The organism is Mucilaginibacter flavus (assembly GCF_030409315.1).
Lineage (GTDB): Bacteria > Bacteroidota > Bacteroidia > Sphingobacteriales > Sphingobacteriaceae > Mucilaginibacter > Mucilaginibacter flavus.
In genome coordinates, this window is the sequence record NZ_JAUFPS010000034.1 from 1 (window position 1) to 57671 (window position 57671).

Below are 57671 nucleotides of genomic sequence, written 5' to 3' on the forward strand. Positions count from 1 at the left end.
TGGCTTTAAAGCCGCCTTAATAAAACAAAATTAAAAATTATTTGATAATTAACACAGAATCTCTCTCCGACTGCGTCGCATAGCGGGGCGAGAATATTTTTGTTTCTTTAACCCTCTTTGCGGCCTGCCGGAGAGAGGGTGGTCCAGCGAAGCGTAGACCGGGTGAGTCGTCGCCGAAATACAGAGCCGATTGCTGGGCTTGCATTACTCCCGCCATATCAAAATGATAAGCTTTACCTTTCAAAATGATAGGGGCCTTTATACCATCTGCTAATAAACGAAAATGATTTTATTGGTTTATTACACCTAAAGGCACTTTTATAACTTCCCGTTACTTGTTGGCATGTATATGGTAACGTCGCCGGTATATCTTTAAAAATTAAATATCATGGCAGCATTTTATATTGTGCATGAGGTAATTGCTTTTATAGCAGTTATTGTTGTTCCGCTAAGTGGTCCTAAACGTGTTAAAAAACAAGCTCCTGTGGCAGTTAGTACCTTGGCGGTTACCGAAGAAGGTTACCTGGAACAAATGGCAGATAGCCCGGCGCATCACCTACCGGTGCACTAATTATTAAAACCACTTAATTTGATAAGAAAAGCCTTTCATTTTGATAGGCTTTTTTTGTGCGTCAAACATTGGCGCGATAAATAAAATACTCATTTATACAGTCTAAACCTCTATTTAGCCACCAGGCCATACATCGGGCATTCTTTTGGCATCTGGGTTTGTACAGTTATCAAACGACTGACAGGGATAACTGAAATAACTCATAAAAGAAATGGAAGATGAACGAATTATTGTAAGACCCGCAATCCCATCCGATGTGGTATTTGCAGGTATGATCATTGATGAAATGGAAAGCTCGGCCATAGCCCGCGGTTCGGGTATCTCCAAGCGCTCGGCAGCCTCACTTATCGAAAAAATAGACACGGGCAAGGCCATCATCGCCCTTACAGAAAATGGCGAGTGGGTTGGCTTTAGCTACATTGAATGTTGGGACAACGGCCGGTTCGTATCTAACAGCGGCCTTATCGTATCGCCTAAACACCGTAATAACGGTATTGCCTCTCAAATTAAAACACAAATTTTTGAACTGTCGCGCATCAAATACCCGGCTGCCAAAGTATTCAGCATTACATCAGGCCTGGCTATCATGAAAATGAACAGCAAATTAGGTTTTGAGCCGGTAACCTATGCCGAAATAGCCCAACAGCCCCAGTTTTGGGATGGCTGCAAAAGCTGTATTAATTATGATGTATTGCAAAGCAAAAACAGGTGCAACTGCCTTTGCACCGCTATGCTGTTTGATCCACAATTAAATTAATGGCCAGGTATGACAATGATTAAAGACATAAAAAAAGGGTTTACCCCTGCCCTGGAAGGCATGCCGGTAAACCCGCATCTTTTTAGCGAGTCTGTTGCGCTGCTGCAACATCTTATCAAAACATCGTCGTTTAGCGGTAATGAAAATGTGGCTGCCGATGTTGTGCAGCAATACTTAACAGGCTATGGTATTAAGGTAAAGCGTAAAGGAAACAATATTTGGTGTACTAATAAATACTACGATGAGGCCAAACCGACAATATTGCTTAACTCACATTTGGATACTGTTATGCCAAACGAGGGCTATACTAAAGACCCGTTCTGCCCGGAAATAGCCGACGGGAAATTGTATGGTTTAGGCAGTAATGACGCCGGCGGCTGCCTGGTATCGCTTGTTGCGGCGTTTTTACATTTTTACAGTTACCAGGGGCTTGGTTTTAACCTTTGCCTGGCCCTTACCGCCGAAGAGGAAAACTCCGGCGAAAACGGTATCAAATCTATTTTGCCTTTACTTGGTAAATTGGAGCTGGCCATTGTTGGCGAACCTACCCTGCTGCAAATGGCCGTTGCCGAACGGGGCAACCTGGTGATTGACTGTATGAGCAACGGCCGATCGGGCCATGCCGCGCGCGAGGAGGGCGATAACGCCATTCATAAATGCCTGCGAGATTTGCAATGGTTTAAAACCTACCAGTTTCCGCAGGTACTCAAAGGCCTGCCTACGGTAAAAATGAGCATTACTACTATTAAGGCGGGTATGCAGCATAATATTGTGCCGGCCCGCTGCGAGTTTACGGTTGATATAAGGCACGATGATAGTTTTACCGCGCGCGAAATATTGGAGGTAATAAAAAAGAATACCACCTGCCAGGTATCACCCCGCCTGGGTTCATTGGGCGCTTCGTCGGTACCGATGGATCACCCCATAGTAAAAGCCGGGATAATGGTTGGCTGTAAAACATACAGCTCACCCACCACGTCAGACCAGGCCTGGCTTAGTGTTCCATCGGTTAAAATCGGTCCGGGCGACTCTGCCCGGTCGCACTCTTCAGATGAATTTATTTACCTCGAAGAGATCAAAAAAGGGATCAGCCTGTACATCCGCCTATTGGATACTTTACCGCTGATGCTGATCAACAATCCCAACAAATACAAAAATGAAATCAGGCATATTAATAATTGATGACGAGATTAAACTGAGCGAGCTGATGGCCCGCATACTGGTGCTGGAAGGTTACAACGTATACCAGGCAGCCAATGCCAAAGCCGGTTTAAAACTGATAGAGCGCGAAGATATACGCGTAGTGCTGAGTGATGTAAAATTGCCCGATGCCAACGGGGTTTACCTGGTTGAAAAAATAAAACAGGTAAAGCCATATATAGAAGTGATTAATCTAACAGCCTTCGGCACCATTGCCGATGGGGTGCTGGCCATCAAAAACGGGGCTTTTGATTACCTCACCAAAGGCGATGATAACGACAAGATTATCCCCCTGGTGAGTAAGGCCATTGATAAGGCCAACCTGCAATACCAGGTAAGCGAATTACAGCACCAGGCCGAATTGCAGCACGGCTTCCCGATAGTGCTGGGACAGTCGCCGGCTATTTTAGAGGCCGTTGAACTGGCTAAAAAGGTAGCCCAAACAGACGCCACCGTTTTGCTGTTGGGCGAAACCGGTACCGGCAAGGAAGTATTTGCCGAAGCCATTCATTGCGAAAGCCTGCGAAAAGACAAGCCTTTTGTTGCCGTAAACTGCAGCGCTTTTAGTAAAGAACTATTGGAGAGCGAGTTATTTGGCTACAAAGCCGGTGCTTTTACCGGCGCGGTTAAAGATAAAAAAGGCCTGTTTGAAGAAGCTAACGGCGGCACCATTTTTTTAGATGAATTAGGCGAAATGAGCCACGATTTGCAGGCCAAGGTGCTACGGGTACTGGAAAATGGCACCTTCATTAAAATTGGCGAAACCAAAACCACCAAAGTAAACGTGCGGCTGATAGCCGCCACCAACCGCGATTTGCAAAAGGAATCGGAAGAAGGGCATTTTCGGCTCGATTTGTTTTACCGGCTTTCGGGCTTTTCTATTGTGCTGCCGCCCCTGCGCGAGCGGGTTGGTGATATTGAGGTATTGGCGCGGCATTTTATCAAGGTGTATTCGGCCAAGGTTAAAAAGAAACAGCCGGGCGTTGATCCGCTGTTTTTTAAGCTGCTTAACCAACATAAGTGGAACGGGAATATCCGCGAACTAAAAAATGTGATAGAGCGGGTTATTATCCTCATGGACGAACCTATGCTTACACCGCGGCTGTTGCCCAACGAATTTCATAACGGCGGCTATTATGACCTTGTAGCGCTTGATTTGAACAGTGTGGAAAAACACCACATCCGCAGGATACTGCGCCATGTAAAAGGTAACAAAACCGAAGCTGCCCGGGTGTTGGGCATTGGCCTTGCCACCCTTTACCGCAAAATTGAAGAGTACCAGATATTGGTAAACTAACCAGGTTGAGAAAACAAGCTTCTCATTATGAGATGCTTTTATCGCCATAAAAAAACATCAAATAAAAGTTTGATTGATAATCACCTCATAATCAAACAAAACAAGCCGGATACCCAAAATTCGGAACAGCAATTGGCAAGCATGCCATGTTAACGGCAAACAAGGGCAAAGCATTAAACAATCATCGCTTTGCCCTTTATGCCAGCAAGTAATATCCATATTCAAAATGAAAAAACTTCTCTTATCAATTGTTTTAGGCATCTCCATCTCTACTGCCTATTCCCAGAACCAGGCAACCGCGCTTAAAAAAGACAGCGCAGTAACGGTTAAGGATACCGTGAAAACCAAACCCGAACCTTTTGCCTTTGGCGATTTTACCTGGCTTAACGGTAACGACCGTCGCCACAAAGCCCTGTTAGATACCAAGTACTTTACCGGCCGTTTCCTGTTGGATTTTAATTATACCGCATCAAACAACAACCCGATTGACCATACCGTGGTGGGCTCAACCGCCCTTGCCCGCGATCATGAATTTGAAATTTCGACGGTTGCCTTTGGTGGCGATTTTCATTACGATAACGTGCGTGCCAGCGTACTTACCCAGTTTGGTACCCGTGCAACCGTTGTGCCCCGTAATGATTTAAGTGTAACCCGTGGTCAGTATGATCTTTCAACCGCTTACCGTTATTTGAGCGAAGCCAACGCGGGTTATCACTTTAACGTGCTGAACGGTATTAACGTTGATGCCGGTATTTTCATGTCGTACATCGGCTTGTTCTCTTACTATAATGCCGAAAACTGGGCTTATCAGCCATCATTTACCAGCGACAATACGCCATGGTTTTTTAACGGCGTACGTGTGCAGATATTTGTATCGGACAAGTTAAAGATAGAGCCTTGGTTAATAAACGGCTGGCAATCATACGGCATGTTTAACAGCAGGCCCGGCATAGGCGGTCAGATTTTATGGCGGCCAACCGAGTGGTTACAAGTGCTCACCAATAACTATTACGGTGCCGATACCCAGGATAAACCGGGCCGCAAACGCTTCCATACCGATAACAGCGTTGAGGTACGTTACTTTAAAAGCACCAACAAAAGCTCCTTTGTAAACAGCGCCGCCTTCTCCATAACCGGGGACCTTGGCGATGAAAAAGGCGACGGCGTAAATGGCTTTACATCAGACCCTGTTAAAGGCCCTGCACAATATTTTGCCAGTGCCATGCTTTACCACCGCATGGTAATGGCTAAAGGCCACCTGGGCTGGACGTTTGGCGGTGGTTTAATGAATAACCCTGGCCGTTACCTGGTACTTTACCCAACCGGTGATGCCAATCCAATCCCGGCTGTAAACACAGGTGCTACAGGTACCCATCCGTTCTCGGCCAATCCGGGCGATAAATTTAAGGCTTATGATTACTCAACCACCGTTGACCTGATGCCTAATGATTACCTCACTTTTAGATTAGAGGTAGTACACCGCCATGCCAACGTGCCATACTTTGCAGGCCATGGCGGCGTAACATCGCCCGATGGTTATAACACCACGCCGGTTGGCTCTTTCACCCCCGATCTGGTAAATTCTGAAACAAGGTTTATAGCCGCGCTACTGGTGCGCTTTTAACCACAAAATACTAAAACAAACCTACCATAACTTAGGATTGATTGTTTAGCTAAGTTTAGTAAGGTTGGGAGCCGGGTTTCGCCACCCGGCTTTTTAAAAATGCTATAGCGCCTTTGCTATACCACAACAATAAAACAAATAGTCATGAAAAATTCAATCAAAGTGCTCATCGCAGCGATGGTAATTTGTGTACAAGGTACCAGGTTACAGGCACAAACAACAAACAAAACAACCGGCATTTATATAACAGAACAGGATTTTAAAACCGGCAAATTAAGCTATACTTTAGGTGCCGGCGATAAGCTGCTGCTTAACGATTTTTTGAACGGCAAAAACGTAACGATAATAAGCCATGGCCAAAAAACTAGGCTTGCCAAAAGCCAGATGTATGGCTATAGCCAAAACGGGCAAAGCTACCGGTTTTACCAGGGTGAAGTTTACCGGGTACTGGATACAACAGGTTTCACGCTTTATAGTCATAACCAATTAGCCCAACAAGGCAAAGGCTTAAAGCAGGTTGAAAGCTACTTTTACAGTATTGATGCCGCTACCCCGGTATTTAATTTAACAATAGATAATATTGATAAAAGCTTTGCCGCCCAAACCGACTTTAAGTATAGCGTAAACAGCTTTTTTCAGCAAGGTGGCAACCTCATGACTTATGACAAGGTAAACAGGCAATACCAGATCAAGTATCTGTATATGGAGTACAAGCATGCCGCTGCTCCGCAACATGCGGCCCTTTAATTAAAATTAATAATATAACTAAAGCGTAACAGGCCCGGCGGATGCACCGGGCCTGTTACGCTTTATGGGGTTAGTGTGTTTTTTTATTACTTACCTTTTATGTTAAGCGGGCGTAAATTCAGTATTATTTCAGAATCGGTAGATATGTTTGTTACAATGCAGATTTTCTGAAAATACTGAATTGTTGCGGAAACTGTAGACACTAAACAAGTAAAATGGCTGTTAATAACGTTAATTTAGATCATCAGGATACCATTCAACTCATTTATTTTGCCGCTGTTTTGATTTCGCTGTGGGTGTGCGAAGCGGTGGTTAGTCCGGTAATATTGAAATCTAAATTAAATCATACCCGGGTTAACCTGTCTTTTATCATTACCGCGCTGCCTATACAGCTTTTTATGATCGGTAATGTTTTGCTCCTGTGCAACTGGACTAATAATCACCACTGGGGACTTGTTAACTGGATTCCTTTTCACAATAATCCCTGGGTTTATTATATCAGCCTGTTTATGTTGATGGACCTGTGCGAGTATACTTACCATGTGATTATGCACAAGTTTGATTTTCTGTGGAAGTTTCACCTGGTGCACCATAGCGATTTGCAGGTAGATGTATCTACCACCACCCGCGAGCATCCGGGCGAAACTTTTATCCGGACTTCCTTTTTAATGCTTTGGGTATTTTTATTGGGGCCAACAGCCCTGGTTTTGGTATTACGCCAAACAGTTCAAACCTTTGCCAATATTACCGCGCATACCGAGTTCAGGTTGCCGCACAAAGTCAATAAGATTGTAGGGTTGGTTTTCATTACGCCCAACCTGCACCAGGTACATCATCATTACCAATTACCTTATACCGATTGCAATTACGGCGACGTGCTTTGCATTTGGGACCGGCTCTTTGGTACCTATGCCGAACTTGATCCTGAACATACCGTTTACGGCGTTGATACGCATATGGAACCGCACATAAACGCTCGCTTTTTAAATATCCTTAAAATTCCTTTTCAAAAACTGAACAGGAAATGATTAAAAAATGGATCGTTCTGCTGATAACCATCTGGAGTGTTAAAAATAGCTATGCACAAACAGAAAGCTTTATGTCAAAAATTTACTTCCCCGGTGCAGTGGGGGTGAGTATTCCGTTTGGCGGCCTGGACGAAAGTGTAAAAAGAGGGCTAATGTTAAACACCGCCTTAGAAGTACGCCCCACAGCCGGCGACGCGCTATTCTATCGCTTTAATTATGATGCCATCACTAACCACTACCAGCAAGTTTACAGCAACTCCCCTACCAATGTAAATAATGGTAAGCTATCATCTTCTATTTTTTCATTAGGGGTGGGGTATCGTAAAAAAGCGGGGCTGGTAAAACTGTTTGCGTTGTTGCAACCAGGCATCGCTATCAACAGTTATGATAAGGTAACAGATAAAGACGGTGCCATCACCATTAACCAGGTCACGCGCAGGCATTTTTCCATGAAATTAAGTGGAGGCATAGAATATTACCTGGCCGAGCATTTTGCCCTTACGTTTGAACCATCCTATTTTTACCTGTCGCCCAGAAATAGTTACAAGCTGCTTAACCCCCAAAGCGTTAATTTTAGCTTTGGCTTTACTACCACGTTGTTTTAAAACAGGGGCAGATTGGTTTGATCAAGTGTTTAAAAACCAAAGAAAATAGATTGTTGTTGCCTTTAATAAGATTTTCGGTAACTAAAGGGCGGCATGACGTGAACAAGGCGCAGACGACACACCCCGACGATCAGTTAGCTAACTAACGTCTCCCCTCTCTCCGACTGCGTCGCATAGAGGGGCAAAAAAAATTATCTTCCCTACCCTTTTTGCGGCTTTAGCCCAATGTCATTAAGTTAACGAAAAACAGAATTAGAAATAATATCGAATAATGAATTTCGAATCTCCAACACCGAAGGGTTTTACCTCATTATTCGATATTGGACATTTAGTGTTCGATATTAAAATCAACATTAAATCCTTAACTTAATGGCATTGCCTCCTTCCCCCAGGAAAGAATCGCACCACCGCACCACTTTTTCCCTATAACACTTCACCCCCTCTCCACCGCAAATAATTTTCGTTTACGGTAACATAAAATGCCTTGATGCGTCATAGGTATTTTAAACCCTGAAACATTTTTGCACGGCGGATGTATATTTCAACTCATCCGTCTACGTTTGCGTATTATTAATTTCTATATATGACTGATCTGAAACCAATTTCAACACTGCTGTTATCATGTATGCTTGCTGCAGTTGTTACCTCTTCGCAGGCCCAAACGCCGCAACCCGAAGATCCCGCCCTTAAAATTTACCGTGGCGTACCCACCAAAGTGAACGACCTGGTACATACCAAACTGGATGTGCGTTTCGACTACAAAAAACGCTATATGTACGGCAAGGAATGGGTTACTTTAAAACCTCATTTTTACCCAACAGATAGCCTTAGGTTAGATGCCAAAGGCATGGATTTAAAAACTATCGCCGTAGTAAAAAACGGTAAAAACATCCCGCTAAAATTTACTTACCAGGATAGCCTTACCGTTGCAATTAAACTTGATAAGGTTTACCACAACAACGAAAGCTATACCATTTATATTGATTACACCTCCAAACCAAACGAACTTAAGGTAAAAGGCAGCGCGGCCATCAATGATGCCAAAGGCTTATATTTTATTAACCCCGATGGTACTGAAAAGGACAAGCCAACCCAGATCTGGACGCAGGGCGAAACCGAAAGCTCATCGGCATGGTTTCCTACTATTGACAAGCCAAGCCAGAAAACTACCGAAGAGATCAGCATGACTGTTTTATCAAAATACGTTACGTTATCAAACGGTAAACTGGTATCGCAAAAAAACAATGCCGATGGCACCCGTACCGATACCTGGAAACAGGATTTGCCCCACTCGCCATATTTATTTATGATGGCCGTTGGTGATTTTAAAATTTATAAAGATAAATGGCGCGATAAAGAGGTAAACTATTACCTGGAGCCAAAATACGCGCCATACGCCAAAGAAATTTTCGGGATGACACCGGAAGCTATCGAGTTTTATTCAAAAACCTTAGGTGTTGATTTCCCATGGTATAAATACTCGCAAATTGTAGTGCGCGATTACGTGAGCGGCGCTATGGAAAACACATCGGCCACCTTACATGGAGCTTATGTGCAAACCACACCACGCGAACTGTTGGATGCTTATTATAACGACGGACGCAGCACTATTGTACATGAGCTTTTTCACCAATGGTTTGGCGATTATGTTACTGCCGAAAGCTGGAGCAACCTAACCGTAAATGAATCATTCGCCAACTTTAGCGAAACCCTTTGGGCCGAGCATAAATACGGTAAAGATGTGGCCGATGAGCATAACTATATTGATATGCAAAACTATCTGCAATCGCCAGATGCCCGCACCAAAAACCTGGTTCGTTTCCATTATGCCGATAAGGAAGATGTGTTTGATGTGGTTACCTACCAAAAAGGCGGCCGGATTTTAAACATGTTGCGCAATTATTTAGGCGAAGCTGCTTTCTTTAAAGGATTAAACATCTACCTAAAAACAAACGCGTTTAAAAATGGTGAAGCACAGCAACTGCGTTTAGCCTTTGAAGAAGCCAGCGGCCTTGATTTAAACTGGTACTTTAACCAATGGTATTATGGTGCCGGTCACCCTATATTGGATATCAGCTACAAATGGGATGATGCTACTAAAACCCAAACCGTTTACCTGCAACAAAGCCAGGATGGCCAGATCTTTAAATTACCAATGGCCATTGATATTTATGCCGGCGGCAAAAAAACGCGCCATAAAGTTTGGATGAATGATCAAAACGATACCCTTACCTTTAAACTGGATGCCAAACCCGATTTGGTGAATGTTGACGGCGACAAAGTTTTATTGACTAAAAAAACAGACCACAAAACTCTGCAGGAGTACGCTTTTCAATATTTTAACGCTCCGCTTTATTTAGATAGGTTAGAAGCTATTAACGCTGCCGCCGACAAACAAACCGATAAAGACGGACAAAAAATATTAATTGCCGCCCTAAAAGATAAGTACTACGGCCTCCGCAGTAAAGCTATCAGAACTTTAAAATTGGATAACGATGCCATCCGCAACGCGGCGCAACCTATCCTGGCGCAAATGGCACAAACGGATGCTAACACCTTAACACGTGCAGCCGCCATTAAGGCATTAGGAGGTTTAAAAGCATCTGGCAACCTTAATATATTTAAACAAGCGTTAAGCAGCCAATCATATGCTGTGCAGGGAGCCGCTTTAAACGCTATTGCTTTGCTTGACGGACCGCAGGCCATGACATTGGCCAAAGGCTTCGAAAAAGACAATGAAGGTGGCCTTACCGCAGCCATTTTAGCTGTATATGCAACCAACGGCGGCGATGAGCAATGGCCATTTGTTAACAAGCAATATCATGAAAGCGGTCCGCAGGCCAGGTTTGACAGCATGCGTAAATACGCTTCATTGGCTGGTAGGGTTACCAATCCGGCATATGCGCAGCAAGGTATCAACGAGGTGAAAGCTTTTGGTATTACCTACAAAAGCCAGGGTGCAGGCGATGTAGTTATCAAAATGATCACCGACATTAAAGAGCAACGCCAGAAATTGAATGACGATGCATCTGTAAAAGTTGCTGATGAAGCTATCAAAGAGATTAACGACGCGAAGTAGATGTGCAGGTGTGCAAATTTTAGATGTGCAGATGATGAATAAATGAGATGTCATGCTGAACTCGTTTCAGCACCCCACTGGACAGATGTACTGCCTGAAGTATACTTAACATGTGAGGTGCCGAAACAAGTTCGGCATGACTTTGAGGTGTAGGATAACCCAATCTCCCCCCAAACAAAAAAGGTGTCTTATCGACACCTTTTTTGTTTTACTTAAACTCCTGCTTTTACATCCTGCATGTTGTAGTGTTTTAACACATCATCAGGTACACCGGTCCATTTGTTTGGTGAGTTGCCTACGTAGCCAATATCATCTATACCTATTTTGGTGGTATAAAAACCCGATGCGGTTAAATCGCGCATGCGGTTAAAAAAGGCTACACCCTGCGCCATTTCTGGTTTAGCTTTCGCCGGGTAGGCTATCATATCAACCAGTTCAATTTGCTGGGCTTTGCTGCAATCGGTAAATACTTTACCAAAGCGGTTAAGGCATTGCACATCTAACCAGCGCAAACCGCCACGCATGGGGGTTTTATGATCGGGGATATCTTTTACAATAAACTCAATAAATTCCGGCACCTTGGCATCAGATGCGCTGCCCGATTTTGCGTCTTTAGGGATAATGATATCGCCCAAAACAGTAATGGTGGCCATTTCTGCCGCGGTAAAAAACTTCTCGGCATGCAGTTTTTGATCGCGTTCAATTTCAAAAGCCTGCCTGCCAGCTTCGGCCTCGGCTGCTGCCGGGGTTTCTTCTGCCGGTTTAGTATCGGTTTTACAGGCTTCCAGTAATAATCCTGCCGATAGTGTGGTAAAGCCTAAAGCTTTAATGGAGTCACGTCTGTTCATGATATTTTATTGGGTTAGCTGTTAAACGTTAAGTGCTTTTCTCTGCTGTAAAATGTATTCGGCGGTACGCATGCTCATGGCCAGGATAGTCCAGGTTGCGTTTTTATCGCCCTGCTGTACAAACGGCGCGGCATCAACCACAAACAGGTTTTTACAATCATGTGCCTGGCACCATTTATTTAATGCCGATTTTTTAGGATCATCGCCCATACGAATGGTACCCACCTCATGGATAATTTTGCCCGGTGCCTCTAAACCGTAATTGGTTTCGGGGCCTTGCGGTGGGCCATAAATAGCGCCCATGTTGTGCATAATTTCCTGGAAGGTTTCCTGCATGTGTTTGGCTTGTTTAATCTCGTCATCGGCCCATTTATAATGGAAACGCAATACCGGGATACCGTATTTATCAACCACGTTTGGATCTATCTCGCAATAGTTATCATAACGGGCAATAGCGGTACCTCGGCCGGCCATACCAAACTGGGTGCCGTAAAAACGACGGTAATCTTCTTTCAAAGACGCGCCATAGCCACCGGCTTCATGTGGTTTACCATCTTTACCCGGTACCATACCATTCATGTTATGAATGCCGCCGCTAAAGCCGTATGATGGCATGTGCAAGCCGCCACCGTATTCAATATGGTAGCCGCGAGGGAAATCCAGTTTTTTATTATCTAACCACCATGGCGAGTAAATGTGCACACTGCCGGCACCATCTTCGTTATAGCGTTTACGATCCATCAGCTGTGGCAAAAAGCCGCCCGCGCTTGAACCTGTTGAATCATGTAAATAGTGACCAACTACGCCGCTGCTATTGGCTAAGCCGCCCGGGTGTGCCGCCGATTTTGAGTTCAATAAAATCCTGGCCGATTCGCCGGCACTGGCACCAAGGATTACCGTTTTGGCATTTACCTGGTACTCCTGTAAATCCTCGCGGTTTACGTAAGATACTCCTGTTGCCAGGCCTTCCTTATTGGTAATCACTTCGCGCACCATAGCGTTGGTGATCACTTTTAAATTACCTGTTTTTATCGCCGGGATCACCAAACATGATGATGCCGAGAAATCGCCATAAATTTTACAGCTGCGCCCGCACTGGCCGCAAAAGAAACAGGCACCACGGTCTTTATTATTTGGTAAAGCTTCTGTCAAAACCGCACCACGACCAGGGATAATAGTTACCCCTGCTTTTTTGGCTCCGTCAACAATGTAAAGCTCATTAAGTCTGGGCTTTGGCGGCGGTAAAAAGATGCCATCCGGCTCGTTCTCCAGGCCTTCTTTGGTGCCATAAACACCTATCATTTTGTCAACCTTATCGTAAAAAGGTTTTACCTCTTCGTAAGTAATTGGCCAGTCGTCAGTTAGGCCATCTTTAGCCTTAAAATCATGCGGCCCCATACGTAAAGAAATACGGCCCCAGTGATTGGTACGACCGCCTAACATACGTGAGCGGAACCAGAAAAATTCAGTTTTATCTTTGGTGGTGTAAGGCTCGCCTTCAATTTGCCAGCCACCAAAGGCAGCGTCAAAATCGCCAAACGGGCGGGTAGTACCAGCGCCACGGCGCGGCGACTCCCATGGCCACTTTAACTGGGCCGAATCTTTTTGCGGATCGAAATAGGCACCCGCCTCCAGCATCAGCACTTTAACACCGGCGTGGGCTAAAACATAACCCGCCATACCACCACCGGCACCAGAACCAACAATAACTACATCGTACGTTTCTGATGATTTTTTAATTTGTAAATCGCTCATATTATCTCAAAAATATCCTTGGTTTAAAACAGGAAAAATGCACACCAAAGGCATGCATTATAAAATGGCATTAACGCTATAAATATATTGAACGCTATGCGTAAAACACGTTTATGTTAAAAATTATTACAGTTGTTTAATTTTGATTTTGCGGAACGCTACTACGTGCCCATGATCCTGCAAAGCGATGTGCCCTTTAGGGTAAGCGGCAAAATCGGCCCAGGTTTTAAACTTGCTGTTGGCTATCATGGTTTTCCATTCGTCGCTGCCCATTTGGGTATCAACTATCTGGGTACCGTTTAACCAAAAAGTAAGGTGACCGTCTTTTTTACGCAGTTTTACTTTGTTCCATTCGCCGGCAGGTTTGCAAACATCGGCCGATGGCGCTTTCATATCATATAATGAACCTGCCAGGTGGTTGGCTTTTTTATTGTCTTCGGCATCTTTATTATCCAATACCTGCATCTCTATGCCGGTTTGGTAGGTAGCGCCAAATTTAGGGTCTTCATGAACACCGAAAATAATGCCGCTGTTGCCGGTTTTCTCAATGTTCCACTCCAGGGTAAGTTCGTAGTTTTCGTATTCTCCGTCGGTAACCAGGTCGCCTTGTTGTTCGGCTTTCGGGTCCAGGGTTAAAGCGCCGTCAACCACTTTCCATGCGCCTGCTCCTGTTTTCAGGTAGGTGTGCCAGCCGGTGGTAGTTTTGCCGTCGAACAAGGTTTTTGTTTGCGCCGACGAGCTAAAATAAAGCGCAGGGACAGCCAAAAGGCTAAGTAAGATCTTTTTCATCGATAGTTGTTTAGTAAATTTATGCAGATACTTTTTTAGGTGGCTAAAGATATCGGCTTTTTATTAATGCTAAAACGATTATCGTAAAAATAAATTACAAACAGCTGTGAATGGCTTTGTAAAAATGTGGATAGATTGGTTGATCAGTTTGCAGCAGGCCGCTTGCAGTGGGCAGTTTTTTTCTGAACCTGAATTTATCGAATAAAAGAATTATCCAAACTTTATGAAACCTTATTGTTGGTTTTCCGAATAACGATGGGTTTTAAACCCATCGTTATTCGGAAAACTGCAAACTGCAAACTGCAAACTGCAAACTGCAAACTGCAAACTGCAAACTGCAAACTGCAAACTGCAAACTGCAAACTGCAAACNGCAAACTGCAAACTGCAAACTGCAAACTGCAAACTGCAAACTGCAAACTGCAAACTGCAAACTGCAAACTGCAAACTGCAAACCGCAAACCGCAAACCGCAAACTGCAAACCGCAAACCGCAAACTGCAAACCGCAAACTGCAAACTGCCTACTAATGCTTATGATACCCAAAGGACAACCCAGCAGCTAAACCAATCGTAACGTAGCCGTAGCTATCCTGGAAAGATTGGTTGTAATCATCCTGGCCGCGATAGCCGCCGCCAATTACCAGGGCCGAGCCTTGCATGAACGGGAACGAGTAGTAATATTTAAGACTAACGTTTAAGCGTTTTTTGATATCAATGGCCGAGTAGTTATCATATTTATCGGCTATGTAGGTAAAATCAAACTGGATACGCTGCCAGTTGGCATAGGTTTTATGGCCCGCTTCCAGCGGGTCATTATACGCCTTGATAAAATTGTAAACGCGACCACCATTTATCCTGATAAAGCCGTAGTGATCTTTCAAACCTTCGGATAAGCCCAGGTTAAACAAACCGGCATGCACTTCCAAACCAAGGTTATCGTAACGGTCGGTAATTACATCTTTTTTATCAACCCTTTTACCCGTAAAATAGGTAAGAGTGTAAAAGTTGGTGGTAAATTTACCGTCAAGAGTGTTGAACGTGCCGTCGGGATTTTCTGATGGACCGCGGGCACCGTTAGAGTGGTGCGAGTAGCCGAATGAGAAGAATTTAGGATTAAAGGTATCCTCATTAACCCTGAAAAATACCGACGCCCCCGGCATATAGCTTGGCGACTTTACCGGCGCCCCCTCAGATGACAGCAAGCGGATTTTTACCCTTGGCGTAAACACAAACATAAACCGTGAGTTTGGCGAACTGAACAGGATAAAGTTTGGAGCCAGATCTGCCGTTAGTTGTGTTTTTACTTTATTGAAGTATTCGTTGCCACCAAAAGACAGGCGTAGGTTTTCTTCATAAATACTGCCAAAATTATGGTTGATGATGCGCTTTTTAAGCAATGCCGAATCGGGGTTTTCAACCTGCTGGTTTACTTTGATGGTATCAGCAGTAGCGGCGTTCGCGGTAAAATTATATGTAACTAATACAAAAGTCAGCAATGCCAATGCACGTAAAGTCAATCTGTTAAAAGACGCTTTTAGAGGTAAAAATGTAATCAATTTAGTAAGTATAAATTTGTGTATAGCCGTGAGTGTTTAGATAATAAGCAGGGTGACCGAACACTTTAAAAATTGTGTGCAATATTAGTTATTATTCATTTTTATAGGTAGATAACAGTGTCAGGTAAGCGTCAATGTTATGGTTTTACTGAAATACGGGGTAAAAGCGCTTAAGGTTTTACAGTAACATTACAGTTGATGGCTTTTTGTTGGCAATTACCTACACATAGCCAGTCTATAAAATCCTGAATTGTTGATATTTATAGTTTAAAAAACATTTGCTTTTGATTGCTATTCGTTATATTTGATTGAAAGCCAATCCTAAAATTAAACCTCAGTATCATGATCAAAGTTTCAAACATCCTTGCCCGTAAGGGAGGTGGTGCCATCAGTATTGATGCCGGTACTTCCGTTTTAGAAGCGTTAGAGTTAATGGCCGATAAAAATATCGGCTCGGTAGTGGTAACCGACGGCGGCGAATACGTTGGTTTGCTTACCGAACGCGATTACGCCCGTAAGGTTATCCTGAAAGGAAAATCATCGCACGAAACCCTGGTACGTGAGATCATGAGCACCGGCCTGCCCCGCATCCTGCCCGAAAACTCCATTGAAACCTGCATGCACATCATGAGCGAAAGCAATATCCGCTACCTGCCGGTTTTTCGTGCCGATAAGCTGATCGGGATAATCTCTATTAATGATTTGGTAACGGAGACAATTTTATCTCAGCAGGAAACCATTGAGCAGTTGCGGGGGTATATACATTCTTGATTTCGGAATTGGGAATTGAGATTTGGGATTTATAGCCATAAATCATATCATTCCGAATCTTAAAACCCCTGGTTTAGAAAGTGGGAATGGCATAGAACCACCTTCTCCGCCCTGTCATGCTGAGGTACGAAGCATCTATTCGCGAACTATTCAGAGCGAATAGGAATGGCGTAGAATAGATCCTTCACTGCGTTCAGGATGACAGAATTTAAAAATATGTCATAGATAGCAACGAAGCATCTATTCGTGAATTTGCGGGACGAATAGGAATGGTGTAAAATAGATCCTTTACTGCGTTCAGGATGACAGACTTTTTACGATATAATAATGAGCAGCAAAAAAACATTCGCGAACCTTTCCACCTGCTTTAAAAGCCCCACTATCACCATAAATAGCTATATCCCGTTTAAATTTCATACCTTGCATAATTTACTTATAAGATATAGTGACTTTTCAGGATTTTAATTTCAACGAACAACTATTTGAGGGTGTGCAGAGTATGGGTTTCACCACCCCTACGCCTATACAGGAAATGGCCATCCCTGCAATTTTAGCCGGGCACGACCTTATTGCCTGCGCCCAAACGGGTACGGGTAAAACCGGGGCCTATTTGCTGCCCGTGCTAAACCATATATCCGGTACGGCCAAACACCAAACCAGTGTGCTTATTTTAGCACCAACCCGCGAGCTTGCCCAACAGATAGATCAACAGGTAGAAGGCCTGGCCTATTTTACCGGTGTAAGCTCTATTGCCGTATTTGGCGGTGGCGATGGCATGGCTTATGAGCAGCAACGCCGTGGCATTCAAAATAATGTGAACATCATTATCGCTACGCCCGGCAGGTTAATTGCCCACCTTACATCGGGTGTATTAAAGCTTAATCACCTTACCCATCTGATACTGGACGAAGCCGACCGCATGCTGGATATGGGTTTCAGTGATGATATTATGAAGATCATCAGCTACCTGCCTAAAACAAGGCAAACGCTGCTGTTTTCGGCTACTATGCCAGGTCGTATCCGGTCGTTGGCTAAGGCTATTTTGAAAGATCCGCAACAGATCAATATCGCTATTTCGCAACCTGCCGTTGGGATTGATCAGCAAATCTATCGCGTACATGATCAGCAAAAAACACCTTTATTACAGCTCATACTGCGCGATTCATCGTATTCAAGTACCATTATTTTCGCCTCCCGTAAGGAGATCGTAAAATCGCTATACAAAGAGTTAAAGGCTGTAAAGATTAACGCCATGGCCTTCCACTCCGATTTGGAGCAGAAGGAACGCGAGGAAATCCTGCTTAAATTCAAAAATAAACAGTTGCCGGTTATCATCGGTACCGATGCCCTTTCGCGCGGTATTGATGTGGAAGGCATCGACCTGGTGGTTAACTATGATGTGCCCGGCGATCCGGAAGATTATATCCACAGGATCGGTCGTACGGCGCGTGCCGCCACTACCGGCACTGCCATCACCTTTGTAAACCACCGTGATGAGCGCAAGCTTAAAAACATTGAGCAACTGATGGAGCGCGCTATCAGGGTGGTGGGCATACCAGATGAACTGGCCGCTATTCAGCCGGCGCCACAATCGGCCCAATCTGATGATAAGCGCAAGCCTAACCGGCCTAATAAACGCTGGGGTAAAAAGAAACCAAAAAACAATAACGGCAATACAAGCAGCCCATCGTAGAGACGCAATATTTTGCGTCTCCCATGTGCAAATCAATGCTGCAAAGCCGCTCTGTAAAGCCGGAGAAGCAAAATATTGCGTCTCTACCAGAAAATTGGTTTAGCTTTTCAACTAAACCAATTTAGCTGTTATATTAGCGCCATTATAAAACTCCTATTATGAAAAAAGGCATCTGCAAAATCCTTTTAGCAACGGCTTTGGTTGCTGCAATAGTCGCGCCTGCAAAACAGGCGCTGGCACAAAATAAAAAAACATCGGGCAACCCGGTAGTTGAAGGCTGGTACGCCGACCCGGAAGCTAAAATTTTCAATAAACAATATTGGCTATACCCCACCTACTCGGCCAAATACAATGAGCAGGTGTTTATGGATGCTTTTTCATCGCCCGACCTGGTACATTGGACCAAACATCCGCGCATTGTTGATACCAGTGGTGTTAAATGGGTACGCCGCGCACTTTGGGCACCGGCAGTTACCGAAAAGGATGGCAAGTACTACATTTTCTTCGGCGCCAACGATATTCAAAACAATAACGAAAAAGGCGGCATTGGTGTAGCCGTTGCCGATAATCCGGCCGGGCCATTTAAAGATTACCTGGGCAAACCTTTGGTAGACCAGATCATCAACAAAGCGCAACCTATTGACCAGTTTGTTTTTAAAGATGATGACGGCCAATACTATATGATATACGGTGGCTGGGGCCAGTGTAACATTGTAAAACTTAAAAACGATTTTACAGGCCTTATCCCCTTTGACGATGGCGTTACCTACAGAAAAATAACCCCCGAGGGTTATGTAGAAGGTCCGGTTATGTTTAAACGTAAAGGAAGATATTATTTTATGTGGAGCGAGGGCGGCTGGTCAGGTCCGGACTACCGCGTGGCTTATGCCGTGGGCGATACCCCATTTGGTCCGTTTAAACGGATAGCTACCATTTTAAAACAGGACGCCAGTATTGCCACCGGCGCAGGCCACCATTCGGTAATCAATGTGCCTGGCACCGATGAATGGTATATTGTGTACCACCGCCGCCCGTTAACGGAAACCGACGGCAACCACCGTGTAATGTGCATTGATAAAATGTATTTTGATAAGGATGGCTTAATTCAGCCGGTGAAGATCACCAATGAAGGTGTTACCGCAAGGAAGATCAAATAAAACAGGTTGTTTTAAACAATAAAAGTTTAGGGCCGTCATTCACAAAATGATGACCCTAAAACTTGCCTTTAATTTTAAGCTAATGGCTATATTTGATGTGTGAAACTCATCATCATGTTCAACAAAAAAACAATAGCCTTATTAAGCTTAATTATACTTTCATTCGTCGCCTGTAAAAATCACTCTAAGTTTGACAGGGATGACTGGAACGACGGCGACGGACTTACCTTTGCCTATCGCCCAAAAATGGTTGATGATCTTTTGGAGAATTACAAGCTGAAAGGATTAAAATACCAGCAGGTTGTTCATTTGCTGCACCGCCCGCAACAAAGCAACCCCACCCAAATGATTTATGAACTTGATGAAATACTTAAGCCCGGCACCCCTCACTATGTGAAACAGCTTATTTTAACCATGAAAGATTCTGTTGTGGTTGATGCCAAGGTTTACGAGCATACGGATAAGAAGATATGATCAACACCATAATATTTGACCTGGGCGCGGTTTTAATTGACTGGAACCCGCATTACATGTACCGCAGCATTTTTGACAATGAGCAGGAAATGCTGGATTTTTTGGCCAACGTTTGCACACCCGACTGGAATGAGGACCAGGATGCAGGCCGGTCATTACAGGAAGGTACAGATATACTGGTAGCTAAATTCCCGGAACATGAGGCCAACATCCGCGCCTTTTACAGCCGTTGGATAGAGATGCTGGGCGAACCATTTCATGGCACTGTTGAGATTTTTAGACGGCTAAAAGAAAGTAAGCAATATAAGATATACGCGCTCACCAATTGGTCGGCCGAGACTTTTCCATTTGCTGTCGCTCGTTTTGATTTTTTAACCTGGTTTGATGGCGTGGTAGTATCCGGTACCGAAAAAATGCGTAAACCAACACCCGCGTTTTATCAGATCCTTTTAGATAGATACCAGGTTAACGCCACCGAAGCTTTATTTATAGACGATAATTACCGTAATGTGCTTGCCGCCGAGGTGATGGGCATTAAAAGTATCCATTTTAAATCGGCAGAAGAATTAGAGGTTGAATTGAATGGGTTAGGGATATTGTAAGCCCTACCCCAGCAAATCAATCATACTCATATCAAACTCGGGTTTAAAGGTATACCTAAGTTGTATCAATCCGCTCGAATAGCTTTCGCTGCCTAAAAACATCAGGTTGGCGCGTTCCTTTATATTGAATAATGCCTTACCGCCGCCCAGGATCACCGGGTGTACCGATAGGATAAACTCATTGATCTGCTTATGATCTATAAAGGCCGATACCAGTTGGGCACCGCCAAACAGCCAGATATTGCCACCTGCTGAATGCCTGATTTCATTTACACGCGCCTCAAAATCGGCAGAGCGGATAATTTCTGCATTGCCTTCAACGGCTGTTAAAGTATCTGTAAACACATACAACTTAAGCGCGGCAAATAATTCCGGACCGGCAGCCAACAACGTTTCATAACTTTTACGCCCTAAAAAAATAGCATCTGAATTGTTCAAAAACTCCGTCATCCCATAATCCTGGTCGTTAAAGCACCAATCATACTCGCCATTGGGCCCTTCAATAAAACCATCAAGGCTCATGGCCAGGTTTAAAATTACTCTTCGCATGTGGTAAAATTGTTTAAAAGCACAGGAAACACCATTAGCTTGCATACATGACAAAACTCCATAATCCCAATGTTATGCCGAACTTGTTTCGGCAACCCATTTGCTGAGTGTACACCATGCAAGCGGCTCATCCTGTGCGGGCCTGAAACAAGTTCAGGATGACTTTAATTTAGGATTTCTGAATCATCAGTTTATTCCGCCTCACCCTGGTGTTTTTCCTGCCATTGTTTGGCAAATGATTTTTCGGCAACTACAGGCATTTCTTTTAGATGCCCCCAGGTTTTCTTAAAGAAAAATTTGAGGAAAAAGTTTTTCATTTTGCCACCAAAAAAATCCATGGTGCTGCGTTTAAGCATGCCTTTTTTCCAGGCGGCCCAGCCCCAGCGCTCTTTAGTTGTAACCAGGTTTTCGTTAACGGCATCCCGGCGGTTAAGCAGCAGCATCTTATGGATATCAATTTTTACCGGGCAAACCTCGGTACAACTACCACAAAGACTTGAGGCATAACTCAGGTGCTTAAACTCGGCCATGCCATTGGTATGGGGGGTTATGATAGAGCCTATAGGCCCACTATAAGTAGTGTTATACGTATGGCCGCCAATGTTCTGATAAACCGGGCAAACATTGAGGCATGCGCCGCAACGGATGCAGTATAAGCCCTGGCGCTGTTCTTTTTGGGCAAGCAGGTTGGTGCGCCCGTTATCTACCAATACCACATACATTTCTTCCGGCCCATCAGTTTCATTGCCCTGGCGCGGACCGCTTAAAATGGTATTATAAACCGTTAAGTTTTGCCCTGTGCCATGGGTTGATAACATAGGCCAAAACAAATCCAGATCGGTAATAGACGGGATAATTTTTTCAATACCCACAACTGCGATATGGATGCGGGGGAACGAGGTGCATAAACGCGCGTTTCCTTCGTTTTCGCTGATGGCTACGCTCCCGGTATCTGCTAACAGGAAATTAGCTCCGGTAATGCCAACATCGGCCTGCAGGTATTTATCGCGCAGTAATTCACGTGCTTTGAGGGTGAGCTGCTCTGGCGTGGCATCAACCGGGGTACCAAAGTGCTGGTTAAATAACCTTGCAATATCCTCTTTGCTGAGGTGCATGGCCGGGGTAACAATATGGTAAGGGGCCTGGCCCAATAACTGCACAATGTATTCACCCAGGTCGGTTTCTAATGATTCAATACCGTTTTGTTTCAGAAATTCATTCAGGTGAATTTCTTCGGTCACCATTGATTTTGATTTTACTACCGTTTTGGCTTTGGTCCGCTGAATGATGTTCAGGATTTCGCGGTTAGCTTCTTCGGCATCATTAGCCCAGATCACTTTGCCACCACGGCGCTGAAAATTGCTTTCAAACTCTGGTAAAAACTTATCCAGGTTTTCCATCACCTTCCATTTGATCACATGCCCCTTCTTTTTGGCATTATCAAGGTTGGCTATCCGTGAAATTCCGCTGGTAGCCGCAGCGCTATACTTATCAATGCTGTTATTGATAATACGGCGATGATCCAAATCAAACGCCTTCTCTTCCGATGTAACTAAAAAATCTTCGGCGGTGCTACCCATATATGCGAAAGTAGCGTTTTTTGTTAAAAGTTGGTGGGTTGGGTTGGATTAAGTGAGTGGTTGATTAAGTTAGATTAGGTTGATTGAGTTGGATTGAGTTATTAAAAAAGAAAAGCGACCAGCAAAATATGCTCGTCGCTTTTCTTTTTATGTGGTTTATTAGTGAACTGCGGTTGAAAGGAGCCAATCACCTTTGTTTATTAGGTGAACTTAATCTAACCTATTCAACTCACTCAACCTAATCCAACTCACTCCAACCCAATCAACTATTTCCCGTCAACAACAGGTTTCTTATCCCTGTTTGCAAGTTCCCAGCCGGTGTAAAATACCAGTTGAGCACGTTTAGCTAATAATGGGAAATTGATTTTGCTTACCTCGTCGCCAGGCTGATGGTAATCGGCATGTACACCGTTAAAGTAAAATATAATTGGTACGCCATGTTTGGCAAAGTTGTAATGATCGCTCCGGTAGTAAAAACGGTTTGGATCATTAGGATCGTCGTATTTATAATCCAGCTTTAAGTGGGTATAAGTATCGTTTGCTTTTTCGCCAATATCATGCAAATCCTTACTTAACATAGCCGAACCAATTGGATACACATAGTTAGCAGAATCGGCTTTGCCAATGTACTCTTCACCAACTCTGCCGATCATATCAATATTTAAATCGGTAATGGTGTTAGCCAAAGGATAAATAGGATGATCGGTATAATACTCAGAACCAAGCAATCCTTTCTCTTCGCCTACGTTACCCAAAAACAATACACTGCGACGCGGACCGTGGCCATCTTTTTTTGCCTGCGAAAACGCGCGGGCAATTTCAAGGATGCCGGTAGTACCAGAGCCATCATCATCGGCACCGTTATTCACTTTATCTTTCGCGTTAGGATCATTCACCAAACCAATGTGATCATAATGGGCCGAAAATACCAACACCTCATCTTTCAAATCGGTGCCTGGCATAAAGCCAACTACGTCAACCGCTTTAACATCGCTACGCTCATTACCATAGGTGGCAACAAAATCGGCTTTTGCAGTTACCACAGGGGTGGTGGCAGCTGCTGCTTTTAAATCGGCATATGTTTTCCCGGTTGATTTTACCAATTCATCGGCTACAGCCGGGGTTACCATTAACACAGGTACTGAAGCTTTAGGCGCTTTTACTTCTTCCTTTATAGTTAAACGCGGGCTGGTAACGTTTCGGCCATAACGCTTTAACATAGCAGTAAGTTCGCCATTGGCGGCAACAATGGCAAGCGGGTTTTTGCTTTGCAGATTTTTAACGATGGCCATGCGTGCGGTGCTCATACGGGGTGCCGTATTTGGCGTTTTACCGGCCTCTGGTTTATCCTCGTTAATCCACAATACAATTTTGCCAACCAGGTCGGTTGAGCCAATTTCACTTTCGGTGCCGTAACCTACAAAAACAATATCGCTTGTTTTGATGCTGTTATCAGATACGCTTCCGTTAGGGAAAAAGTCTTCGCCCAGGGTAAAAGCTTTACCGTTAACGGTAAATGCCGATACTTTTAACACGCTTTGTACCAATGGTACATCAAAAAAATACGATCCGTTTACAGGAGCCTGTAAACCTAATTTTTTAAACTCGCCGGCAATGTAGTTAGCGGCTTTTTCGGCACCCGGCTTACCGGTTTCACGACCTTCAAATGCGTCAGACGCCAGGATGCTCAGGTGTCTTTTAGCGTCTTCGGCGCTAATCAGCTTCCCATACTTCATAGCAGTAGGGTTTTGCTGCGCAAAGGCATTTACAGCCAAAGCCGTAGAAAATGCCAACAGTGTTACTTTTTTCATTTATGATAATTAATTAGTCAGTTTCTCTTTAGTCATTGGTCAATGGTCAGTAGTCATTGGGAACTTGCAAAGAGGCTGTTCCTGTCCTTCTGTCTCCATCGTTATATCCTTGCTCCTTTGTCCAATAGTCCGCTGGTCTCAAAGTCCAATAGTCTCAAAGTCTCTCAACAAGATATTTTCCCTACTCTCGTAGCATGCCTGCCGCCTTCAAAATCGGTGGTTAAAAATGCTTTCACAATTTTTTGGGCTTCATCAATACTGATAAAACGGGCGGGGATACATACAATATTGGCGTTGTTATGGCTGCGGGCCAGTACGGCTAATTCTTCGTTCCAGCAGATGGCGGCACGGATGCCCTGGTGCTTATTTGCGGTGATGGCTACACCATTGGCGCTGCCACAAACCAGGATACCCAGGTCGTATTCGCCACTTTCAACTGCCGATGCAACGGGATGGGCAAAATCGGGGTAATCAACTGAGGTATTGGAGTATGTGCCGAAATCCTTTAATTGATCTGCCTCGAAACCGGCAGCTAAAGCTTCTTTATAATCAAATCCGGCATGGTCTGCCCCAATAGCTATTTTTAACCCTTTGTTCATCTGTTAATACTTTTTTGCGAATATGCAAAATTCAGATGACAGATGCGCAGGTTTCAGATGCGCAGATTTTTAATAAGAAGATTGTTACAATATTGGGGTGGGGGCCATGCGGGAAGATGGCTTAAAATGAAGTAGACCCGAGACTTACGAAGTTTTAAAAACTTCGTAAGTCTTTCGCCGTGTTGTTATCTCCTCTTTCAAGGTACAGGAGCTTTATAAAATGTCTATTTCTAAGTTGTTACGCATCCTTACATTTATCCTTACACTTCTCTATCACTTCTAAATAATAGTTTTCGTAAACCGGTAATATCGTTGATAGATCGAACTGCTTGGCGCGGGCCAGGGCATTATCTTTAAATTGCTCCAGGCGGGCTTCATCTTCTAAAATGTAGATAGCTTTTTCGCCCATAGTTTCAACATCGCCAACATCGCAAAGGAAACCGGTTTCGCCGTTAACGTTTAACTCCGGTAAACCGCCGGCATTACTGCTAATCACGGGTACTTTGCAGGCCATGGCCTCCAAGGCGGCCAAACCAAAACTTTCAGATTGTGATGGCATCAGGAACAAATCGGCTACAGAAAGTATTTCTTCAATAGCGTCCTGTTTACCTAAAAAGCGTACGTTATCGGTAACACCCAAATCGCGGCAAAGGTACTCGCAGCCAGAGCGCTCGGGGCCATCGCCAACCATCAACAATTTAGATGGAATTTTTTTTACCACTTTGGCAAATATCTTGATCACATCTTCGGTACGTTTTACCTTACGGAAGTTGGAGGTGTGCACCAATATTTTTTCGCCGGCGGGCGCAATGGCTTTTTTGAAATGATCTTTGGCTTTAAGACTGAAACGGTTGAGATCAATAAAGTTAGGAATCACCTTAATATCGTTCTCGATCTCAAAGAATTTATAAGTGTCTTCGCGCAGGTTTTCAGATACGGCAGTTACACCGTCCGATTTATTGATAGAGAATGTTACTACCGGTTTAAACGTACGATCCTTCCCAACGAGGGTAATATCGGTACCGTGCAGGGTGGTAACCACGGGAATATAAATACCGTAGGTCATCAAAATTTGCTTAGCCATAAACGCTGCCGAAGCATGCGGAATGGCGTAATGCACGTGCAGCACATCTAACTTTTCGTGACGTACCACATCAACCAGCCTGCTGGCCAGGGCCAGTTCATAGGGTGGAAAATCAAACAAAGGGTAATTGCTTACCGAAACCTCGTGGTAAAAAAGGTTTTCGGAAAAGAGGTCTAACCGGGCTGGCTGGTTATAGGTAACAAAATGTACCTGGTGACCGCGGTCTGCAAGGGCTTTACCAAGTTCAGTGGCAACAACCCCGCTTCCGCCAAAGGTTGGGTAACAAACAATTCCGATCTTCATTTATGTTGGATAATTGGACGCAAGTTTAACAGCAATTTATTTGAAATGTGTTAACACTGTGTAAAATGATTTAACTTAGTTAAGTTGCTTTTGCCAATATTTACATTTACCAATACTACCCATTATGGATAACGCTATAAATTTAACAATCAACGCTATACAACATATCGGCATCCCGGTTACCAACGTTGCCGTGTCGCAGCTTTTTTACAATCGGCTTGGTTTTACCAACGTGATGGAGGCCCCGTTTACCGATAACGGCGGCAAGGGCACCTGTGTAATGATGCAACGCGGAAATATGATCATGGAGCTGTATCAATTACCTGAAGCCGGACTGGCGGAGATTAAGACGAGAGGCAATGGCCACATAGATCACGTAGCTTTTGATGTAAGCGACATTGATGAAGCGTTTAAAGTAATAACAGCGGCCGGTTTTAATGTATTGGAGCCCGAGCCGGTTTTCCTGCAATTCTGGAAAAACGGCTGCAAATATTTTAACATCACCGGCCCGGATGGGGAACGGCTGGAGTTTAATCAGATTTTGTGAGACTTTGGGACGATGGGACTATTGGACTTTTAGACAAAGGAGCAAAGACTTAGGGACAAAAAATAAAGCAGGCTTTGGGGTGGGATGCTTGGGCTGGGTAACTTTTGGAAAACTTATCCCGAATATCTTTTGCGCCCAAAAGAAATCACCTGATATAAATCTCTCCGGGTTTAGCGTTTGCTGGCCGGGGCGAGTGAATGCCACCTTTGCGTGCTCCCGGCGCAAGTGTCCATACATTAATGGCCGTTACTTCACCTTTGGCGTCCCTTAGTACGTTTATTTCAAAAACAGATTGCGTGCTTACCAGCAGGCTTGGGTCGTTAATATAGAAACCGTCGACTGCGAATTTTACATCGCCTTTAATATCCAGCCATTGTTTAATATCATCGAAAGATTTGGCCGGTACTTTAATGCCATCTTTAAGGGTAATCATTATAATACCATATTTACCGAGGTTTTTAAGTCCGGGCGGGATATTGTCCTTGTCTTTAAAAACGTTGATGGATTTAATATCATTGGGGTTAACATTTAAGGCGCCGATGATATGATCGTTAATAACAATTAAGGGGTTATCCACCCTTGCATCAGGCAAATGTTTATAAACGGTATCCTGTAAAGTATCTCGTTGTGCCATAGTAGCGGTGGCACAACTGCATAACATGATTAACAGAATCGCTTTCCTTAATGATTTCATTTGATGTAGTTTTATGGATAGATGCTAATACAAGCTAATTTCCATAAACAAAATCAGATAATTTATAAAAAAAGCATTAGCTATATCGCATTGGTTATCCACCAGGTATTCCCAAACGGATCTTTAACACCTGCGCTACGGCCGTACGACTGATTTGCCGGCGGCATAATATTTTCGGCGCCATTGTCAAGAGCCTTCTGATAGGTTTCATCGCAGCTATCTACATAAATAAACATGCCCGCGTTTTGCTGCGCATAGGTGTCGGTACAATCGGCAAACATAATGGTGCTGCCTTTTACATTTACCTCGGCATGCATAATAGTGGTTTCGTCGCGCATGGATTTGTACTGTTCGGTTGCTTCGAACACGTTTTGCATAAACTCAATAAATTTGCCGCCATCTTTTACAACAAGGTATGGCATAATGCGCTGGTAATTTTCGGGAATACTTTTTTGGCCTTCCATAATGATTTGTTTTTAAACAAATGTAGCGGGTAGCTACTATCCGAAATTGGAAAAATCGGACATCTTTTTAATTGGGGACTGGGTTAACAAAACCATGCACCGTAGCCCCCTTGTATAATGACTATCACTCAACCCACTGCTTTTAACAACATAGGATAAGTCTACGGCGGAGTTTTTTGACTTTTGAATTTTTACTTTTGAATTTCACTTACAAACTTATAAACCCTTCGGCCTTACCCGAAAAATAAAAACCCGGATGGTAGCCTGTAAATTCCTTCACATCATGAATAAAGTGCGATTGATCATAGTACCCGCAATCGAGCGCTATTTGGGTTAGCGTTTTGTGGTGGTCATATTGTTGTATAGCATCATGCAGGCGCACCAGGCGCAGGTAGGTTTTAGGACTAAAGCCCGCGTAGGTTTTAAACTGCCTGTTAAACTGCCTTACCGATAAGTTGTAAGTGCTGGCCAGTTGCTCAACAGTTGGGTTATGATTAGCATGAATGAGTTCCCTGATAGCAATTACCATCCTATCGTCCTTTAATATGCCTTTCTTTAACCTGTTTATCAAAAAGGTTGATAATATAACAGCCCGCTGCTGATTATCGGGAGCAAGCATCATCTGCTCTTCAAGCAATTGGCCGGCTTTACCTAAAAAGGTATCATAATCTAAAGCAAGGTTGCTGGTTTCGCTTGCCGGTACGCCAAACAAACGTGGTACCGCGAAGGGATAAATATAAGCGCCAAAAATGCCGAAACTTTGCGTGGTTACAAAACGCCGGTACCTGTTGGTTTGAAACTGAATGCCCGAGGGACCGCCATTATCTGTGCCGCTGTCGGTGATCTCATCGAAAACAGACTTGTAATGAAAAACCATTTCGGTACAGCCATCGGCAACAGAGCGGTAAACATACTGCTCCTCACCCGGCGCAAGCTCATGCTCCAGCACCCAGTAAAACCTTACATAAGGTTTTAAAATATCAGGCGGCTCAATGGTGTAGTAATTCACTTCAATGGTATATTTCCAGGTATTGAAACTGTTTCGCTTAATAAAGCTACTGTTTATTTTTATTTTCCGCGTTCGTCCTTTAAAACATACCTTTAGGCAACTAAACTTATCACCATGATATTTACTTACGGAACGGGATTTTACGGTAAAATTGCAACCCATAATGATCAATGGATAGAGACTAAATTCTTCCACATTATGTTTATTCCGCTTTTTCCTATCGGCTCTATGTATGTTACGGCTTCGGAGTTTAAGCGCCGGGGCGGCCTTGATATTGATACCAATTCAAAAAGCGTTTTAGCCACTTACGCCCGCCTGTTTACTTTCCTGGCAGCCGCGATTACCTTCTTCATTGCATTTACAAATAACCTCAACTTTGTTTATTTTATGGCTATGGCCATACCCTTTGCCGCTTTATGGGTGTACTTTTGTTTCTTTTATGGCAAAGCCAAAAAAAGCGATTTGCCATTAAGGGATAAAGTTGGGAGTATTACCGGTTATTACGCTTTGCCTCATTATTTTGATCATTCTTTTTTGTATCTGAAACTTGATGCATTTGAAAAAGAGTACAAACGAATATATCCCGATAGTAACTGGCAAACCGATTTGATGAGCGATGATGTTGAGATTGCCGACGGCAGAAAACGTTTACTATTTGGTATTGCTTTATTTAATTGTGTAATTAATAACTCGCCCGAAAACGATGAGCTATATTACAAGGCCGACGCGCTTTACCAGTTGCCTTAACATGTAAGCTTTATAGGCACCTAAAAACCGTATAATAATCTTATTTTTAATCATATGAAATTTGAGAAAGCGGTACCCATACTTTATTCCACAGATGTGGTGCAAAGTTTAAATTACTACGTTGAAAAGTTAGGCTTTGATGAAAAATGGGAATGGAACAGTCCGCCCGATTTTGGCGGCGTGGTAAAGGGCGAGGTGCAGATCTTTTTTTGTAAGCAAAACCAGGGCAATCCTGGCACCTGGCTTTCTATATTTGTTGATAATGTTGACGAGTTTTATGAGGATGTAAAGTCCCGCGGCGCTAAAATACTTTCGGTACCCGATGATAAACCCTGGTATGTAAGAGAAATGCTGATTGAAGATCCCGATGGGCACATCATCCGTTTTGGACATGGTATCGAGTGTGATTGAAGTGCCAACTCTACTTTTCCAACTCCGACTCAGCCTGCGTTGTAAAAGCAACAATTTTCCAACTTCCATGGTCAAGTAAAAGCTGTATATTATCCATACCCGGCTTTCTTTTGCTTGCTTCATGCGGTACTATGGCTTTAAAAACTACGGTTACATTAGCTACGTTTTCAGTTCGTGTAATAGTAGCGCTTATGATGTTTTCCTGGTAACCGGTCTTTTTTATTGGCGAACTAATGATATACGCTTTATAATCGGCAATAAATTGCTCCACATTCACACCAGTGCGTTTCACACCAGGTGCCGGTGCTGCCACAAACGTTGCCCCGGGTAGGGAAAGGGTTTTAATTATTGCCCATTGCGGTTGGTATCCTGCTTTGAAACTAAAAGCCTTGTAAAGGGAATCAACTGTTTTTCTGATGTTGGCTGCACTACCGGGTGTTTGATTTAATGGAAATGCTACTTTCCAGGAAGCAAACATTAAAAAAATAGAAGCGATGACTATTTGTTTTGTAAGTACAACTATTTTCATGATGAAAGATAAGAAAATAAGCGGGGCTTTGACTACAACCCCACCTGCCGCCCTCTTATTACCTTGTTATTTATTGGGATAAACATCAAATTGAAACTCCTCAGCAATGAGTTTTTGTATCCGTTGATATTTATCTTCTACTGGCTCTTTACTTCCGGGGAAATAAGTATTAAACCTAAATTGATTTACTTTCCCATTCTTTTTTATTTCAATAACGTATAGCGAAAACGGGCTATGCAAAGCGGGCGTAAAACCCTCAGCCACCTGATCTTTTTCTTCTAAAAGTTTCAACGAATCAGCCTTGGCTATAAATCCTTCAAAACCACTGCGGGGAACAATATTTATTTGTTTGAAAGTCGTATTATCTGTTTTGCTGCGGGTGAATGTATTTTTTCTTATTTCGAGTAGTTTACCAGCAAAGCCAAAATCCTTAGAGCTTGATATCGTAACAACCCTATCAATCGAAGTTGAATAGTTTACCCAGGCCCTAAACTCAAAATCGGCGTCGCTTTTTGATACAGGAAACAACCTATCCCCGGTGTATCCAAAATTCAGAAATGGCATTACATATTCTTTAGGAGCGGCACAACCGGCGAATAAAATCGCTAATGATAGATATAGGAAAGACTTCTTCATCTTAATTTTTGATACTAGATGCCGTTAAACTTAGTTTTCCATAAATCAATAGTCGTTTTATTATTAAACTACTGCATGAAAAGCAGCTGAAAGCTCGCAGGGGCAATAAGTTATTTCAAAAATTCAATTACGAGTTTTTCAAGTTTCTTAACCTCTTCAATTCGCATGTCATATAAGTTATTATATTTTTCCTGAATTCGTTTGCATATGTTGCAAGTCACTCTATGCTCATTCCTGTTTTCATTTGCCTTAACATGCTTATCTAAATGTCGTTCTATTTCATTATTGTAACTTTCATCCATTTCAAAAGGTAAATTTTCCTTTAAAAATGACACAAGTGAATAAATATGGCTGATCAATAAGAATTTGTCTTTCTTTACTTTGCTTGAATAAAATAGCTTGTAATACTCCGATGGATGATTTGCCTTATATAAATCCGTATTGAAACTTTCAAACGTATTTATAATAACAGAATGTTCATGAGTTAGAATATATTGACATAGCTGATAATTTTCAATTAGACCTTTACAACAGGGAAGAATAGAATCCTTTAAATGAGCTAAAATAGCACCTTTTATCCTTTTTAGCTTTCTCCTATCTGCTAAATATTGAATTATTATAGCACTTGTTATCCCTAATATAAAAGATATAAAAACAGGGGAATATTTGGAATAGGCGTCCATCTATGATTTATTCAATTTACTTTTTAAAATAAAAACTCCCATTCCGAAATTCAACTACCACGAATTCAAGGTAGTGTAATTCTTGGTATACATAATCTTTATCCAAACCTGAAGCCCTCAACAGCTGAAAGCTGCAACCGTACCACCCACGGGCTGGAAACTCGCGTTGTCGCAACAAATCATCAAATAAATAAATCCGAAATCGAAATTCTCAAATCCGAAATCACATACCCTTTCCTATCGCTTCATACACCACATCCTGTATCCGTGGACGGATGTTGAGGCTGCTTAGCTTGCTGCCTACGTTGGGATTTACCCGGTTGCTAAGAAAAATGTATACCAGTTTATATTTAGGATCAACCCATACGCAGGTGCCGGTAAAACCTGTGTGACCAAAGGTTTGATCAGATGCCAGTTTGCTTGGGTAGTGCCTGTCGGCTATGGGGTCCCAGCGGTCAAAGCCTAAACCGCGCCTGCTCACGGGCGATTGTTTGGTGGTGAACAAATCAACCACCTCGGGTTTAAAATACTGTACGCCGCCATAACTGCCTTTGTTAAGCAGCATCTGGTAAAGTATGGCGACATCATTGGCACTGGCAAATAAACCGGCGTGGCCGGCTACGCCGCCTTTAAGGGCAGCGGTTGGGTCATGCACGTAACCATCCAATAAACTATGGCGATATTCCTGGTCGTTTTCTGTTGGGATGATCTGGTTAGCGTTAAACCTGTACAATGGCAAAAAGCCTGCGGTTTGCATGCCCAGCGGGGTGTAAAACTGCTGCTGCACGTAGGTATTTTCGGGGATAGAGGTGATGTTTTCTATCACCTCCTGCATAAACAGCATGCTTACATCGCTGTATACATATTGCCCGCGGGTTTTAAGGGGCGAGTTCAACATTTCCGGGAACATTACATCTTTGTAATAATCTTTCCGCAAAAAATAATGATCAGATACCCGTGTTGGGTAGGCTGCCGATGAATCAGTGCTATGATCTGATGGTTTTACTTTTTCAAACGATTGGATATCCGGGATAAAGCCGGCCTGGTGCAGCAGCACTTCCCTGATCTTTACATCGTTTTTATTGCTTTTAACCGCCAGCGGAATGTAATCGCCCAGGGTATTTTCAATACTTAACTTACCCTGGTCAAACAGCTGCATGGTCGCCACCGTGGTAGCCGAAATTTTGGTCATGGATGCCAGGTCGAAGATGTCGGTCAATTTATCGGGCATGGCATTATCATAAGTATGATAGCCGTAGGCTTTGTTAAAAATAACCTTACCATCTTTGGCCACCAAAACAACGCAACCGGGCGTAGCGTGCTCGCTGATGGCTTCGCGGGCAATTTTGTCTATACCATCCAGGTTTTCGGTTTTAATGCCCACATCTTCGGGTACCGAGTACTGCAGCCTTATTTGCTGGCTGGTAAAGCCCATCCCCGTACTATAAACCGGCGAGTAGGTTTTGGTAAGCTTTTGGGTGATACTTACCCCGCCAAAAATAGCCTGCGCAGCGTACGAGGCAGATACAACAGAAACCCGCTCCGCCCAGATCACCGGCACGGTAACATCATTCAGTTTGGTTAACAATGCCCCGTTGCCAAAAGCAGCAACAATTACGCTTTTAGTTTTTTGGGTGGTGTTGATAAAATTGATCAATGCGGGGTTGTTCAAATCCGCCTCATTAACCTGCAAAATAATGGTGTTATACCACTTTAAGTCGTTGGCTAAATTGGTAAGATTTTTAGCACCGGTATAAGTGCCGCCCTCAAAGGCCTGCACTTTGGTGTATTTATTAAGCAGACTATCAAAAGCGGTGGCGTATTGATTGGTAAAATGCACACTGGCTACTTTCAAATCCTCCAGCTTTTGCAGCGGGATCATATATTTAGCGTTATTGAGCAAAACAGTTGAGTTCTGCACCAGCCTTTCTTCGGCTACGTAATTTTGTCCGCTTAGTGGTGGTACCTGCGCGCAGGCGGTGTTAAACAATGCAAACCCCGATAGTACTAAGGCCATGCGGCCCCATTTATTTTTTATCATATACTTTAACTCCGTTTATATAGGTACCTGTCACTTTCACTGTTGGCAATTCGGTGCCTTTGGCTTTCATGATATCTTTATCTAAAATCACAAAATCGGCATACTTGCCTGGCTCAATGCTGCCTTTTTCTTTTTCTTCAAAATTGGCTCTGGCCGCCCAAATGGTAATACCCCTTAAAGCTTCTTCCCTGGTCAGGGCATTTTCTTTTTGAAAACCATGCTCGGGGTAACCTTTCAAATCCTTACGCTCTACCGCTGCATAAAACGTGTACATGGGGTTAATATTCTCTACCGGGAAATCTGTCCCTAACGGAATCCAGCCGTTTTGCTTCAGCAAAGTTTTGTAGGCATAGCCCGATGATTTTAATCTTTTTTCGCCAAGGCGTTTACCGGCCCAGTACATATCTGATGTGGCGTGTGTGGGCTGTACCGATGGGATGATGCTGTTATCGCCAAAAAGTTTCACATCCTCGGGCGCTACAATCTGCGAGTGCTCTATGCGCCAGCGTTTATCATTTTTACCTTTTAAAACCGAAGCATAAATTTTTAATATCACCCGGTTGGCCGAATCGCCGATGGCATGGGTACACATCTGGAACCCTTTTTCGGCTATCTTTTTAGCAACCTCCTGAAAGTGTGCCTGGCTGCTTAGTAAAAAACCATTCCACCTGGCAGAATCGGCATAAGGTTTCAGCAAACATGCCCCTCTTGAACCCAGCGCGCCATCGGCATAAACCTTAAAAGAGCGTACATCAAGTAAAGGGGTTTTATAGGCGCCGTGTTTAAACAGGTAATCATAATTCTCCTGCCTATCTGCCAGCATTACATACAGGCGCATTTTTAGCGAGCCTTTATGTTGTAAATCGGCAAGGGTGTTAATCATGGTGTAGGGTAAACCGCAATCATCAATAGTAGTTAAGCCTACTGCAAAGCAATTTTTTTGTGCCGATAGCAAGGCATTTTCTACAACCGGCGGTGTTGGTTCCGGAATTTTTCGGGTGACGATGCCCACAGCGTTATCAACCAAAATTCCGGTTAGTTTACCCTTGACCGTTTCAATTTCGCCACCGCTTATGGTTTGGCCCGGTTTTACTCCGGCTATATTCAAAGCTGCCTGGTTAGCAATTACCGCGTGCCCATCCACCCTGCTCAAAATCACCGGCCTTACCGGGAACAAAGAATCGAGCTTAGCTTTATCGGGGAATTGTTTTTTATCCCAATCATTCTGATCCCAGCCGCGGCCAACTATCCAGCCATCGGGATTGCGGGTAGCATAGGCTTCAACCGAGTCCACAATCTCTTTCCAGCTTTTGGTACCGTCTAAACTTACCTCCTGCAAGCCCAATCCGTATTCATAAAAATGAGCATGCGCGTCAATAAAACCCGGATAGACTGCGGCACCTTTGGCATCCAGTATTTCGTGAGCGTTATATTTTTGTTCTAACGAGTCGGCACTGCCAACAGCTAATATTTTACCCTTACTTACCACAAAGGCATTGGCGGTGGTAAAACTGCTATCTACGGTATAAACAACCGCGTTTTTAACTAACAGATCGGCATTATATTCTTTTTGTTTGCAGGCCGCGGCCAAAAGCAACAGCGCAGGCAAGAGTTTTCTCATACGATGGTAATTAAAGAGAGTCAAGAATCAAGAGTCAAGAATCAAGATAGCTTCACTGGTGTTAAGTGACTTACTATCTTTTGTCTTTGATCTTTTGTCTTTATTCCATCATCCTATACTTATACAATTATCAAATCATAAAGTTATGCCTTCAAATATTTAATTTAGCATCGAAAACGAAATTGAAGGGAATTTTTTTAGATGTCAGATATAATTCAGCTTTTACCGGATGCCGTTGCTAACCAGATTGCCGCTGGCGAGGTGGTACAACGACCAGCATCAGCCGTAAAAGAATTAGTGGAGAATGCCATTGATGCCGGGGCCGGCAAAATACAGCTCATTATAAAAGATGCAGGTAAATCATTGATACAGGTTATTGATGATGGCTGCGGCATGAGCCTTACCGATGCCCGCATGTGCTTTGAGCGCCACGCCACATCAAAAATTCGCAAGGCCGATGATCTGTTTGCCATCCGTACCATGGGTTTCCGGGGCGAGGCCATGGCATCTATTGCCGCTATTGCCCAGGTGGAACTAAAAACCCGCCGACACGAGGATGAATTAGGCACCTGCATTTTTATTGAAGGATCGGAAGTGATTAGCCAGGAAGCCTGCTCGGCCAATACCGGCACCTCTATCTCCGTAAAAAACCTGTTTTATAATACGCCCGCCCGCCGCAACTTTTTAAAAAGTAACCCGGTAGAAATGCGGCACATTATCGACGAGTTTCAACGGGTTGCATTGGCCAATCCGCAGATATTTTTCACCCTGCACCATGACGGGCAGGAGGTTTACCATTTGCCCAACGCGCAACTTAAACAGCGCATAGTTCACCTTTTCGGCAATAATTATAACCAGCGCCTGGTACCGGTGGAAGAAGATACCACTATTATTAACCTGCGCGGTTTTGTTGGCAAGCCCGAGTTTGCCCGCAAAACCCGGGGCGAGCAGTTCTTTTTTGTAAACAATCGCTTTATCCGCGACGCGTACCTCAATCATGCCGTTTTAACCGCGTTTGAAGAGTTACTGCCCGATGATTGCTTTCCGTTTTATGTGCTGTTCATTGATATTGATCCGTCAAAAATTGATATTAACGTACACCCTACCAAAACCGAGATCAAGTACCAGGATGAGAAGGCTATTTATGCCATTATCCGGTCGGCAGTTAAACGCTCTTTAGGGCGGTACAACATTACGCCGAGTTTAGATTTTGACCAGGAAAACAGCATTGAGCACCTGATAACCCCAAAACCTTTTGAGGAAATTGTTGCGCCCACCATATCTTTCAATCCCGATTTTAACCCTTTTGCAGCCGATAAAAAGCAGCCGCTGAGAGAATACCCTAATTTCAGGGACAGCAGCAGCAGTGACCATCGCAGCGCGGCTATCCCTATGAACTGGGATACCTTGTACGAGATCAGCAAAAAAGAAACCAACCTGCAGCATGAAATGCACGAGGAAAAGCTCATCTCGGTTGATGAACAAGAGGTGAGCAAACCCAGTGAACGGCAGTTGTTCCAGATCCATAACCGGTTTATATTGTCGCAAATAAAATCGGGCTTTATGCTCATCAGTCAGCAGGCCGCGCATGAGCGTATTTTGTATGAGCGCTTTTTACAGCAATTGCAAAACCACTCGGGCTTAAGTCAGCAAAGTTTATTCCCGCAGTCGGTAACATTAAACGGTGCCGATTTTGAGTTGCTGCGCGAGCTATTGCCCGATATTAAGGCCCTCGGTTTTGACATCCGCGAGTTTGGTAAAAACACGGTGGTGGTCGACGGTATCCCTGCCGACCTGAACAACGTTGGTGAACATGAACTTTTAGAACATTTGTTAGAAGGCTTTAAAAACAACATGGCTATTTTAAAGGTTGATAAACGCGATAACCTGGCCCGGTCATTAGCCCGCAACGCGGCTATAAAAACCGGCACCAAACTATCGCTTGAGGAAATGAACCAACTGATAGACCAGCTTTTTGCCTGCCAATCGCCCAACCAGGCATTGAACGGTAAGCCCGTAATCAGTACCTTTACTTTGGCCGAATTAATGGAACGCTTTGAAAAATAGCCCCCGGGCTTTTACTATACTATGAACGGATACAATCAATCGCCTTTTGCCAATATTACACCGGTTGTAAAAAACCTGCTGATCATCAATATTTTATTTTTTATAGGTGATATTACCATTGGCAAGTACTTTCCAAAGGTGATGCAGGTTTTGCCAGTGTACTATTTCAATTCTCCATTTTTCAGGCCATGGGAAATAATCACCTACATGTTTATGCATGGTGGTTTCGCGCATATCTTTTTCAACATGTTCGCCTTGTTTTCGTTTGGGCCTATTCTTGAGTATTCCATGGGGCAAAAAAAGTTTTTCAACTTGTTTTTCTTATGTGGCATAGGCGGCGTACTCTGTAATTTTGCTGTGCAGGCGTATGAGGTACATGCTATTACCGGAGCCTTTACCATATCGCATCCCGAATTGCAGGAAACATTTGATCAGTACCACGGAGCAGGTGAGAAACTTGCAGCAATTTACTACGGACAAACGGTTGGTGCTTCAGGCGCTATATTTGGGTTACTGGTAGCGTTTGGAATGATGTATCCCAACCTGGAATTGATGATTATGTTTATCCCGGTTCCTATTAAAGCTAAATACATTATACCTGTATATATCGTAATTGAACTTTTCCTTGGCTACCAACAATATTCATGGGATAATACAGCCCATTTTGCCCATCTTGGGGGTGCCTTAATTGGTTATCTTTTAGTAAAAATTTGGAAATTACAAAACTCGGGCAATTATTAAACGTAACAGGAGTTATCAATAAATAACGGGCAAAATATCATGAGCACCCTTTGGCAAAATATTCAGTACAAAATGCTTCGGTCTGGCAATAAGCTTAACCTGCTTATTGGTATTAACGTAATTGTATTTTTAGCCGTTAATATGACGGCCGTTCTTGAAAAACTATTTACCAATGTAGGGCATCGTAGCCTGATAGAATATTTTGCAACAGAATACCTACAGTTGCCGGCGGCATTTTCCAAATTCCCCACTCATTTCTGGACGCCTATAAGCTATATGTTTATGCACGATGGTATTTTGCATATCCTTTTCAACATGCTGTGGCTGTATTGGATGGGGCAAATATTTGAAGAGTACCTTGGCAATAAGCGCACTATAGGTTTATACCTGATGGGCGGCCTGGCAGGTGCCTTATTTTATCTTTTGGCTTTAAACTTCCTTCCTTTTTTTACCAGCGTTAACGCTGCGGCTACTACTACCATTGTTGGCGCATCGGCAAGTGTAATGGCCATTGTGGTGGCAACAGCAACCTTATTGCCTAACTACACCATATCGCTCATATTTATTGGCCCGGTAAAGCTAAAATGGCTGGTAATCTTTATCCTCATCATTGATTTCCTGGGTACCGTAGGCCCCAATGCCGGCGGCGAAATCGCCCACTTAGGCGGCGCTTTACTTGGTTTTATCTACATTAAACAATTACAAAAAGGCCATGACTGGATCGAAGGCATCCGGGGTATATTCAAATCAAAGTCAAAATTAAAGGTTGTATATAACAATACGGGTAAAAACACCGCCGACTACCCCCGCCAGGACGAAATTGACCGTATATTAGATAAAATATCACAATCGGGCTATGATAGCCTTAACAAGCAGGAGCGCGATACCTTAGCACGGGCAAGCAAGAATGAAAAATAAAAAAGGAGGATTAAGTTTTATTGATAAAGTATTTTTATGGATAAACTTCCTGCTTTGTTTAGCGTTGCTGCTCAGTTACCTGGCCCCCGTTGTTAGTCCCCAAACCTTTTGGATAATTGCCTTTTTTGGTTTGGCTTATCCGCCCTTGCTGTTACTCAATGTAATTTTGATTGTTTACTGGTTGTTGCGCAGGCGCTGGCCTGTAGTTATATCATTGGTAACTATTGTAATTGGCTGGGGGGTACTTAATAACAACATCGGCCTTCGCTCCCGCTCATCTTTTTTGCCTGCGCCGGGCATCAACTCGGTTAGGATGATGACCTACAACGTTCATAACTTTAAACATTATGGCTCAAAAAACGATGTATCTACCAAACAGGAAATCCTCGCGCTTATTGCCGATGAATCGCCCGATGTTATCGGCTTCCAGGAGTTTTATACACGGTATAAAGGGCCTTATGATACCAGCGATTCGCTCAAAAAAATACTGGGAAGCAGTAACTTTTATTTTGAACCTTTTTATTTTAATGATTCTGAAGGTATAGGCATGGCCATTTTCTCAAAACTTCCCATTATAGCCAAGGGGATGATCCGCCTGTCTGACGAAAAAGGATCGGGCAACCAATGCCTGTATGTGGATGTAAAAAAGGGCGGGAAAATGTTCAGGGTGTATAGCGTGCACCTGCAATCTATCAAATTTGATCCCGAAGATTACAAATACCTTGATAGCGTATCAAAAAAAGGTAAAACAGATATGCACTCCACCAAAAGGCTGGGTGTAAAACTGAAAAACGCTTTCATTAAACGGAGCATGCAAATTGTTAAAGTAAAAGAACATGCCGCGCAATGCCCTTATCCCTACATTATCTCGGGCGATTTTAATGACACACCTACCTCATACGCCGTAAACCAAATGGCTAAAGGCCTTAAAAACGCTTTCCGCGAAAAAGGGTCGGGCCTGGGCCGTACCTATAATGGCGATTTCCCTAACTACCAGATTGACTATATTATGGCAAGCAAACAATTTGATATAGCATCGTACCAGATCATCGAGAAAAAATTATCGGATCATTACCCCCTGCGCAGCGATTTGATTTTGAATTAAGACTATGAATATATTAGTCACCGGCTCATCCGGCAGATTGGGCTCCTGCACCGTAAATCATTTAAGGGCCTATGGGCACCGCGTTTTTGGAATAGATGTAATTGCATCAGATACTACCGATAAGCTTATCGACATTGCAAATAAGCAAGTGGTTGAGGATGTATGTAACGGCTTCCAGGCCATTATTCATACTGCGGCATTGCATGGCAAACATTACGATCTGGCGTATCCCAGGGACGCGTTTATTGATGTTAATATTAAAGGCACCCTTAACCTATTAAACGCATGTATAAAAAACCGAGTAAAACAATTTTTATACACCAGCACAACATCTATTTACGGCGATGCCATGGTTGATGACGCAAAAGCCGTTTGGGTTGATGAACTGCTGCCCGAACAACCACGCGATATTTACGACATCACCAAACAAACCACCGAGCAACTTTGCAAGGACTTTTTTTATAAAGAAGGCCTGCAAACTTCAGTATACCGTGTTGGCCGTTTTTTGCCCGAGGATGATAATCTTAAAATTAATCACCGGTTATACCGGGGCTTAGATGAGCGGGATGGCGCGGAGGCTTTGCGGCTTGCGCTGAACACTCATTTTGAAAACTTCGAGATCTTCAACATATCCAGCGGATCGCCGTTTGCGCCTGTCGATCTTGTGACGTTGAAGCACAATCCCGAAGCAGCTATCCTTAAATACTATCCTGAAGCCCATGCTATTTATCAGCACAAAAACTGGGTGTTTCCAAAAAGTATAGATAGGGTTTACATATGCGATAAAGCAAAACAGCGTTTAGGATATGAGCCAAAATATACATTTGAATACCTGTTACATCAAACCTGATAGGATATGTATCAACCGTGTAATATTCCCTACGCCCGATTAGCTTAAAATCTAAAAAATCGTAAGTTTGCCTTCATGAAACAAAATCTGTTTGTTTACAATACATTAAGCCGCAAAAAAGAAGAATTTAAGCCATTAAACGCACCGCATGTGGGCATGTACGTGTGTGGCCCAACCGTTTATAGTGATGCACACCTGGGTAATTGTCGTACCTATATTTCTTTCGATCTGATGTTTCGTTACCTCACCCACTTAGGGTATAAGGTTCGTTATGTGCGTAACATTACCGATGCCGGTCACCTTGAAGGGGATGCCGGCGATGAGGGAGACGATAAAATAGCAAAAAAAGCAAAGCTGACCCAGGTAGAGCCTATGGAAATTGTTCAAAAATACACGGTAGGCTTCCGCGAGGTAATGAGTATTTTAAATACTCTGCCGCCCAGCATTGAACCAACCGCCACCGGCCATATTATTGAACAGATTGAAATGGTAAAAACCATCCTCGAAAAAGGCTATGCCTATGAGGTTGATGGTACGGTTTATTTTGATGTAGAAAAATACAACAAGACAAAAAATTACGGCATACTAAGCGGCCGTAACCTGGAAGACCTCCTAAATAATACCCGCACGCTTGGTGGCCAGGAAGAGAAGCATGGCAAGCTTGATTTTGCCCTTTGGATAAAAGCAAAACCAGAGCACCTCATGAAATGGCCATCGCCATGGGGCGTGGGCTTCCCGGGCTGGCACCTGGAATGCTCGGCCATGAGCCAGAAATACCTGGGCACCGAGTTTGACATTCACGGCGGCGGCCTTGATTTGGTACCTACACACCATACAAACGAGATTGCGCAAAACGAAGCCTGCTGCGGTAAAAATCCGGCAAAATACTGGGTACATACCAATATGCTTACGGTAAACGGGCAAAAAATGTCAAAATCGTTAGGTAACAGCTTTTTACCGCATGAACTTTTCAGCGGCGAAAACTCTATTCTTAATAAGGGATATAGCCCAATGATGGTTCGCTTTTTTATGCTGCAAGCGCATTACCGCAGCACACTCGATTTTGGTAACGAGGCTATGGACGCGTCTGAAAAAGGCTTTAAACGCCTCATGAACGCGTACGCGTTACTCGATGGCCTAAAAGCATCTGCCGGCACCGACATTGAAATAGCGCCGCTATTAGAGCGTTGCTACGTTGCCATGAACGATGATTTTAACAGCCCCGTATTAATAGCCGAATTGTTTGAAGCATCGCGCATCATCAACTCGGTACATGATGGCAAAATGAAAATTGACGCCGCCAACCTTGAAGCACTAAAAAACCTCATGCACTCCTTTGTGCGCGATGTTTTAGGCCTAAAGGACGAGCAGGCCGATAACGATGATTTACCAAAAATATTAAACCTGATAGTGACCCTCCGTAACGAAGCCAAAGCCAATAAAGACTACGCCACCAGCGACAAAATCCGCGAAGGTTTATCACAGATTGGTTTCCAGCTAAAGGATAGCAAGGAAGGTACGCTTTGGAGCAAAAATTAGTAGTAAGTAGTAAGTATCAAGTAGTAAGACATTTTATTTATTACTTGACACTTACTACTCATGCTATCTATTTTGTCTCTCCCCCAAAAAAATCTTACTACTTGATACTTACTACTCAATACTATTATAGTAAGTAAACAGCCCGGCTAAATCCTTATCGCTTTTAAAATCAATCTTGTTGGTTTTGATAAAGGTTTGTAGTTTATCGGCCTTATCGTTAAGGGCGGCAAGTACTGTTTTTTGCGATGTCTTAAATTTTTCTATTTTACCATCTTTTATTAAGTAATAAACGGCATCGCGCATAACAAAGCTTTTGGTAGTGGTTGCCGAATTAAATGCCTGATCGGAGTGAATCACCTTTCTGTACCGCTTAAGCAATTTAACTTTTCCATCAGCAATTACCTGGTAAAATGAAGCAGTGGTTTGATCGTCAATACTGGCATACCCATTACTGAATACCAGGGGCACCAGGCTGGTTTCATCAACACCAAACACGCCAAAGCTGAAACTTTTAACCGGGGTAACAAATGCAAGGGCCATGGAGTCGCGCGGGCTTTGAAACAGCAGTTCGTCCTTTACCAGATCATATTTGATTTTAGCGGTAACCGCTTTGCCGCCGGCAAGGTTAACAACACCGGGAAACCAGTTTGCGTTTAGGTACGGGCTTCCTTCCACATCAGTATAACCTTGTTGCATTACAGGCTTGCCCTGGTTATCATTTAAAATTTGCGATTGCTGTGCACGTGTTAAAATACTGCAGCAAAGCAAGGATACTATCAAAAAAGACATCTTCATAACAGCGTAAATTTATTGTTCAATTGTAAAACGGCATGGTCAAACAAAACATTATACATAATATTGGGTTACGTTAATTATAGTTGCAACAGGTAATTAAACGTATAGTTACCTTTGTAACCTAAACACCATTAAAATTAACTTGCGCTCAATTTATATGCAAACTCCACAATTAAATATCATCGTTTTCGTTTCACAAGGTGTATGTAAAAATGTAATAGCATAAAGCTATTCATAATTTGCAGCAATTTACAATTGCATAACCTACTTAAAATTTATTACTAAATTGCCCTCCCCATTATTTAATCAAAACATGAAAAAAGTATTATTAGCCGCCACACTTATGAGCTATAGCTATTTTGCTACAGCACAAACAGCTCCGGTTAAAGTAAGTAAAGTTGTAACCGCCGAAGAGGCTTTTAATAAGTTAGTTGAACGTAAAGGCATTAAAGATGGTTTTTTATCTGTTGCCGCACCGGATGGCATTGTTTTTAAACCCGATGCCGTTAAAATAGTTGATTTTTACTCCAACATTGATAAACAAGCCGGTAAATTAAGCTGGCAACCAAAGTTTGCCCGCATATCTGCCAACGGCGATCTGGCCTTTACCGCCGGGCCGTATGTTTATGACAATGGCAAAGGCGATGATGAAAAAGTTTTTGGCGATTATGTGTCTATATGGCGTGCCGATGTTGACGACAACAATAAATTAAAGTTGCTGATTGACCTGGGCATACAACATCCCGAACCGGAAGAGCAAGTGGTAACCGACTTTAAAGAGCCCGACGCCACCACAAAAACAGCACCAAGCAAAGATCCGTTTACTGCCAAAAGCGTTATTGTAAATACCGATAAAATATTTAATCACTCGCTTACCATATCGGCACTGGCCAGTTACAAAGAGTTTTTAAGTGCCGAAGGCCGTTATTACTTCCCTGGTTTTGCGCCAATGAGTGGCCCGGATGTGATCATGAAATTCATCAACAACGAAGCCATCAGCATTACGGCCGAAACTACCGATGCAGGCCGCTCGGTAAGTAATGACCTGGCTTATAGCTACGGGCACGCCCGCATTACAAAAGGCAATGTGGTAGGCAATTACAATTACGTACGTATTTGGGAAATTGATGCCACTTCAAAAAAATGGAATATCCTGCTGGAAGTATTTTCGGCTATTGAAAATGAGTAATTAAAGCTCATTATCAAAATATTGAAAACAGCGATGGGGTACCCCCTATCGCTGTTTTTGTTTATCCTAAAATTACCCCGCGCAAAAATATCGACATAAAAAGAGCTCCCTGATTTTTCAACCAGGGAGCTCTTTATTTTTAATTTATTTAAAGCGTGTTACTATTCAATAACACTTACTTTAAGCATATTGGTTTTACCTTGTTTAGTAATTGGTGTAGCGGCTGTATTAATAACCACATCGCCAGTTTTAATAAGCTCGGCAGCTTTAAGGATGTTGTTAACATCATTAATGGTATCATCGGTACTTTCTAACTTATCGTAGTAAAAAGAACGTACACCCCAAACAAGGCTCAGCGCGTTTAACAGCTGTTTGTTTGATGTAAAGATATAAGTACTTGCTTTAGGGCGGTGGCTTGATATTTCAAACGCGGTGTAACCAGATGTGGTCATGGATACAATACCAACAGCATCTGTACTTTGTGCAAGGTGAACAGCCGATTCGCAAAGCGCGTTGCTTAAGTCGGTTACCGAAGCTGGATTAATTTGCGCTTCTTTAGCAGCATTGAACGGATAGCCCAACTCTTCAACATTGCGTACAATTTTTGCCATTGTTTCAATAACAATAACCGGAAACTCACCAACAGATGTTTCACCGCTTAGCATCACCGCGTCAGCGCCATCTAATACAGAGTTGGCAACGTCATTAACCTCGGCACGTGTTGGGCGCGGGGTAGTGATCATTGATTCAAGCATCTGGGTGGCTACAATTACCGGTTTTGAAGCCGCGCGGCATTTGCGGGCAATCATTTTTTGTAACAAAGGCACTTCTTCTAAAGGCATTTCAACACCCAAATCGCCACGGGCAACCATTACGCCATCTGTAGCGGCAATAATTTCGTCGATGTTATCAATTGCCTCTGGTTTTTCAACCTTGGCTATTACTTTAGCAGCTTTGCCGCTTTGTTTAATAATTTCTTTTAATTCAACAATATCCTGGCCGGTACGCACAAAAGATAAACCAATCCACTCCACGTCATATTTTAACGCGAATTGCAGATTAATCAAATCCTCTTCTGTTAAACTTGGGATAGATACTTTGGTGTTTGGCAGGTTAACGCCTTTACGTGATGTTAAAATACCACCGTGTACAACCTCACAAATAACAGTATCCAGCCTGTTGGTGCTAATTACTCTTAACTGCAGTTTTCCATCATCTAATAAAATGATCTCATCTGCCTGTACATCCTGTGGGAAGGTATCGTAAGTAATGTAAATCTGCTCGTCGTTACCAATGCACTCCTGGGTAGTAATTTTAATTTGGGTACCATTCACTAAATGAATACCGCCATCTTTTACCAAACCAATACGGATTTTAGGGCCTTGTAAATCGGCCAGGATGCCAACGTTGGTGTTGTATTCGGCATTAATTTCCCTGATAATGTCAATTACGCCTTTATGATCTTCGGGGCGGCCATGCGAAAAATTAAGACGGCAAACATTAACTCCGGCTTTTATCATGGCTAATAAAACATCTTTTTTACCTGATGCCGGGCCCATTGTGGCAACAATCTTAGTACGATTATAATATAATTTCATATTGTTCTGGTTATAAAACTGGCTTGTTTCACGTTAGGTGTGATACCAACACTTTTAAAATTTTGCGCTAAAATAATAGATTTTCCCGTGATTTTATTTTTTTCGGATCAATCTTTACGGCGGCAACAATTTCGGGGATTTTATTTAGGGTTGATATCAGGTTATCAAGGTCGGTATCGTCAATATAATTGCGGATCATTAAAAAATAATCGGCGCTCTTCATTTCGGGCACTAAATAGCCCTCAGAGCCTTTATTGGCAATAAAATAGAAATCTGTTTCGGTGGTTTCCCAGTTATAATAGTATTTTGAAAACAAAACAGGCTCGGCTCCGCGTAAAATATCTACAGATAAATCCTCGGTTTTAACAAAATTAAAATTCAAAAATTTATTGATATGATAACATACACGGTAATCTTTTAGGGAAGATGTTACCGCGATGAGCACAAAATCAAAATCGATCTCAAACTTTAAAAATTTCCTGTTCAAAATCATTACTTTTACGCCGTCAAAAATACAAATACAAACCCTTTGCCTAAAATATTTGTTATCGAAATATATTGTAAAAGTTTTAGATTTGATTATTGACATAATTTATTTTTCTTTGCACTGAATTTTTATTAATCATTAAACTATAAAGACTATGTCTGATATCGCTTCAAGAGTAAAAGCTATTATCGTAGAAAAACTGGGTGTTGACGAAAGTGAAGTTACACCAGAAGCGAGTTTCACCAACGATCTTGGTGCCGACTCGTTAGACACCGTGGAATTAATCATGGAGTTTGAAAAAGAATTTAACGTGGCTATTCCTGACGATCAGGCTGAAACTATCGGTACTGTAGGCCAGGCGGTTGCTTACCTTGAAAAAAACGTTAAATAAGACTCCCCTAACTGGATTAAATGGAGTTTAAAAGAGTTGTAGTAACCGGGCTTGGAGCACTTACTCCTATTGGCAACACTGTTTCAGATTACTGGAATGGCCTGATCAATGGAGTAAGTGGCGCTGCCTTTATCAAAAGTTTTGATACCACACATTTCAAAACTAAGTTCGCATGCGAAGTAAAAGGCTTTGATGCGGATGGTTTTTTGGGTCGTAAAGATGCCCGTAAATTAGATCCCTTTGTACAATACGCGCTGTTTTCAACAGAAGAGGCCGTAAAAGACGCGGGTTTAGATTTTAGCAAGTTAGATACCAGTCGCATAGGCGTTATCTGGGGATCTGGGATTGGCGGTTTGAAAACGTTTTTGGATGAAGTTACCAACTTTGCCAAAGGCGATGGTACTCCCCGCTTTAACCCTTTCTTTATCCCTAAAATGATAGCCGATATTGCCCCTGGCCATATCTCTATTAAATACGGTTTACGCGGACCAAACTTTTCAACAGTATCCGCGTGTGCTTCATCAAACAATTCACTTATAGATTCATTTAACTATATCCGTTTGGGTAAAGCTAATATGTTTATAAGCGGTGGCTCTGAAGCAATCATCAACGAAGCAGGTATTGGCGGCTTTAACGCTATGCACGCGTTATCAACCCGTAACGATGATCCATCAACGGCCTCACGCCCGTTTGATTTGGACAGGGATGGTTTTGTTGCAGGCGAAGGCGCAGGTACCATAATTTTAGAAGAGCTGGAGCATGCAAAGGCCCGTGGCGCTAAAATTTATGCCGAAATGATTGGTGGCGGTATGAGTGCCGATGCCTACCACATGACAGCACCACATCCGGACGGACTTGGCGCGGCCCTGGTAATGCGTATGGCTTTAGAAGACGCTAACCTTACCCCTGCTGATATTGACTATGTGAATGTTCACGGAACATCAACACCAATTGGCGATCCGCAGGAGATAAAAGCAATACACGATGTTTTTGGCGATGATATTTATCGCATCAACATTAGCTCAACCAAATCAATGACTGGTCACCTTTTAGGTGCCGCCGGCGCGGTTGAAGCTATTGCCTCTATACTTGCTTTACAGAATGGTATAATACCCCCTACTATTAACCATTTTACCGATGATCCATCTTTTGATCCTAAAGTTAATTTCACTTTCAATGCTGCGCAAAAAAGGGATATTAACATAGTTCAAAGCAACGGATTTGGTTTCGGCGGCCATAATGCTTCTGTGATATTTAAAAAATACCAAGCTTAATTGTGGTTTGATGCCTATCAGTCGGTTTTACAAGCTTTATATATCGCCCAATAGAAAATACGTTAAGGTTTTAAAGAATTTGCTCGGCTTCGTGCCGGGCAATTTGTCGTTATACCGGTTGGCATTTCGGCATAAATCTGTAGCCCAAAATGTAAAAAAGGGAGTCAAGAACAGTAACGAACGTCTTGAATTTTTAGGCGATGCCGTATTAGGCAGTGTTGTTGCCGAAGTATTGTTTAAACTTTATCCTTATGAGGATGAGGGCTTTTTAACAGAGTTACGCTCAAAAATTGTGAGCCGTAACAACCTTAACCAGCTTGCCCGTAAGCTTGGTTTTGATAAACTGATTGAGTATGATAGCCGCATGCTAAACTCCAGCAGGCAGGGATCATTACTTGGGGATGCTTTTGAAGCATTAATAGGCGCTGTTTATTTAGATAAGGGCTATGATTTTACCAAAAACTTTTTGATAAACCATATTATTAAAGCCCATATTGATATACACACGTTGGAGCAAACCGAGACCAACTTTAAAAGTAAACTCATTGAATGGTGCCAGCGCCATGGCCGTGATATTACTTTTGAATTGGTTACCAACCAGGAAGGCGAAAACGCTAAACTATTTACCGTACAAGCGCTTATTGATGGCGAAGTAACGGGATCTGGCAAAGAGTTCAGTAAAAAGAACGCCGAGAAATTGGCCGCCGAAAAGGCCTGCGAAACATTAGGTATTTAATAACACATCTCTTCTGTTTAGTGCTGTCCCGGTTTTGACAACCTGGTAGAATCTGGCTTGATAAAGGTTGGCGAGTTGATTAACTCAAGCCTGTCTTTATCATTACTTTTCTTATAATAGTCAAAAGATTTTTGGGTTTGATGGATTAGGTCATAATCATTCCAGCCCTTTAAATCATCAAAAGTCGGCGTGTAATAATCCATGAATTTATGCGCCAGCGTATCTGACTCTAATTTGGTAACCTGCCTTACAAAAGCCACATTATATCGTCTGTTTATTTCGGCCTGCTCCAATTCGCCTTTCGAAAATTGAGCAAAGCGTTTTGCCCGGTTAGGAGTTTTGCCAAAAAGCTCGTACACAGCGGTTAACGGGTTGGTCACAAACGATGATACAGGCGGCTTACCATTGTAAAACGTACCCTGTTTTCGGTAATCGCCCATAATTTCGTTGATCTCCTGCTTTTTGGTTTGACCGGTAATTTTAACCTCTTTTAATATAATTTGCGGCTGCATATAAACAGGCATATCGCTGTTATTAAGCACTTCTATTTTTTGCGGAGTAAAATTTTCTTTGGAGAAAAGTAGTGTATCGCCAACAGAAGCCTTAACAGAAAACCAACCCAGGTCATCGCTTATGTAAAGCGCTTTGGTTTTAAGGTTTTTGATCATTACCTGCCCTTCACGTTCGGGCGTGTTCTTTTTGGATGTAACCCCTTTAAGGGTAAATTCCTGTGCTGATGCATTTAAAACAAAGCAAAAGCATACGAGTAACTGCAGGGTAAAACGAATGCGCATTAATAAAGTATAAACGTAAAGATAGGCAGAGTATTTTAAATTAAGTGTGAAAAAGTGTTAAAGGGGTGGGAGTCGGGAAGTCCGGAAGTCGGTAAAGTCCGGAAGATAAAACTGTTGATGGCTGAGATTTAAAAACTTTTCAAGCTAAGGCCAGCTTCCGGACTTTACTGACTTTTCGGACTTTCCGACTTTTCTAACTTCCGGACTTTACTGACTTCCGGACTTTTCCGACTTAAAACTAAAAACCCTATCTTTGCACATGATAAAATCCATGACAGGGTATGGAATTGCCAGTTTTGACTCCGGTAATACTAAATATACCGTTGAGATCAAATCCCTGAACAGCAAGTTTCTTGAACTTTCACTTCGTTTGCCTAAAATATTTTCTGAAAAGGAATTTCAGTTACGCAACGAGTGCAGCAAGCTTATTGAGCGCGGTAAGGTAAACCTTTCTATCAACGTAGAGCAGGCAACCAGTGCCGTTAAAGCAGCCGGTATTGATAAAGTTTTGCTTAAACATTACTATCAGCAGTTAAAAGATGTAAGCCAGGAACTGAATGATCCTACATCAAACTTGTTACAGCTTGCTTTGGGCCTGCCCGAAGTGGTGAAATACGATGAAGAAACGGTATCTGAAGACGAATGGAAACAGGTTGAAAAAACCTTCCAGGCCGCTTTAGCCGCTTTTCAACAGTTTAGGGCCGATGAAGGTAATGTGTTGGAAAATGATGTAAAATACCGCATCAATATCATCCTTAAAAACCTGGAACTGGTTGAACTGGAAGATCCTAAACGTGTTCCCCTGATTCGCGAAAGGTTAAACAATTTCTTAGCCGAGGCTGCCAGCCGTGAAGCTATTGACCAAAATCGCTTTGAGCAGGAATTAATCTATTATATTGATAAGCTGGATATTACCGAAGAAAAAATCAGGCTTAAAACCCACTGCGAATACTTTTTAGAAACCCTTAAAAATGCTGATGCGAATGGCAAGAAGCTTGGTTTCATTTCGCAGGAGATCGGTCGCGAAATAAACACCCTCGGCTCAAAAGCCAACGATGCCAACATCCAGAAACTGGTTGTAGGCATGAAAGAGGAGTTAGAAAAAATTAAAGAACAGCTTTTAAACGTATTATAGTCATTAGTCACCGGTCATTAGTCATTTGTGCTTAATCGTTCAAAAACTAATGACCAATGACAACTGACCAATGACAAAAATGAACGGTAAACTCATCATATTTTCGGCACCCTCTGGAGCGGGTAAAACCACTATTGTACACCATTTGTTGGGTATTGTTCCCGAGCTGGAGTTTTCTATTTCGGCCACAACCCGGCAGGCCCGCGGCGATGAGCAAGATGGGAAAGATTATTATTTTATTAGCCTGGCCGAGTTTACCCACCGTATTGCCAAAAAGCAGTTTGTTGAGTTTGAAGAGGTTTATACCGGCACTTTTTACGGTACACTACGTGCCGAAATTGAGCGCATATGGGCAAAAGGCAAAACCGTTATTTTTGATATTGACGTAGAAGGTGGTCTTCACCTTAAACGTAAATATGGAGAACAGGCATTAGCCATATTTGTACAGCCCCCATCATTGGAGGTTTTAATTGAACGCTTAACCGGCCGGGGCACCGATAGCGAAGAAAAATTGAAAGAACGCTTTGCCAAAGCCGAAAAAGAGCTGAAATACGCCCCGCAATTTGATATTATCCTCAAAAATTACGATCTTGAAACGGCCTGTAAAGAGGCTAAGGAGTTGGTGAGTAATTTTATTAGCCCCCCGGCCCCCTAAAGGGGGAGTGTCAAATTTTGTTTGGCAAGGCTTACACATTAATAAATAACATTTACTTTATTCCCCCTTCAGGGGGTTAGGGGGCAAAATGAAGATAGGCTTACTGTTCGGTTCATTTAATCCAATACATATAGGGCACCTTATCATTGCCAATTACATGGCCAACCATACTACTTTGGATAAGGTTTGGCTGGTTGTATCGCCACAAAATCCATTAAAAAAATACGGCGATCTGATTAACACCTATGATAGACTGGAAATGGCCCGTCTGGCGACTGATAACGCCACTAACATTACAGTAAGCGACGTGGAGCTTAAACTGCCGCAGCCATCCTACACCATTGATACGCTAACCCACCTTAAAGAAAAACACCCCGAGCATGATTTTGCCCTAATTATGGGCTCTGACAACCTGGGGACCCTTCATAAATGGAAAAACTATAAATTAATCCTGCGCGATTATCGCATTTACGTGTACCCCCGCCCTGGTTATGAAAATGCCGAACTTGCCGATCATCCATCGGTAACCATCACCATGACGCCACAGATGGAACTCTCCGCCACCTTTATCCGCAAATCGATTGCCGAAAAAAAGAATGTGCAATACTTTGTACCAGACCCGGTTTTGAAATTCATCGAGAGCAAGAGTTTGTATAAGTAAAATCGTATATTTATAAAAAAGGAGATTGAGCAATGCTTACCAAAGATAAAGTGAAGGAACTGATAGACCATATGCCAGATACATTTTCTGTTGATGATGTGGTAGAAGAAATTATACTTCTACAAAAAATTGAGATCGCCAGAAAGCAAGTACAGGATGGTGATTTCTTAACAGAAGACGAGTTAGATGCTGAGATTGCAAAGTGGAACTAAAAATAATTTTCTCCAGGTTAGCACTGCATGATCTAAAAGAGATTTATAACTATATCAGTAAGGATTCTGTAAAATACGCGCATCGGGAAATCCAGCTAATTCGTTCAGCAGCAAACAAACTTAAAAGCAATTCTCTTTTAGGTAGAAAGTTTGAAAAACTTGATGATGAGTTAACCCGCGAACTTATCTTTAAGAATTATCGGATTATTTATTCAATTTCAGTGAACGAACAAATAGTCGTTCTCTCCATCCATCACCATTCCCGCTTGATTGCTTACAACCCCGCCTTTAAGCCAGAAGAATAAATCAACTCTTAATTCCTGATTCTAATTTCTTGACGCTACTTCCCTATCTTTGTTCCTGTGAGCGAGAAAACCATACTTAAATTACAGCTACCTACAGACCCGCTTTGGGTTAAAAATGTGGTGGAAAGCAATATTGAAGAACTATTAACCGATCATGCTTTTTGCGAGCAGAAGGCAGCAAGCAATGCTATCACACTTATTGTACAAAATCCCAACCTATCAGACCTGGTGCAGGAAATGGCCTTGTTGGTGCAGGAAGAAATGGACCATTTTAAACGGGTGCACGATATTATTATTGAGCGAGGCTTTGTATTAGGCCGGGAGCGGAAAGATAATTATGTAAATGAACTGCGCAAATTTATCATTATTGGCGGCGGGCGTGAAGCGCAGTTGATTGACAGGTTATTATTTTCGGCCATGATAGAGGCCCGCAGTTGCGAACGCTTTAAGGTACTTTCAGAGAATATTAACGATACCTATTTATCTGAATTTTATCATGAGTTGATGATTAGCGAGGCTACACATTATTCCATGTTTATTCGCCTGGCTAAGAAATACGCGGTAGAGATTGATGTTGATAAACGCTGGAAAGAGTTTTTGGAATACGAGGCTGGTGTAATTCAAAACTATGGCAAAAGTGAAACCATACACGGGTAAACCATCTTTAATTATATATTAGGCCTATGCTATTAAAATGTATTGCTATTGATGATGAGCCGCTGGCCTTAAAACTGATTGCCGGCTATGTTGCCCGTTTCCCATCTTTGCAACTGGTGCAAACATTTGAGGATGCCATTACAGGCGCCGAGTTTTTGAAAGCTAATCCAATAGATCTGCTTTTTGTTGATATCAACATGCCCGATATTACGGGTATCGACCTGGTGCGTTCCCTGGATGTAAAGCCGATGGTTGTTTTCACCACCGCCTATAAAAACTTTGCATACGAAGGTTTTGAGTTGGAAGCCATTGATTATATCCTGAAGCCCATTGATTTTAAGCGTTTTGAAAAGGCGGTTGAAAAAGCGATTGAGTATTACAAATACAAAACCAAACAACCTACAGATGAACTTGCCGACGAAAGTCTGTACGTTTACTCTGAATACCGGATGGTAAAAATCGACCTCAGTTCCATCGAGTACATTGAAAGCATGGAGGATTACATCAAAATTCATGTTACCAACGCCAAAACCATACTTACGCTGATGCCCCTGAAAAAGGTATTAGAGAAACTACCTGCCGATAAATTTCAGCGGATTCACCGCAGTTATATTGTGCCGATCAGTAAAATCCGCTCTATCCAAAACCGCAAAGTTAAACTCACCGATATCGAATTGCCCGTTAGCGAAAGCTACCTTGATTTTGTGCGCAACTGGATGAAATCGAGATAAGCGGTATTAAGCTACCCTAATATTATTCATCCATACATAATGCCCATTCACCGATACATGATTGATTAAACGGCGATGCCGCTGCATCTTTACATCGTTATCCAGCGGCGTTGCAGGGCAAAGTTGGGTAGCAATACCCTTTTTTCATAATAGTTTCGATAAAAGCGTCTGTGTTACAAAAACACACGCGCTTTTTTTATTATGATTTTGCCCGTTAACAAAAAAGCTCAAAAGGGCTGCTTAAGCACCCTGGTAATAGTTTTTAAATTCGCCGGTTTTATCTGAGGCAGTCCCTCCTATTACCCCCACCACATTTTGCAGGTAGTTATCCATCATATCAATATCCACCACATCATTCATAAAACCAATATGCAGATCTGGCCGAACAATGATAGCCATTTTCCGGTTTTCTTTGATTCCGAAAGCATCAAACACCTGTTGGTTTTTGGCTGATGGTGGCAGGTAAAAAAAGTTGACGTTAGCTGGATACTTTTGGGTGATCCATTTGGCAAGGGTAAACAGATCTAAGTCCTGCAATTTGCCGAGGGTGATCATGGTAAAGCCGGGTTTGCTGCACCATTCATGCAAGTCGGTTTCCTGTTGTTTCTTTTCGTCGTACACTTTAAGGTACGGTAACCTGTCGCCGGCTTTTATCTCGGTCGACAGGCTCAGGTGCAGGTTAATTTGGCTATCACGATAGCTAATACCGGTTTGTGATACCCGCTTAAAAAACGCTTCTTTAATCTTAGGCTTACTCCAGGCAGTTCTCAATACTGATGGCAGTAACCATTTTTTAAACAAACCCACAAACCAATTACGGGATAGTATCAGTTTAAAAATTCTATCAGTAGTATTAAGCAGGTCTTTGGCAACGGGCATCCGTTCGGCGGCGTAGCTATCTAAAACAGATGCTTTAATTTGCCCGTTCACCACACCGGCAAGTTTCCAGGCCAGGTTATAGGCGTCCTGCAAACCGGTGTTCATCCCCTGCCCGCCAACCGGCGAATGAATATGCGCCGCGTCGCCAATTAAAAAGCAACGCTGCACCCTGAATTTATCAGCCATCCGGTGATGCAGCCTGTAATCTGTAAACCAATTGGTTTGTTTTATTTCAATATCCTGGCCGGTTATGGAATTTAAAAACGGCAATATATCTCCAATTTGCAATTCTGCCTTATTATCAAACCCATCGGGTAGGTTACCAACTATACGATAACAGTCCTCTTCGGGCATTGGAAAAAATCCGGCAAACCCTTTTCGGGTTAAAAACAAGTCTACCTTATCGCCCAGTTTATTCGCAATCTTAACATCAGCCAGGTAAAATTTATGTTGATAGGTATCGCCAGAAAACGGTATTTGTAATTGTTTACGTACTACGCTGTGCGCCCCATCGGCACCAACCAGCCAATCGCAGGTAAGTATTTGCAGGCTTTCGCCGGTTTGCAGCTGTACAGCAACCTGGCCGGTGGTTTGAGTAGCACTTAACAATGATGTATTCCAGTAAACGGGGCAGCAATTCAATGTTAAAAAATCAAGCAGCGAGCGCTCGTTTTTATTTTGCTGGTACATCAATATATAAGGGAAGGCTGTTTGCCCCTCACCTACATCATCCAATGATAATTCGGCAATTTGTTTGCCATCTTCATTAAAAATAACGCCGCCACCTTTTTTACCACCTTCTATTATCTTATCGATAACGCCCATTTGCCGGTAGATCTCAAGCGACCGTGCCTGTACTGCCAATGCCTTTGATTTATCGGTAGGGCCTTGCTTATTATCAATAATAATGGGTTGTACGCCATAACGCAGTAGTTGGGCAGCCATCATCAATCCCGACGGACCGGCGCCTACTATCAACACACTGGTATGTTGCTGCGTAATTTGCATTACCTATCCATGAAAAAGTAAAAAGATGGTTGGGCGTTTATGTAATTCGGGCACTTTCTTTTGCCACTCGGCTATAGTTTTGGTTTGCACAAACTCCGTAGCTGCGGTAAGATCTGTAGCTATACACAATTTTGTTTTGGGCGAGGCTGTTTTCAGGATTTCTTCTAACAACGGATTATTACGGAACGGGGTTTCAATAAAAATCTGCGTCTGGTCGTTTTTAGTAGCCAGATTTTCAAGCTCTTTGATCTTCTTAGAACGGAGCAATTTATCAATAGGCAGGTAGCCGTTAAAGGTAAAGCTTTGTCCGTTAAAGCCCGATGCCATCAGCGCCAGCAAAATAGAACTCGGACCAACAAGTGGCACAACTTTAATACCCATGCGGTGGGCTTTATTAACAATTTCTGCACCGGGGTCGGCTATCCCCGGGCAGCCGGCTTCGCTCATTAAACCAACGTTATTACCCGCTTGCAGGCCTTTAAAAAAATCGGCATTACCCATATCGCGGTTATGTTTACCATAATCATGAATAATAAGTTCACTTTGCGGCGTTTTTAAACCCGCTTCTTTTAAAAAACGACGGGCAGTTTTCTCATTTTCAACAATATATTCTTTGATGCTATTAATAGTATCAACCAAATACGGGGTGAATGATTTGGCCGCCGCTTCGTCGGCAAGGGGTACAGGGATTAAATAAAGAGTTCCTAAGGGCATATTGCAAAGTTGGTGTTTTTTGTTTAATTTAAGCTATTGAAAGGAGCCTGAAAAATATGAAACCACTGGGCGTTAACTGGTTTATTGAGGGGTTTATTGATTTTGAGCATAAAAAGTACCTCCTGCTAAACTACCTGCAGGAAATTAATCGCCACTTTGATAAAAGCAGGCTGTACCCCAACCTCGCCGACTTAATTTTTCACTACAACAACCTGGTCGATTTTAAAAAGAACAAATCGCTCATGCAGCAGGCCTTTCCGCAGCGCTTAACCCAGGCCGATATTGACGCTGTAAAGCTTACCTACCAAAAAATAATACAGGATGATCAAAGCATGCAAGAAATTGAGCAGACCATCGCCTTTGCTCTGG

General features: G+C 42.9%; 58 protein-coding genes (1 of these 58 running past the window's edge). 35 read left to right on the plus strand and 23 right to left on the minus strand.

Annotation, left to right across the window (positions count from 1 at the left end):
* Window positions 1-388 precede the first annotated feature (388 nt).
* From QWZ17_RS15305 to QWZ17_RS15345, 9 genes are all read left to right on the plus strand, one after another.
* Complete coding sequence (locus tag QWZ17_RS15305) at window positions 389-571, plus strand: hypothetical protein (protein ID WP_290306132.1); 183 nt, start codon at window positions 389-391, stop codon at window positions 569-571.
* A gap of 211 nt (window positions 572-782) precedes the next feature.
* Window positions 783-1328, plus strand: a complete 546-nt coding sequence (locus QWZ17_RS15310; RefSeq protein WP_290306133.1) for a GNAT family N-acetyltransferase — start codon at window positions 783-785, stop codon at window positions 1326-1328.
* A 15-nt stretch (window positions 1329-1343) separates the two neighbouring features.
* Complete coding sequence (locus tag QWZ17_RS15315; protein WP_353959499.1) at window positions 1344-2510, plus strand: M20 family metallo-hydrolase; 1167 nt, start codon at window positions 1344-1346, stop codon at window positions 2508-2510.
* Window positions 2485-3825, plus strand: coding sequence for a sigma-54-dependent transcriptional regulator (locus QWZ17_RS15320; protein ID WP_290306134.1), 1341 nt, complete (start codon window positions 2485-2487; stop codon window positions 3823-3825). Before QWZ17_RS15315 ends, QWZ17_RS15320 begins: the two co-directional genes overlap by 26 nt.
* A gap of 226 nt (window positions 3826-4051) precedes the next feature.
* The gene (locus QWZ17_RS15325; RefSeq protein ID WP_290306135.1) at window positions 4052-5449 is read left to right on the plus strand and encodes an outer membrane beta-barrel protein; all 1398 of its coding nucleotides are present in this window, start codon (window positions 4052-4054) and stop codon (window positions 5447-5449) included.
* A 144-nt stretch (window positions 5450-5593) separates the two neighbouring features.
* Window positions 5594-6196, plus strand: coding sequence for a hypothetical protein (locus QWZ17_RS15330; RefSeq protein ID WP_290306136.1), 603 nt, complete (start codon window positions 5594-5596; stop codon window positions 6194-6196).
* 215 nt (window positions 6197-6411) lie between these two features.
* The gene (locus QWZ17_RS15335; protein WP_290306137.1) at window positions 6412-7224 is read left to right on the plus strand and encodes a sterol desaturase family protein; all 813 of its coding nucleotides are present in this window, start codon (window positions 6412-6414) and stop codon (window positions 7222-7224) included.
* Window positions 7221-7829 (plus strand): outer membrane beta-barrel protein, encoded by a 609-nt coding sequence (locus QWZ17_RS15340; protein WP_290306138.1) that lies wholly within the window; start codon window positions 7221-7223, stop codon window positions 7827-7829. Before QWZ17_RS15335 ends, QWZ17_RS15340 begins: the two co-directional genes overlap by 4 nt.
* A 583-nt stretch (window positions 7830-8412) precedes the next feature.
* A complete protein-coding gene (locus QWZ17_RS15345; RefSeq protein WP_290306139.1) occupies window positions 8413-10908 on the plus strand; it encodes a M1 family metallopeptidase in 2496 nt (831 codons plus the stop codon).
* A 212-nt stretch (window positions 10909-11120) separates the two neighbouring features.
* On the opposite strand, the gene QWZ17_RS15350 is transcribed toward QWZ17_RS15345, so the two are convergent.
* The 4 genes from QWZ17_RS15350 to QWZ17_RS15365 all read right to left on the minus strand — a co-directional run bounded on the left by QWZ17_RS15350 (window position 11121) and on the right by QWZ17_RS15365 (window position 15817).
* Window positions 11121-11756 carry a gluconate 2-dehydrogenase subunit 3 family protein gene (locus tag QWZ17_RS15350; RefSeq protein ID WP_290306140.1) on the minus strand — a complete coding sequence of 212 codons (636 nt, stop codon included), beginning with the start codon at window positions 11754-11756 and terminating at the stop codon, window positions 11121-11123.
* A gap of 21 nt (window positions 11757-11777) precedes the next feature.
* A complete protein-coding gene (locus QWZ17_RS15355; RefSeq protein ID WP_290306141.1) occupies window positions 11778-13511 on the minus strand; it encodes a GMC family oxidoreductase in 1734 nt (577 codons plus the stop codon).
* 126 nt (window positions 13512-13637) lie between these two features.
* Entirely contained in the window at window positions 13638-14300 is a 663-nt protein-coding gene (locus tag QWZ17_RS15360) for a 3-keto-disaccharide hydrolase (protein WP_290306142.1), read from the minus strand.
* A 524-nt stretch (window positions 14301-14824) separates the two neighbouring features.
* Window positions 14825-15817 (minus strand): hypothetical protein, encoded by a 993-nt coding sequence (locus QWZ17_RS15365; RefSeq protein ID WP_290306143.1) that lies wholly within the window; start codon window positions 15815-15817, stop codon window positions 14825-14827.
* Window positions 15818-16198: 381 nt separating this feature from the next.
* Between QWZ17_RS15365 and QWZ17_RS15370 the strand changes: the two genes are divergently transcribed.
* The 5 genes from QWZ17_RS15370 (at window position 16199) to QWZ17_RS15390 (ending at window position 20553) form a co-directional block, all read left to right on the plus strand.
* The gene (locus QWZ17_RS15370; protein ID WP_290306144.1) at window positions 16199-16627 is read left to right on the plus strand and encodes a CBS domain-containing protein; all 429 of its coding nucleotides are present in this window, start codon (window positions 16199-16201) and stop codon (window positions 16625-16627) included.
* 445 nt (window positions 16628-17072) lie between these two features.
* Window positions 17073-18320: a DEAD/DEAH box helicase gene (locus tag QWZ17_RS15375; RefSeq protein ID WP_290306145.1), complete on the plus strand. Its 1248-nt coding sequence runs from the start codon at window positions 17073-17075 to the stop codon at window positions 18318-18320.
* Window positions 18321-18478: 158 nt separating this feature from the next.
* Entirely contained in the window at window positions 18479-19477 is a 999-nt protein-coding gene (locus QWZ17_RS15380) for a glycoside hydrolase family 43 protein (RefSeq protein WP_290306146.1), read from the plus strand.
* Window positions 19478-19591: 114 nt separating this feature from the next.
* Window positions 19592-19951: a hypothetical protein gene (locus QWZ17_RS15385; RefSeq protein ID WP_290306147.1), complete on the plus strand. Its 360-nt coding sequence runs from the start codon at window positions 19592-19594 to the stop codon at window positions 19949-19951.
* The gene (locus QWZ17_RS15390; RefSeq protein ID WP_290306148.1) at window positions 19948-20553 is read left to right on the plus strand and encodes an HAD family hydrolase; all 606 of its coding nucleotides are present in this window, start codon (window positions 19948-19950) and stop codon (window positions 20551-20553) included. Before QWZ17_RS15385 ends, QWZ17_RS15390 begins: the two co-directional genes overlap by 4 nt.
* 3 nt (window positions 20554-20556) lie before the next feature.
* Here the strand turns inward: QWZ17_RS15390 and QWZ17_RS15395 are convergent, their stop codons facing one another.
* The 5 genes from QWZ17_RS15395 to bshA form a co-directional block, all read right to left on the minus strand.
* The gene (locus QWZ17_RS15395) at window positions 20557-21102 is read right to left on the minus strand and encodes a dihydrofolate reductase family protein (RefSeq protein WP_290306149.1); all 546 of its coding nucleotides are present in this window, start codon (window positions 21100-21102) and stop codon (window positions 20557-20559) included.
* Between the two features lie 191 nt (window positions 21103-21293).
* A complete protein-coding gene (locus tag QWZ17_RS15400; protein WP_290306150.1) occupies window positions 21294-22682 on the minus strand; it encodes a LutB/LldF family L-lactate oxidation iron-sulfur protein in 1389 nt (462 codons plus the stop codon).
* A gap of 266 nt (window positions 22683-22948) precedes the next feature.
* The gene (locus tag QWZ17_RS15405; RefSeq protein ID WP_290306151.1) at window positions 22949-24493 is read right to left on the minus strand and encodes a M28 family peptidase; all 1545 of its coding nucleotides are present in this window, start codon (window positions 24491-24493) and stop codon (window positions 22949-22951) included.
* Between the two features lie 164 nt (window positions 24494-24657).
* Window positions 24658-25092, minus strand: coding sequence for a ribose 5-phosphate isomerase B (gene rpiB / locus QWZ17_RS15410; RefSeq protein WP_290306152.1), 435 nt, complete (start codon window positions 25090-25092; stop codon window positions 24658-24660).
* A 238-nt stretch (window positions 25093-25330) separates the two neighbouring features.
* The gene (gene bshA / locus QWZ17_RS15415; protein WP_290306153.1) at window positions 25331-26479 is read right to left on the minus strand and encodes an N-acetyl-alpha-D-glucosaminyl L-malate synthase BshA; all 1149 of its coding nucleotides are present in this window, start codon (window positions 26477-26479) and stop codon (window positions 25331-25333) included.
* 124 nt (window positions 26480-26603) lie between these two features.
* Here bshA and QWZ17_RS15420 point away from each other — a divergent pair, with 124 nt between their 5' ends.
* Window positions 26604-27026: a VOC family protein gene (locus tag QWZ17_RS15420; protein ID WP_290306154.1), complete on the plus strand. Its 423-nt coding sequence runs from the start codon at window positions 26604-26606 to the stop codon at window positions 27024-27026.
* Window positions 27027-27171: 145 nt separating this feature from the next.
* Here the strand turns inward: QWZ17_RS15420 and QWZ17_RS15425 are convergent, their stop codons facing one another.
* The 3 genes from QWZ17_RS15425 to QWZ17_RS15435 form a co-directional block, all read right to left on the minus strand.
* Window positions 27172-27720, minus strand: a complete 549-nt coding sequence (locus QWZ17_RS15425; RefSeq protein ID WP_290306155.1) for a hypothetical protein — start codon at window positions 27718-27720, stop codon at window positions 27172-27174.
* An 80-nt stretch (window positions 27721-27800) separates the two neighbouring features.
* Window positions 27801-28184, minus strand: coding sequence for a VOC family protein (locus QWZ17_RS15430; protein ID WP_290306156.1), 384 nt, complete (start codon window positions 28182-28184; stop codon window positions 27801-27803).
* A gap of 208 nt (window positions 28185-28392) precedes the next feature.
* Complete coding sequence (locus QWZ17_RS15435) at window positions 28393-29193, minus strand: helix-turn-helix domain-containing protein (RefSeq protein ID WP_290306157.1); 801 nt, start codon at window positions 29191-29193, stop codon at window positions 28393-28395.
* A 114-nt stretch (window positions 29194-29307) separates the two neighbouring features.
* On the opposite strand from QWZ17_RS15435, the gene QWZ17_RS15440 reads away from it, so the two are divergent.
* Both QWZ17_RS15440 and QWZ17_RS15445 read left to right on the plus strand, forming a co-directional pair.
* The gene (locus QWZ17_RS15440) at window positions 29308-29940 is read left to right on the plus strand and encodes a hypothetical protein (RefSeq protein WP_290306158.1); all 633 of its coding nucleotides are present in this window, start codon (window positions 29308-29310) and stop codon (window positions 29938-29940) included.
* Between the two features lie 54 nt (window positions 29941-29994).
* Complete coding sequence (locus tag QWZ17_RS15445; protein WP_290306159.1) at window positions 29995-30351, plus strand: glyoxalase superfamily protein; 357 nt, start codon at window positions 29995-29997, stop codon at window positions 30349-30351.
* Window positions 30352-30361: 10 nt separating this feature from the next.
* Here the strand turns inward: QWZ17_RS15445 and QWZ17_RS15450 are convergent, their stop codons facing one another.
* The 5 genes from QWZ17_RS15450 to QWZ17_RS15470 form a co-directional block, all read right to left on the minus strand.
* Window positions 30362-30880 (minus strand): hypothetical protein, encoded by a 519-nt coding sequence (locus QWZ17_RS15450; RefSeq protein WP_290306160.1) that lies wholly within the window; start codon window positions 30878-30880, stop codon window positions 30362-30364.
* Window positions 30881-30946: 66 nt separating this feature from the next.
* Complete coding sequence (locus tag QWZ17_RS15455) at window positions 30947-31516, minus strand: hypothetical protein (protein WP_290306161.1); 570 nt, start codon at window positions 31514-31516, stop codon at window positions 30947-30949.
* A gap of 110 nt (window positions 31517-31626) precedes the next feature.
* Window positions 31627-32199 (minus strand): hypothetical protein, encoded by a 573-nt coding sequence (locus tag QWZ17_RS15460; protein WP_290306162.1) that lies wholly within the window; start codon window positions 32197-32199, stop codon window positions 31627-31629.
* Window positions 32200-32422: 223 nt separating this feature from the next.
* Window positions 32423-34240: a serine hydrolase domain-containing protein gene (locus QWZ17_RS15465; RefSeq protein WP_290306163.1), complete on the minus strand. Its 1818-nt coding sequence runs from the start codon at window positions 34238-34240 to the stop codon at window positions 32423-32425.
* On the minus strand, window positions 34227-35861 hold the full coding sequence (locus tag QWZ17_RS15470; protein WP_290306164.1) for an amidohydrolase: 1635 nt from the start codon (window positions 35859-35861) through the stop codon (window positions 34227-34229). The genes QWZ17_RS15465 and QWZ17_RS15470 overlap by 14 nt, the downstream gene beginning before the upstream one ends.
* A 201-nt stretch (window positions 35862-36062) precedes the next feature.
* Between QWZ17_RS15470 and mutL the strand changes: the two genes are divergently transcribed.
* The 6 genes from mutL to cysS all read left to right on the plus strand — a co-directional run bounded on the left by mutL (window position 36063) and on the right by cysS (window position 43081).
* On the plus strand, window positions 36063-37928 hold the full coding sequence (gene mutL / locus QWZ17_RS15475) for a DNA mismatch repair endonuclease MutL (protein ID WP_290306166.1): 1866 nt from the start codon (window positions 36063-36065) through the stop codon (window positions 37926-37928).
* Window positions 37929-37949: 21 nt separating this feature from the next.
* On the plus strand, window positions 37950-38669 hold the full coding sequence (locus tag QWZ17_RS15480; RefSeq protein WP_290306167.1) for a rhomboid family intramembrane serine protease: 720 nt from the start codon (window positions 37950-37952) through the stop codon (window positions 38667-38669).
* Window positions 38670-38708: 39 nt separating this feature from the next.
* Entirely contained in the window at window positions 38709-39587 is an 879-nt protein-coding gene (locus QWZ17_RS15485; RefSeq protein ID WP_290306168.1) for a rhomboid family protein, read from the plus strand.
* Window positions 39577-40692 (plus strand): endonuclease/exonuclease/phosphatase family protein, encoded by a 1116-nt coding sequence (locus QWZ17_RS15490; protein WP_290306169.1) that lies wholly within the window; start codon window positions 39577-39579, stop codon window positions 40690-40692. The genes QWZ17_RS15485 and QWZ17_RS15490 overlap by 11 nt, the downstream gene beginning before the upstream one ends.
* Before the next feature lie 4 nt (window positions 40693-40696).
* Window positions 40697-41542 carry an NAD-dependent epimerase/dehydratase family protein gene (locus tag QWZ17_RS15495; protein ID WP_290306170.1) on the plus strand — a complete coding sequence of 282 codons (846 nt, stop codon included), beginning with the start codon at window positions 40697-40699 and terminating at the stop codon, window positions 41540-41542.
* Window positions 41543-41617: 75 nt separating this feature from the next.
* A complete protein-coding gene (cysS, locus tag QWZ17_RS15500) occupies window positions 41618-43081 on the plus strand; it encodes a cysteine--tRNA ligase (RefSeq protein WP_290306171.1) in 1464 nt (487 codons plus the stop codon).
* A gap of 111 nt (window positions 43082-43192) precedes the next feature.
* On the opposite strand, the gene QWZ17_RS15505 is transcribed toward cysS, so the two are convergent.
* A complete protein-coding gene (locus QWZ17_RS15505) occupies window positions 43193-43876 on the minus strand; it encodes a hypothetical protein (protein ID WP_290306172.1) in 684 nt (227 codons plus the stop codon).
* A gap of 313 nt (window positions 43877-44189) precedes the next feature.
* Here QWZ17_RS15505 and QWZ17_RS15510 point away from each other — a divergent pair, with 313 nt between their 5' ends.
* Complete coding sequence (locus tag QWZ17_RS15510; protein ID WP_290306173.1) at window positions 44190-45065, plus strand: Cif family virulence factor; 876 nt, start codon at window positions 44190-44192, stop codon at window positions 45063-45065.
* Window positions 45066-45226: 161 nt separating this feature from the next.
* Here the strand turns inward: QWZ17_RS15510 and pyk are convergent, their stop codons facing one another.
* A complete protein-coding gene (gene pyk, locus QWZ17_RS15515) occupies window positions 45227-46663 on the minus strand; it encodes a pyruvate kinase (protein WP_290306174.1) in 1437 nt (478 codons plus the stop codon).
* A 67-nt stretch (window positions 46664-46730) separates the two neighbouring features.
* The gene (locus QWZ17_RS15520; protein WP_290306175.1) at window positions 46731-47150 is read right to left on the minus strand and encodes an IPExxxVDY family protein; all 420 of its coding nucleotides are present in this window, start codon (window positions 47148-47150) and stop codon (window positions 46731-46733) included.
* A gap of 154 nt (window positions 47151-47304) precedes the next feature.
* Between QWZ17_RS15520 and QWZ17_RS15525 the strand changes: the two genes are divergently transcribed.
* The 3 genes from QWZ17_RS15525 to rnc are packed head-to-tail and all read left to right on the plus strand — an operon-like array spanning window position 47305 to window position 49551.
* Window positions 47305-47541 carry an acyl carrier protein gene (locus QWZ17_RS15525; protein WP_031266521.1) on the plus strand — a complete coding sequence of 79 codons (237 nt, stop codon included), beginning with the start codon at window positions 47305-47307 and terminating at the stop codon, window positions 47539-47541.
* Window positions 47542-47561: 20 nt separating this feature from the next.
* Window positions 47562-48815 carry a beta-ketoacyl-ACP synthase II gene (gene fabF, locus QWZ17_RS15530; RefSeq protein ID WP_290306176.1) on the plus strand — a complete coding sequence of 418 codons (1254 nt, stop codon included), beginning with the start codon at window positions 47562-47564 and terminating at the stop codon, window positions 48813-48815.
* Window positions 48816-48825: 10 nt separating this feature from the next.
* Window positions 48826-49551: a ribonuclease III gene (rnc, locus tag QWZ17_RS15535; protein WP_290306177.1), complete on the plus strand. Its 726-nt coding sequence runs from the start codon at window positions 48826-48828 to the stop codon at window positions 49549-49551.
* A gap of 17 nt (window positions 49552-49568) precedes the next feature.
* Here the strand turns inward: rnc and QWZ17_RS15540 are convergent, their stop codons facing one another.
* Window positions 49569-50345, minus strand: a complete 777-nt coding sequence (locus tag QWZ17_RS15540; protein ID WP_290306178.1) for a hypothetical protein — start codon at window positions 50343-50345, stop codon at window positions 49569-49571.
* Between the two features lie 259 nt (window positions 50346-50604).
* Here QWZ17_RS15540 and QWZ17_RS15545 point away from each other — a divergent pair, with 259 nt between their 5' ends.
* From QWZ17_RS15545 to QWZ17_RS15575, 7 genes are all read left to right on the plus strand, one after another.
* Entirely contained in the window at window positions 50605-51480 is an 876-nt protein-coding gene (locus tag QWZ17_RS15545) for a YicC/YloC family endoribonuclease (protein ID WP_290306179.1), read from the plus strand.
* A 79-nt stretch (window positions 51481-51559) separates the two neighbouring features.
* The gene (gene gmk / locus QWZ17_RS15550) at window positions 51560-52135 is read left to right on the plus strand and encodes a guanylate kinase (RefSeq protein ID WP_290306280.1); all 576 of its coding nucleotides are present in this window, start codon (window positions 51560-51562) and stop codon (window positions 52133-52135) included.
* 88 nt (window positions 52136-52223) lie between these two features.
* Window positions 52224-52796, plus strand: a complete 573-nt coding sequence (gene nadD / locus QWZ17_RS15555; protein ID WP_290306180.1) for a nicotinate (nicotinamide) nucleotide adenylyltransferase — start codon at window positions 52224-52226, stop codon at window positions 52794-52796.
* A 32-nt stretch (window positions 52797-52828) separates the two neighbouring features.
* Window positions 52829-53008, plus strand: coding sequence for a hypothetical protein (locus QWZ17_RS15560; protein ID WP_290306181.1), 180 nt, complete (start codon window positions 52829-52831; stop codon window positions 53006-53008).
* Window positions 52999-53313: a type II toxin-antitoxin system RelE/ParE family toxin gene (locus QWZ17_RS15565; protein ID WP_290306182.1), complete on the plus strand. Its 315-nt coding sequence runs from the start codon at window positions 52999-53001 to the stop codon at window positions 53311-53313. The genes QWZ17_RS15560 and QWZ17_RS15565 overlap by 10 nt, the downstream gene beginning before the upstream one ends.
* A gap of 57 nt (window positions 53314-53370) precedes the next feature.
* Window positions 53371-53970, plus strand: a complete 600-nt coding sequence (locus tag QWZ17_RS15570; RefSeq protein ID WP_290306183.1) for a MiaE family protein — start codon at window positions 53371-53373, stop codon at window positions 53968-53970.
* A 26-nt stretch (window positions 53971-53996) separates the two neighbouring features.
* Entirely contained in the window at window positions 53997-54701 is a 705-nt protein-coding gene (locus QWZ17_RS15575; RefSeq protein WP_290306184.1) for a LytR/AlgR family response regulator transcription factor, read from the plus strand.
* Window positions 54702-54941: 240 nt separating this feature from the next.
* Here QWZ17_RS15575 and QWZ17_RS15580 read toward each other — a convergent pair whose 3' ends face one another.
* Both QWZ17_RS15580 and QWZ17_RS15585 read right to left on the minus strand, forming a co-directional pair.
* Complete coding sequence (locus QWZ17_RS15580; protein WP_290306185.1) at window positions 54942-56588, minus strand: FAD-dependent monooxygenase; 1647 nt, start codon at window positions 56586-56588, stop codon at window positions 54942-54944.
* A gap of 3 nt (window positions 56589-56591) precedes the next feature.
* A complete protein-coding gene (locus QWZ17_RS15585) occupies window positions 56592-57302 on the minus strand; it encodes an SAM-dependent methyltransferase (protein ID WP_290306186.1) in 711 nt (236 codons plus the stop codon).
* Window positions 57303-57358: 56 nt separating this feature from the next.
* On the opposite strand from QWZ17_RS15585, the gene QWZ17_RS15590 reads away from it, so the two are divergent.
* Window positions 57359-57671, plus strand: the start of a protein-coding gene (locus tag QWZ17_RS15590) for a hypothetical protein (RefSeq protein ID WP_290306187.1). The gene runs 404 nt beyond the window's last position; 313 of the gene's 717 nt are visible here — the first part of the coding sequence; it begins with the start codon at window positions 57359-57361; the stop codon falls past the right edge of the window.

Excerpts from the sequence above, each read along its gene's own strand:
- QWZ17_RS15360 (WP_290306142.1), bottom strand. The coding sequence starts at position 14,300 with ATGAAAAAGATCTTACTTAGCCTTTTGGCTGTCCCTGCGCTTTATTTT.
- bshA (WP_290306153.1), bottom strand. The coding sequence starts at position 26,479 with ATGAAGATCGGAATTGTTTGTTACCCAACCTTTGGCGGAAGCGGGGTT.
- QWZ17_RS15305 (WP_290306132.1), top strand. The coding sequence starts at position 389 with ATGGCAGCATTTTATATTGTGCATGAGGTAATTGCTTTTATAGCAGTT.
- rnc (WP_290306177.1), top strand. The coding sequence starts at position 48,826 with ATGCCTATCAGTCGGTTTTACAAGCTTTATATATCGCCCAATAGAAAA.
- QWZ17_RS15495 (WP_290306170.1), top strand. The coding sequence starts at position 40,697 with ATGAATATATTAGTCACCGGCTCATCCGGCAGATTGGGCTCCTGCACC.
- cysS (WP_290306171.1), top strand. The coding sequence starts at position 41,618 with ATGAAACAAAATCTGTTTGTTTACAATACATTAAGCCGCAAAAAAGAA.
- QWZ17_RS15315 (WP_353959499.1), top strand. The coding sequence starts at position 1,344 with ATGATTAAAGACATAAAAAAAGGGTTTACCCCTGCCCTGGAAGGCATG.
- QWZ17_RS15335 (WP_290306137.1), top strand. The coding sequence starts at position 6,412 with ATGGCTGTTAATAACGTTAATTTAGATCATCAGGATACCATTCAACTC.
- QWZ17_RS15560 (WP_290306181.1), top strand. The coding sequence starts at position 52,829 with ATGCTTACCAAAGATAAAGTGAAGGAACTGATAGACCATATGCCAGAT.
- QWZ17_RS15395 (WP_290306149.1), bottom strand. The coding sequence starts at position 21,102 with ATGCGAAGAGTAATTTTAAACCTGGCCATGAGCCTTGATGGTTTTATT.
- QWZ17_RS15330 (WP_290306136.1), top strand. The coding sequence starts at position 5,594 with ATGAAAAATTCAATCAAAGTGCTCATCGCAGCGATGGTAATTTGTGTA.
- nadD (WP_290306180.1), top strand. The coding sequence starts at position 52,224 with ATGAAGATAGGCTTACTGTTCGGTTCATTTAATCCAATACATATAGGG.
- QWZ17_RS15460 (WP_290306162.1), bottom strand. The coding sequence starts at position 32,199 with ATGGACGCCTATTCCAAATATTCCCCTGTTTTTATATCTTTTATATTA.
- QWZ17_RS15430 (WP_290306156.1), bottom strand. The coding sequence starts at position 28,184 with ATGGAAGGCCAAAAAAGTATTCCCGAAAATTACCAGCGCATTATGCCA.
- QWZ17_RS15320 (WP_290306134.1), top strand. The coding sequence starts at position 2,485 with ATGAAATCAGGCATATTAATAATTGATGACGAGATTAAACTGAGCGAG.
- QWZ17_RS15510 (WP_290306173.1), top strand. The coding sequence starts at position 44,190 with ATGAAAAAAGTATTATTAGCCGCCACACTTATGAGCTATAGCTATTTT.
- mutL (WP_290306166.1), top strand. The coding sequence starts at position 36,063 with ATGTCAGATATAATTCAGCTTTTACCGGATGCCGTTGCTAACCAGATT.
- QWZ17_RS15420 (WP_290306154.1), top strand. The coding sequence starts at position 26,604 with ATGGATAACGCTATAAATTTAACAATCAACGCTATACAACATATCGGC.
- QWZ17_RS15355 (WP_290306141.1), bottom strand. The coding sequence starts at position 13,511 with ATGAGCGATTTACAAATTAAAAAATCATCAGAAACGTACGATGTAGTT.
- QWZ17_RS15340 (WP_290306138.1), top strand. The coding sequence starts at position 7,221 with ATGATTAAAAAATGGATCGTTCTGCTGATAACCATCTGGAGTGTTAAA.
- QWZ17_RS15470 (WP_290306164.1), bottom strand. The coding sequence starts at position 35,861 with ATGAGAAAACTCTTGCCTGCGCTGTTGCTTTTGGCCGCGGCCTGCAAA.
- QWZ17_RS15575 (WP_290306184.1), top strand. The coding sequence starts at position 53,997 with ATGCTATTAAAATGTATTGCTATTGATGATGAGCCGCTGGCCTTAAAA.
- fabF (WP_290306176.1), top strand. The coding sequence starts at position 47,562 with ATGGAGTTTAAAAGAGTTGTAGTAACCGGGCTTGGAGCACTTACTCCT.
- QWZ17_RS15545 (WP_290306179.1), top strand. The coding sequence starts at position 50,605 with ATGATAAAATCCATGACAGGGTATGGAATTGCCAGTTTTGACTCCGGT.
- QWZ17_RS15505 (WP_290306172.1), bottom strand. The coding sequence starts at position 43,876 with ATGAAGATGTCTTTTTTGATAGTATCCTTGCTTTGCTGCAGTATTTTA.
- QWZ17_RS15465 (WP_290306163.1), bottom strand. The coding sequence starts at position 34,240 with ATGATAAAAAATAAATGGGGCCGCATGGCCTTAGTACTATCGGGGTTT.
- QWZ17_RS15405 (WP_290306151.1), bottom strand. The coding sequence starts at position 24,493 with ATGAAAAAAGTAACACTGTTGGCATTTTCTACGGCTTTGGCTGTAAAT.
- QWZ17_RS15310 (WP_290306133.1), top strand. The coding sequence starts at position 783 with ATGGAAGATGAACGAATTATTGTAAGACCCGCAATCCCATCCGATGTG.
- QWZ17_RS15450 (WP_290306160.1), bottom strand. The coding sequence starts at position 30,880 with ATGAAAATAGTTGTACTTACAAAACAAATAGTCATCGCTTCTATTTTT.
- QWZ17_RS15585 (WP_290306186.1), bottom strand. The coding sequence starts at position 57,302 with ATGCCCTTAGGAACTCTTTATTTAATCCCTGTACCCCTTGCCGACGAA.
- QWZ17_RS15345 (WP_290306139.1), top strand. The coding sequence starts at position 8,413 with ATGACTGATCTGAAACCAATTTCAACACTGCTGTTATCATGTATGCTT.
- QWZ17_RS15440 (WP_290306158.1), top strand. The coding sequence starts at position 29,308 with ATGATATTTACTTACGGAACGGGATTTTACGGTAAAATTGCAACCCAT.
- QWZ17_RS15540 (WP_290306178.1), bottom strand. The coding sequence starts at position 50,345 with ATGCGCATTCGTTTTACCCTGCAGTTACTCGTATGCTTTTGCTTTGTT.
- QWZ17_RS15485 (WP_290306168.1), top strand. The coding sequence starts at position 38,709 with ATGAGCACCCTTTGGCAAAATATTCAGTACAAAATGCTTCGGTCTGGC.
- QWZ17_RS15380 (WP_290306146.1), top strand. The coding sequence starts at position 18,479 with ATGAAAAAAGGCATCTGCAAAATCCTTTTAGCAACGGCTTTGGTTGCT.
- QWZ17_RS15580 (WP_290306185.1), bottom strand. The coding sequence starts at position 56,588 with ATGCAAATTACGCAGCAACATACCAGTGTGTTGATAGTAGGCGCCGGT.
- QWZ17_RS15390 (WP_290306148.1), top strand. The coding sequence starts at position 19,948 with ATGATCAACACCATAATATTTGACCTGGGCGCGGTTTTAATTGACTGG.
- QWZ17_RS15425 (WP_290306155.1), bottom strand. The coding sequence starts at position 27,720 with ATGAAATCATTAAGGAAAGCGATTCTGTTAATCATGTTATGCAGTTGT.
- QWZ17_RS15370 (WP_290306144.1), top strand. The coding sequence starts at position 16,199 with ATGATCAAAGTTTCAAACATCCTTGCCCGTAAGGGAGGTGGTGCCATC.
- QWZ17_RS15480 (WP_290306167.1), top strand. The coding sequence starts at position 37,950 with ATGAACGGATACAATCAATCGCCTTTTGCCAATATTACACCGGTTGTA.
- rpiB (WP_290306152.1), bottom strand. The coding sequence starts at position 25,092 with ATGAACAAAGGGTTAAAAATAGCTATTGGGGCAGACCATGCCGGATTT.
- QWZ17_RS15325 (WP_290306135.1), top strand. The coding sequence starts at position 4,052 with ATGAAAAAACTTCTCTTATCAATTGTTTTAGGCATCTCCATCTCTACT.
- QWZ17_RS15490 (WP_290306169.1), top strand. The coding sequence starts at position 39,577 with ATGAAAAATAAAAAAGGAGGATTAAGTTTTATTGATAAAGTATTTTTA.
- QWZ17_RS15400 (WP_290306150.1), bottom strand. The coding sequence starts at position 22,682 with ATGGGTAGCACCGCCGAAGATTTTTTAGTTACATCGGAAGAGAAGGCG.
- gmk (WP_290306280.1), top strand. The coding sequence starts at position 51,560 with ATGAACGGTAAACTCATCATATTTTCGGCACCCTCTGGAGCGGGTAAA.
- QWZ17_RS15525 (WP_031266521.1), top strand. The coding sequence starts at position 47,305 with ATGTCTGATATCGCTTCAAGAGTAAAAGCTATTATCGTAGAAAAACTG.
- QWZ17_RS15445 (WP_290306159.1), top strand. The coding sequence starts at position 29,995 with ATGAAATTTGAGAAAGCGGTACCCATACTTTATTCCACAGATGTGGTG.
- QWZ17_RS15385 (WP_290306147.1), top strand. The coding sequence starts at position 19,592 with ATGTTCAACAAAAAAACAATAGCCTTATTAAGCTTAATTATACTTTCA.
- pyk (WP_290306174.1), bottom strand. The coding sequence starts at position 46,663 with ATGAAATTATATTATAATCGTACTAAGATTGTTGCCACAATGGGCCCG.
- QWZ17_RS15455 (WP_290306161.1), bottom strand. The coding sequence starts at position 31,516 with ATGAAGAAGTCTTTCCTATATCTATCATTAGCGATTTTATTCGCCGGT.
- QWZ17_RS15350 (WP_290306140.1), bottom strand. The coding sequence starts at position 11,756 with ATGAACAGACGTGACTCCATTAAAGCTTTAGGCTTTACCACACTATCG.